The sequence below is a fragment of the Sphingobium sp. FG125 genome (genome assembly GCF_057809795.1).
Window position 1 is genome coordinate 1 of the sequence record NZ_JBMDKQ010000016.1, and the last position, 56,572, is coordinate 56,572.

Sequence of the window (56,572 nt, forward strand, 5' to 3'; positions counted from 1 at the left end):
CTGCGCGCGACGTTTCTCGACTTCGCTCGAAACGAACGGGTTAAGGTAAAGTCATCGCCCTAAACCGCATCCACCGCCGCCTTATGCGCCTTCGCATAATCGACATAACGCGCCGCCCCGCCGCGCAACTTCGTCACCATCGCATCGGACAGGTCGCGCATGAACTTGGCCGGTCGCCCGGCCCATAGCTGCCGTCCCGGCAGCCGCTTGCCCGGCGACAGCAAAGCCCCCGCCGCCAGCATCCCGTCGCTCTCGACCACGCAGCCATCCATGACGATCGCGCCCAGCCCCACAAAGGCCCGATCCTCCAGCACGCAGCCATGGACCATCGCCATATGGCCGATCAGCACATCATCCCCGATGATCGTCGGCCAGCCGGTCAATGGCCGTTCGATCCCGTCGCCAGGACTGTCGCAATGGATCACCGTGCCGTCCTGCACATTGCTGCGCGCGCCGATCCGCACCTGGTTCACGTCCGCGCGGATGACGCAATTATACCAGATGCTCGCATCCTCCCCGATCTCGACATCGCCGATGATCCGGCATCCCGGCGCAATGAAGGCGCTGGGGTGGATGACCGGCGCCTTGCCCTTGAACGGGATGATGCTGACGCCCGGATAATCGCTCATCTCACGCTCCCAGCAGCCGCGCCGCGTGCAGCGCATGATAAGTCAAAACCCCCGAACAGCCCGCCCGCTTGAACGCCAACAGCGTCTCCAGCACCAGCGCATCGCGGTCCCCCGCGCCAGCGGCAGCGGCATGTTCGATCATCGCATATTCGCCCGACACCTGATAGGCGAATACCGGCACCGCAAACTGTTCTTTCACCCGGCGGATGATGTCGAGATAGGGCAGGCCCGGCTTCACCATCACGCTATCCGCTCCCTCGGCCAGATCCAGCGCCACCTCGCGCAATGCTTCTTCCGCATTGGCCGGGTCCATCTGGTAATTTTTCTTGTCGCCCTTCAACAACCCGCGCGATCCCACCGCGTCGCGGAACGGTCCATAAAAGGCGCTCGCATATTTGGCGGCATAGGACATGATCTGGACATTGACATGGCCCTCGGCCTCCAGCGCCGCGCGGATCGCGCCGACCCGCCCGTCCATCATGTCGCTGGGCGCAATGATGTCCGCCCCCGCCGCCGCCTGATTAAGCGACTGGCCAATCAGCACATCGACCGTCGCATCGTTGAGAACATAGCCCGTATCGTCCAGCAGTCCGTCCTGCCCATGCGCCGTATAGGGGTCCAGCGCCACATCGGTCAGCACACCAATGTCCGGCACCGCATCCTTGATCGCCCGGATCGCCCGGCACATCAGATTATCGGGATTCAGCGCCTCCGCGCCATCATCGCTGCGCCGCTCGGCCTGCGTATTGGGAAACAGCGCCAGACAGGGAATCCCCGCATCCCGCGCCTCCCGCGCCCGCGCGACGATGCCATCCACCGACCATCGCGACACGCCGGGCAGCGCCGCAATCGGCTCCTCTACCCCGTCCCCCTCGGTCACGAACAAGGGCCAGATGAAATCGCTGGGCGACAGGCGATTTTCCGCAAACATCGCCCGGCTCCACGCCGAAGCCCGCACGCGCCGCATCCGCAGCGCCGGATAGGAAGATTGGCTCATGGCGCGGGTCTAGGCGCGGGAAGGCGGGGGATCAAGCAGGAGTGATCAAACAGGGGGACGTCGCGCTCCTCCGCCCGGAAAGAATAGGGAATGTCCAATCCCGTCCCCCATTCCCACGATCCTGCCGATATTCTAGAAGCCGCCCATGCGCGCCATCCATCACATAGCCATCATCTGTTCCGACTATGCCCGCTCTCGCGCCTTTTACCGCGACATATTGCAATTGCCGGTGATCCGCGAAGTCTGGCGCGCCGAACGCCAGTCGTGGAAGTGCGATCTGGACGCGGGCAATGCCCAGATCGAACTATTTTCCTTCCCCGATCCCCCTGCCCGGCCGAGCCGCCCCGAAGCCTGCGGCCTGCGTCACCTTGCCTTCACCGTTACGGACATCGATATCGAGGTCGCGCGGCTCGACGCGGCCGGCATTCCCTGTGAACCGATCCGCCTCGACGAATGGACTGGCCAGCGCTTCACCTTCTTCACCGATCCCGATGGGCTGCCGCTCGAACTCTATGAGCAGCCGACGCCCTGACCGCCCCTATTTCGCAAACCGCCGAAAGAAACTGTCCGCATTCCATGTCGGCCGCGCCTCGCCATTGGCCACCCTTAACGTCACCGCCGTCACATAGTCGTTCAGCTTCGCGCTCTCGGCGGGCATGACCGGCTGGTTCAGATCGTCGAAGGGCGAATGGTAGATATTCGCCCGCCACGCCTTTTCGGTCGCCGCTTCGGGTGTCCCGGCCTTGAACCCATATTTGAAGAACAGCGCGGGGATGCCTTCGCGGATGAAGGCATATTGGTCCGACCGGATGAACACATTGCGGTCGGGGAAGGGATCGGGGGTGATGGGCAGGTTCATCGCCGCGCTCACCGCTTGCGCATCCTTGCCCAGCGAGCTTTGGTCATAGCCGATCGGGGTCACGCTAGTCAGCGGGAAGATCGGCAGCGCCATGTCGAAATTCAGGTCCGCGACGATGCTCTTCTGCGGCACGGTCGGGCGGCGCGCGAAATAGCGCGACCCCAGCAACCCCTTCTCCTCCGCCGTGACGATCGCGAACAGGATCGACCGTTTGGGCTTCACCTTGCTGGCCTTCAAGGCGCGGCCAATCTCCAGCAGGCTGGCGACCCCCGACGCATTGTCGAACGCGCCATTATAGATCGCATCCCCCTTGATCGGCGTGCCGACGCCATAGCCATCCAGATGCGCCGACAGCACCACATAGTCATGCCGCAACTTGGGGTCGCTACCGGGCAGCACTGCGATCAGATTGGGGGAGGAAAGCTCGGCCCGCGTCGCGCTCACCTGCGCCTTCAGCCGCACCGCCAGCGGAAAGGATGCGACCGGCGCGGACGCATCCGCCGCCGCCGCGATCGCGGCAAAATCCCGCCCCGACCCGGCAAACAGCAGATCCGATTTGGCCGGATCAAGCTGCGCGCCCAGGAACGGCGTCTGCGTATCGCGCAGGCCGACATCGCTATAATAAAGCGCGGGCGCGCCCGACAGGGCGATCCGCCGCTCCCATGGAATCTCCACCTGCTTGGGCGTCACCAGCGTGATCAGCCCCAGCGCGCCCTGCTCCGCCAGCCAGTGCGACCGTTCCGACCGCGCATGGGATTTGAGCGCACCCGACAGGGTCGCCGGACCGCCCGACAGCACGACGACGATCTTGCCCTTCAAATCCAGCCCGGCAAAATCATCATGTCCCGCTTCGGGCAGGTGCAGGCCATAACCCGCAAAGACCAAAGGCGCGTCGATGCTTTCAGGCACCGGCCCGCCCCCGCCGCCAAAGATCAGGTCGCCCGGCACCGCCAGCGCCATCTCCCCCTGCGGCCCGATCAGCGTGGCGCTGGACTTGTCCGACACGATCCGTTGCTCGACAAAGGCGACCGGCTGGCGATAACCCTGCGTGCCAGCCGGTTTCAGCCCCATCGCCTGAAACTGGCCGATCACATAGGATGCCGCCTTGTCATAGCCCGGCGTCCCGGTGCCGCGCCCCTGCATCGCGTCGCTCGCCAGCGCCTCGACATGCGCCCACCACCGCGCGCCCCTGTCCGCCTCAGCCTCCCCCTCTGCCTCGGCCAGCGCGGCGCTGCCAACCATCAACGCGATCAGGGATATGCCGAAGGAAAGGCCGCGCATACTCATGCTACTCCGCTCAAATCTAGACGCTATCTTGCCCGATCCTGTCCGACGAACAAGGGGGCTTGGAACCACCACTATGAGCGTGTATTATCGTGGCAATACAGTATGGAGATGATGATGCCCCATTCCCCGACTTTGTCCGCCCTGCTCGTCGCCGGACTCGCCCTCTCGACCGCCGCCTGTTCGCGTCACGCCGATGATAGCGCGCCCGCATCCAATAACAGCGGGACGCAGGACTGGTCGACGCTCAAAAATTTCACCGCCATCGACGCCACCGGCCCGGATGATGTCGCCGTGACGATCGGCGACAGCTATTCCGTCAAGGCAGAGGGTGATCCCAAGGCGATCGAACAGCTCGACATCATGGTCAAGGGCGACCGGCTGGTCATCGGCCGCAAGTCGAACGGCAACTGGAGCTGGGGCCGCAAGGACGATAATGAGGGCGCAACCATCCGTATCACCATGCCCGCCATCCGCGCCGCTGCGCTCACCGGCGCGGGCGATTTCACCCTCGACCGGGCGGAGGGCGACACGCTCGACCTGTCGCTCACCGGCGCAGGCGATTTCGACATTGGCGCGGTCAAATTGCGCAGCCTCAAAACCGACATCACCGGCGCCGGATCGGTCAAGATTTCCGGCACCGCTGACGAGGGCAAACTCGCCATCACCGGCGCGGGCGATATCAACGCGGACGGCCTCAAACTGGGCAAGGCCGATGTGTCGATCCTGGGTGTGGGTGACATTGCCTTTGCGTCGGACGGCGCGGTCGCTATCAGCATCATGGGGCCGGGCGACGTGACGGTGAAAGGCAAGGCGCAATGTACGATCAATCGGACCGGACCGGGCGAGGCGCACTGCGCGCCCTGATCGGCGCGGCGATCCTGATCGCGACGCCCGCAGCGGCGGCGACGCGTGGCTATACCATCACCAGCTTCGACGCGATCCGGCTCGACGCGCCGGTCAGCGTGATCGTCACCACTGGTGCTGGCGCATCGGCGCGGGCGGAGGGGGATCAGGCGCTGCTCGACCGGCTGACCGTCAACGTCTCTGGCCGCCTGCTGACCATCAGCATGACCCGCCCGCGACCCGGCGAAAAGAGCGGCGGCGCGGCGACCTTGCGCCTGTCCACAAGCGATCTTTCCCGCATCGTCCTGACCGGCGGCGGATCGGTCGCGGTCAGCCGGATGAAGGGACTGCGCGGCGACATCGTGCTGGGCGGCAATGGCGACGTCACCGTGGCGGCGGTCGATCTCGACCGGATCGACCTGTCGCTGGCGGGGGGCGGTCGCGCGACCCTGACCGGACGAACCGGCGTCGCCAATATCCGCGTTTCCGGGCCGGGCGTGGTCGCGGGCGACGCCCTGCGCGCGCGGCAGGCGACCCTTGCCAATGACGGACCGGGCAGCATCGCCCTGACTGCCGATGTCACGGCCAGGATCACCGCGACCGGCTCAGGCGACGTCACCGTCGACGGCAAGGCCGCCTGCTCGGTCGACAATCGCGGCACCGGGCGCATCGCTTGCGGTGGCGACACCTATTGAACGATAATGACAAAGCGCCGCCGCTCTGGCATCGGCCAAAGCGGCAACAGGCGAACGGGGCGATCATGACGACTATCGGGATTTTCGGGGCAGCAGGCCGCATGGGCCGCGCCATCGCGCAGGTCGCCGCCGACGCAGGCCTTGGCATAGCAGGCGGCACCGATCGCGACGGCAGCGGCGAGATCGCGCCGGGCATCGCCATCACCACCGATCCGCTGGCACTGGCGCAACGCAGCGACGTGCTGATCGACTTCTCCGTCCCCGGCGCCCTCTCTGTCCATCTCGATGTCTGCATTGCCGCCAACAAGCCGATCCTGATCGGCACCACTGGCCTGGAATCCGTCCACCACGCCCTGATCGACGAAGCCGCTACGATGATCCCCATCCTCCAGACCGGCAATACCTCGCTGGGCGTCAATCTGCTCGCCGCGCTGGTGGAACAGGCCGCAGCCGGCCTTGGCGATGATTGGGACATCGAAATTGTCGAAATGCACCACCGGCACAAGGTCGATGCCCCATCCGGCACCGCCCTGCTGCTGGGCGAAGCCGCTGCGCGCGGACGCGGCATCGCGCTGGCCGACCATAGCGAGCGTGGCCGCGACGGCATCACCGGCGCGCGGGCGCAGGGCGCGATCGGCTTTGCGGCGCTTCGCGGCGGATCGGTCGCGGGCGACCATCAGGTCATTTTCGCGGCCGAAGGCGAACGCATCGAAATCGGCCACCGCGCCGAAAACCGCACCATCTTCGCGCGTGGCGCGGTCAAGGGCGCGCAATGGCTGATCGCCCAGCGCGTCGGGCGCTACGACATGAAGGGCGTGCTGGGTCTCTGACGCCAATGAAAAAGGCGCAGATCTTCGACTTTTTCAGCCGCCTGGCCGAAGCCAATCCCGCGCCGGTGACCGAGCTGGCCTATGGCAATCCCTATCAACTGCTGGTCGCGGTCACGCTGTCTGCACAGGCCACCGACATCGGCGTCAACAAGGCGACCCGCGCCCTGTTCATGGACGTGACGACGCCCCAGCAAATGGTGGACCTTGGCGAGGAAGGCCTCAAAACCCATATTCGCACCATCGGCCTGTTCAATACCAAGGCGAAGAATGTCATCGCCCTGTCGGAAATATTGGTCCGCGATTTCGGCGGGGAAGTGCCGCAGGATCGCGACACGCTGACCACCCTGCCCGGCGTCGGGCGCAAGACCGCCAATGTCGTCGTCAACACCGCCTTCGGGCAGGAAACGTTCGCGGTCGATACCCACATCTTCCGCGTCGGCAACCGCACCGGGCTGGCACCGGGCAAGACGGTGCTGGCAGTCGAAACGAAGCTCGACAAGCGCGTCCCCCAGCCCTTCCGCCGCGACGCCCATCACTGGCTGATCCTGCACGGTCGCTATATCTGCAAGGCCCGCAAACCCGAATGCTGGCGCTGCCCGGTCATCGACCTGTGCCGCTTCAAGCCCAAAACCCCGCCGCCCGCCTGACCCCGCGCTGTTCTTCCCCGGTTCAGACCCGGTCGGCTAGATACGGGTTTCACCGTCCGGCGACGTCGATTCGCTGCAACCAAGAATCGAAGGAAAGCGACCATGTCTGTCCGTCTCGCTATGGCCATCGCGCTGGCCTGCGCCGTCACCCCCGCCATCGCCAAAACCGCGCCTGACCCTTATGTCCCGACTGGCGGCAAGGCGCTCGACTGCGTGCCGCTGACATCGATCCGCTCGACCAATGTGCGCGACGACCGCACCATCGACTTCATCATGAACGGCAATAAAATCTACCGCAACACCCTGCCCAACAGCTGCCCCAGCCTGGGGTTTGAGAAGCGCTTCCTCTATAAGACCAGCCTGTCGCAACTCTGTTCGGTCGATATCATCACCGTGCTGTGGAACAATGGCCCCGGCCTGCAACCGGGTGCCAGCTGCGGCCTGGGCAAATTCCAGCCGATGCAGAAAGCGCCGAAATAAGATGGCCCAGCGGCGATTTTGCCGCTGGCGCGGACGAACGGCCTTTGCTAAGCGGCCTGTCTGACACGGCTTACCAGCCAGCGTCGCGCACCCATAGCTCAGCTGGATAGAGCGTTGCCCTCCGAAGGCAAAGGCCAGTGGTTCGAATCCACTTGGGTGCACCATAACATCATAATCAAACTGCTTTCCCTGATGCGGGTGCCTCATACCCGATAGCTTCTGACCCCCGCCCCCATGCGCCGGGCCAGCATTTCGGACAATAGCAGGGCGGTCAGCGACAACAGGATCGACGCGATGGCAAGCCGCGTGACAACGGCTTCCGCGCCGGGGGCTTGCAACGCCGCATAGATGGCGATCGGCAGCGTGCGGGTTTCGCCGGGAATGTCGGACACAAAGGTGATGGTCGCGCCAAATTCGCCGATTGACCGGGCAAAGCCCAATATCACGCCCGCCAGCACGCCGGGCAGGGACAGCGGAAGGGAAATGGTCAGGAACACCCGCAGCGGCCCCGCGCCCAGTGTCCGCGCCGCGCCTTCCAGTCGTCGGTCCACCGACTCGATCGAGAGGCGGATCGCCCGCACCATCAGCGGCAGGGCCATGATCCCGGCGGCCAGCGCCGCGCCGGTCCAGCGGAACAGCAGGGTTATGCCAAACCAGTCCCCAAGCCAGCGCCCGACCGGACCGTTCGCGCCGAACAGCAGCAACAGCAGCCAGCCGGTGACGACCGGCGGCACCACCAGCGGCAGATAGACCAGCGCGTCGAGCAACATCCTGCCGGGAAACTGCCATCGCGCCAATATCCAGGCCAGCGCGAAAGCAATCGGCAGCATCGCCCCGACCGCAACCGCGCTGACCTTGAGCGATAAAGCGATGATCGGCCAGTAATCGGGTGGCAGGTCCAGCATCACGGCATGATCCTGTCCATGGTCTGACTGGCCGTCATCATTCGAAATCCATCTGGACGATATGCGCGGACAGGCGTTCGGCCTCCACCAGATCATGGGTGACGTAGAGGATCGGCACGCCCACTTCATCCCGCAACCGTTCGACCAGCTGCAATATGTCAGCGCGCCGTGCGCGGTCGATCGACGCCAGCGGCTCGTCCATCAACAGGCAGGACGGGCGCGTCAGCAAGGCACGGCCAATCGCCACCCGCTGCGCCTCCCCCATCGACAGGGTCGATGGCCAGCGATCAAGCAGCGATGCAATGCCAAGGAAGCGGGCCATCTCCTCCAGCGATTCGGCTGCGTCGGGCAAGTGACGGATACCGTAGAGCAGGTTGCCGCGGACCCGCAGGTGCGGGAAAAGCCGGGCATCCTGAAAGATATAACCCAGACGCCGATGTTCGGGTGCGACATCGATGCCCAGCGCACCGTCGAACAGCGGCACGTCCCGCACATGAATATGCCCGCCATCGGGCCGCAACAGTCCAGCGACCATGTTGAGTATCGTCGTTTTGCCCACCCCCGACGGGCCGGACAGCGCGGTCACCCCCGGCCCGGCATCGACCCGGCACGCGATCCGCCGATCACCTAGGCTACGCCAGATGTCGATGCGAAATGTCGACGCGGTCGAAGGCGGCGTTGGATCGGGACGGGATGTCACAGTGGGTTGGGAAAGGGACATTGCCGCCCTTGTGCCCCGATCCTGTCCAGCGATGCAAGCGCGCAACGATGGCGCTGGACAATCCATCAAGACGTCAACATGGCACCCCGATCAGCCGGGTGCAGCCGCGGAACCCGCTAGCAGGCCGCCGTCAATATTGACCTCCGTTCCGGTCATATAGGTCGCCTCGTCGGACGCCAGCATGACCGCAATCGTCGCGACCTCATCGGGCGTGCCGAACCGCCTGAGCGGCGTGTCGGCCACCATCGCCGCCATCTTCGCGTCCCGGTCCGGGCCGTCGCCGATCATGGTTTCCCACATCGGCGTCAGGATCGCAGCGGGATGGATCGAATTGCAGCGGATGCGCCAGCCCTGCTGCGCACAATAGAGCGCCACCGACTTGCTATGATTGCGGATCGCAGCCTTGGAAGAAGCATAGGCCGCGGCCAGCGGTATGCCCACCAGTCCCGATCGCGACGAGATATTGATGATCGACCCGGTGCCGCGCGCCTTCATCGCGCCGATCGCATAGCGGCACCCCAGAAATGTGCCGTCCAGGTTGATCCGGTGGACCGCCTGCCAGTCGGCCAGCGTCGTATGTTCAGGATCATGAGCGACCCTGCCATGCTCGAACCCGGTCACGCCCGCATTATTGACCATGACGTCGATCGTTGGAACAGCGTCAGCAAGACGCGCCCAGTCCGCCTCCTCACGCACGTCCAAAGCGATAAACTGACAGCCGATGGCAACCGCCGCAGCAGCCCCCGCCGCCTCGTCAATATCGGTCAGGATGACGGTGGCGCCTTCATCATGGAAACGCGCCGCGATCGCATGGCCAATGCCGCGCGCAGCGCCAGTGACGACGCAAATCTTCTTGTTCAATTTGTGCATGATGATCTCGAAACAGAGCCAGAAGGGCGGATACCTCCGCGACTATATGCCGTGCCGCTTCAGCGGTTACGCTGGTTCATTTCGATGACTCCTTACATCCTTCAGCCTAGGTCGATCGCCGGATCGGCGCAACCGCCTATGGCCCGGCATCCCCCTTCACTCGCCGCTCATGATCGATCAGCCAAGTCTTGGTCACCAGCCCGCCCGCAAAGCCGGTCAGCGCGCCATTGCTGCCCACCACCCGGTGGCAGGGTGCGATGATCGAAATCGGATTGCGGCCATTGGCGGCCCCCACCGCGCGGGACGCGGTCGGCTGGTCGATGGCGCTGGCAATCGCGCCATAGCTGCGCGTCTCCCCGAACGGGATCGCCAGCAACGCGGCCCAGACCCGTTGCTGAAAAGCCGTCCCCCGAAAATCGAGCGGCAGGTCGAACTGCTGCCGCACCCCGGCGAAATAGTCCGCCAGTTGCGCCGCTGTCTGGCGTAGCACCGGATGATCTTCGTCATCCTGCGTTGCCGCCAACGTCACCCGCGCAGGATCATCATCCTCCCACAGGACAGCCACCAGCCCGGCGTCGCTGGCCACCAGCGTCAATATGCCGACGGGCGAGGGAAACAGGGTCGTGGCAAGGGGCATGGAACGGTCTCCAAAATCTCCTGCCCCGTATAGCAAGGGACGGGCCAGCACGCCTCCCGCCCCTTGCTATCAAAGCGCCTTATTTCAGCCCGCCACCCATCGCCCGATACAGCTCGACCATGTTGGTCGCACGGGTCAGCCGTGTCGCCAGCAGGCTCTGCTCCGCCGTGGATAGCGCCCGCTGCGAATCCAGCGTCGTCAGGAAGGGATCGACCCCGGCACGAAAACGCGCGTCCGACAGCGTATAGGCGACCCGCGCCGCATCGCGCTGCGACGTCTGCGCCTCCAACTGCTGACTCATCGTCCCGCGCCGCGCCAGCGCATCGGCGACTTCGCGAAAGCCCGTCTGCACGCTCTTTTCATAGGTGGCCAGCATCGCGTCATAGGTCGCCTTGGCATAGGCCAGATTGCCCTTATTCTTGCCGAAGTCGAAGATCGGCAGCGATGCCGACGGCGCGGCCGACCAGAAGCTGCTACCCGACCCAAACAGGTTGGAAAGGCCCAGGCTGAGCGATCCGAACGCGGCGGTCAGCGAGATATTGGGGAAGAACGCCGCCCGCGCCGCGCCGATATTGGCGTTGGCGCTGCGCAACTGATGCTCCGCCGCCGCGATGTCCGGTCGCCGCAACAGCACATCCGAAGATATGTCGGCAGGCAGATTGTCGATCGTCGCTCCGGCGGACGGCAGGGCATCGGGCAGATCGCTGGCCGGGACGGTCGTACCCGCCAGCAGGTTCAGCGCATTCTGATCCTGTGCCACCAAAGTCAGCGTCTCGGCAATCGTCGATCGCGCCGAATCATAGCTGGTCTGCGCCTGTCGCACCTCCAGCTCGGACGCGATCCCCTTGGCAAAGCGGGCGCGATTAAGTTCCAGCGTCTTGCCAAACGCCCCTTCCAGATCGCGGGCGATGCGCAACCGTTCCTGATCCGCCGCCATCGTCAGCCATGCGTTGGCAACCTCCGCAATCAGCGCGGTCTGCGCCGCATTGCGGGTTTCGACGCTGGCGAAATATTGCTCCTGCGCCGCCTTGCTCAGGTTTCGCACTCGCCCGAACAGATCGACTTCCCACGCCGAAATGCCCACCTGCGCCTGATAAACATCGGTCCGTCCCGACCCGGCGAGGGAGAAAGGCGAATCCTGATAGGTCGCACTTCCACCCGCCGCCACGCTCGGCAGCAGGTCGGCCCGCTGCACCTTATATTGCGCGCGCGCCTGCTCGACATTGGCCAGCGCGACCCGCAGGTCGCGATTATTGGCGAGCGCCGTTTCGATCACCCGTGCAAGGCGCACGTCGGTGAAGAAATCGCGCCATGCCGTGTCGGCCGGAACGATCGCCGCCCCATCCGCCGCGCCATAGGCCGGTCCCTGCGGACTGGTCGCTGGCACCGGAAGGACGGGCCGCACATATTTGGGCGCCATGTCGCAGGCGGCCAGCGCCAGCGACAGGGTGATGGCGCCCAGCGCCTTGATATTACGCATCTCTTATGCCTCCTGCGGCGCAGCGGGGGGCGCCCGCTCATCGGCCACATCATGGGTCTTATGTTCCCGGAACAACCGCTTCACCACGGTGAAGAATACCGGCACGAAGAATACCGCCAGCACAGTCGCCGACAACATCCCGCCGACCACGGCCCAGCCGATCGCATTCTGGCCACCGGCCCCTGCCCCGGACGATACCGCCAGCGGCAGCACGCCGAAGATGAAGGCGAAGCTGGTCATCAGGATCGGCCGCAGCCGCAGCTTGCCCGCTTCCAGCGCCGCCGCAGCGGGCGACATGCCCTCGCGCATCTTCTCCTCGGCAAATTCCACGATCAGGATCGCATTCTTCGCCGACACGCCGATCGTGGTGATCAGGCCGACCTGGAGGTAGATGTCATTATTCAACCCCGCCAGCGTCGCCGCGATCACCGCGCCCAGCACGCCCAGCGGCACCACCAGCAGCACCGCAATCGGCACCGACCAGCTTTCATACAGCGCAGCAAGGCACAGGAACACGATCAGCATCGACAGCGCATAGACATAGGGCGCCTGCCCGCCGGACGTGCGTTCCTCGTAGGAAATGCCGTTCCAGCTATAGCCGATCCCAGCGGGCAATTTGGCGGCATATTCCTCCATCGCCAGCATGGCGTCGCCGCTCGATACGCCCGGTGCAGGCGCGCCCTGGATGTTCATCGACGGCACGCCGTTGAACCGTTCCAGCCGCGCCGGACCCTGCGTCCACTCTGTCGTGGCAAAGGCCGACAATGGCGCCATGACCCCGCTGCTGCCCCGAACATGCAGCGCCCCGATGGAATCGGGCGTCGTGCGGAACGGCGCATCCGCCTGCACGAACACTTTTTTCACCCGGTCGCGATCAATGAAATCATTGACATAGCTGCTGCCCAAATTGGTGCTGATCGTGTCGTTGACGTCCGCCTGGGCAATGCCCAGTGCGCCCGCCGCCGCCTGATCCACAGTCAGCTTCAACTGCGCGCTGTCCTCCAGGCCATTGGGCCGCACCTGCGCCAGGCGCTTGTCGCCCATCGCCATGCCCAGCAACTGGTTACGCGCCGCCAGCAGCTTTTCATGGCCGACATTGCCCAGGTCCAGCAGCTGGAAGTCGAAACCCGACGCATTACCCAATTCCTGCACGGCTGGCGGCACGAAGGCGATCACCATGGCGGACGAAATCTTGTGCAGGGCAGCGTTGGCGCGTTGCGCGATGGCCATGACGCGATTGTCATGCCCTTTTCGTTCCTTCCAGTCCTTCATCCGCACAAAGGCGATGCCGACATTCTGCCCCTGCCCGACGAAGCCGAAGCCGGAAATGGTGAATACCGCCGAGACATTCTTCGCTTCATCCTTGAGATAATAGTCGCGCACCCGGTCCATCGTCCGCTCGGTTTCCTCCAGCGTCGCTCCCGATGGCAGCGAAATCTGGTTGATGATGCGTCCCTGATCCTCTTCGGGCAGGAAGCCGCTCGGCAGGCGCAGGAAGATGACGGCCATACCAACCGTGATCAGACCAAAGACCAGCATGGTCCGGCCCCAGCGCCGCTCGACCTTCTCCACCCCTTGGCCGTAACGCACCACGCCCTTGTCGAAGGTGCGGTTGAACCAGCCGAAAAAGCCCTTCTGCGTTGCGTGGTCATGCGACTTCGGCTTCAGAATGGTGGCGCACAAAGCGGGCGTCAGGATCAGCGCGACCAGCACCGACAGGATCATCGAAGACACGATGGTGATCGAGAATTGCCGGAAGATGACGCCGGTGGAGCCGCCAAAGAAGGCCATGGGCAGGAACACCGCCGACAGGACCAGGCCGATGCCGATCAGCGCGCCGCTAATCTCGTCCATCGACTTTTTGGCCGCTTCCTTGGGACTGAGGCCTTCGTCCTGGATCAGCCGCTCGACATTCTCCACCACGACGATGGCGTCATCCACCAGCAGGCCGATCGCCAGCACCATGCCGAACAATGTCAGCGTGTTGATGGTGAAGCCTGCGACCTGAAGGATCGCCAGTGATCCCAGCAGCACGACCGGCACGGCGATGGTGGGGATCAGGGTCGCGCGCCAGTTCTGGAGGAACAGGAACATCACGACAAAGACCAGCAACACTGCTTCAATGAGCGTGTGGATGACCTGCTCGACCGACAATTTCACAAAAGTCGAATTATCGACCGGGAAATCATATTTGACCCAGCTGGGGAAATTCTTAGACAGCGCGGAAATCTGCGCCTTCACGTCCGTGACGGTATCCAGCGCGTTGGCACCAGGTGCCAGCTTGATGCCGAAACCGGCAGCCGGATGGCCGTTGAATTTGGCACCGAAACTGTAATTTTCCGATCCCAGCTCGACCCGCGCCACGTCGGACAGCAGGACGACGGAGCCGTCACTATTGCTGCGCAGGCGGATGGCACGAAATTCCTCCGGCGTGCGCAGCCGCGACTGGGCGGTGACGGTGGCGTTGAGCGCCTGCCCCTTGGGCGATGGCGTGCCGCCGATCTGGCCAGCTGATACCTGCGCATTTTGCGCCTGAATTGCGGCCTTCACGTCGCCCGTAGTGACGCCCAGATTGGCCATCTTGTAAGGGTCCAGCCACACCCGCATCGCATATTGCGCACCCAGCAGCTGGGTGTCGCCAACACCGGTGACGCGGCTGATCGGGTCTTGCAGGGACGAAGCGATGAAGTCGCCCGCATCCTGCTGGTCATGGATGCCGTCATCGGCATAGACCGCCATCACCATCAGGAAGCTGGCTGTGGATTTGGTGACGCGCAGTCCCTGTTGCTGCACTTCCTGCGGCAACAGAGGAGTCGCCTGCGCCAGCTTGTTCTGCACCTGCACCTGCGCGATGTCCGCGTCAGTACCCTGCTCGAACGTCAGGGTGATAGTCAGATTGCCCGCGCTGTCGCTGGTGGACGAAAAATAGCGCAGATTGTCGATGCCCTTGAGCTGTTGCTCGATGATCTGGGTCGTCGTGCTTTCCAGCGTCTGGGCATTGGCACCGGGATAGCTGGTGCCGATGCTGACCGTGGGTGGCGCGATTTCAGGGAATTGTGCGACAGGGAGCGACCGCATGGCGAGAAGTCCCGCCAGCATGATGACGATGGCGATGACCCATGCGAAGATGGGCCGGTCGATAAAATAGCGAGCCATGATTTATTGCGCCCCGCCTGTGGATGCGGTGACCTGCTGCGGCGCACCGGGTTTGACCACCGTGCCAGGGCGCAGATTGACCAGCCCTTCGACGATAAGCCGGTCGCCAGCCTTCAGCCCGCCGGTGACGATCCATTTGTCGCCCACCGCGCGATCGACGGTCACCTGGCGCATTTCCACCTTATTGTCCTTTCCCACGACCATCGCGGTCGCGCGACCGCGTGCGTCGCGGGTAATGCCCTGCTGCGGTGCCAGGATCGTCTGGGTCCGCTCGCCTTCGATCATCTTGGCGCGGACATACATGCCCGGCAGCAACAGCCCGTCGGGATTGGCGAAGGACGCACGCAACGTCACCGCGCCGGATGTCGGATCGACCGACACTTCGGAAAATTGCAAGCGCCCCTCGATCGGATAGGCGCTGCCATTGGGCAGCATCAACTGGATGCGCGCGCCGTCCGCCTCGCTCACCCCACCACTCTTCATCGCCTGTTTGAGGTCAATGATCTGCGCGGCGGACTGGGTGATGTCGACATAGACGGTGTCGGTGCGCTGGATCGTCGCCAGCGGGTCCGCCTGCCCCGCTTGCACCAGCGCGCCCGGCGTGAACAGGGACCGCCCGATCCGGCCGGAAATGGGGGCGCGGATGCGGGTGAAATTCTGGTTCACCTGCGCCGATTGCACCGCGCCACGCTGCGCTGCAACATCGGCGCGCGCCTGCTGTGCAGCGGCATCGGCATTGTCATATTCCTGACGACTGACCGCATTGATACCGACCAGTTCCTTGTAGCGTTGCGCCTGCAGGCTGGTCGACCGGATCGCCGCATTGGCCCGCGCCAGCGATCCCTGCGCCTGCGCGACAGCAGCACGATAGGGGGCATCTTCAATCTCGTAGAGCAGTTGCCCGGCCCGCACGACGCTACCCTCGGCAAACAGACGGCGACGGATCACGCCGCTGATTTGTGGCCGTACTTCTGCAGTTTCTACCGCTACAATCCGCCCCGGCAGCTCGTTGAGGAGCGGCGCGGAGCCTGTCGCCAGCGTCACCACGCCCACGGCGGGCGGCGGCGGCGCAGGCGGCGGGCTGTCCCCGCAGGCACTAAGCGCCAATGCCGACACACACGCCAGCAATCCGATGAACTTCCCCTTTTGCATCGCGCATATTTCCGTTTTGATAGGATACCGATAGGAATGAACGTTCATTCCGCTTGCACCGCAGGTAGGATCATGCCAAAGCGAATTCAAGAGAGAAAAAAGATCGAGGGGTAAAAATGACCGCAGTGCAGCAAGATCAGCCCGCGTCCGAAAAGACGGGTAAGGAACGGATTATGGCGGCTGCGCGCGACCTGTTCGACAGTCACGGCTTCCACCAAACCTCCATGGCCGAACTCGCAGTAGCAGCACAGGTTTCGGTCGGGCAGATTTATCGCCTGTTCAAGGGCAAGGAGGATATTATCGCCGCCATTGTCCAGGCGGATTCCGACGAACGCTACCTGCACATGGATGCGCTGCGCAAACGGCTGGACGCGGGCGAACTGACGATCGAACTGACGTTCGAACAATTATTGCTGCATGTCGTCGATGAAAAGGACGAAGCCTTGTCCTTCGACATCATGGCTGAAAGCTTCCGCAATGTGGCGGTGGCAGACACCATCGCCGCGATGTGCGTGCGCTTTCGCCGCTACATCCGCGACTTTGCCTGCGCCGCCAATCCCGACCTGTCCGGCGAAGCGCTGGACGGCGCGGAGGAAATTGTCCTCGCCTGCATGTTTGGCCTCGGCCATCGCAGTCTGTCGCGTCCTAGCCTGAGCGCGGCGGACACCGCCCGCCTGTCCGCCCGGATGATCGTCGCGGCGCTGCGCGCGATCGGTTAGGCGATGCGCTGACCGATCGCGATCGACCCGGCCATTTCGCCGCACCCCCCATTATTTCGCCGCGACACCTTCGGGCAGGACGATGGCAGACCAGCTTTTTGCCGGGGCCAGATAGCGGGCCGCCAGCGCCTGCAACTGCTCCGGGGTGACGGTCAGCATATCCTGCGCCATCGTCTGCATCGCTGCGACATAGCGGGCATCATGGGTCGCGCCCTCCATCTGGTTCATCCAGAAGGCATTGCCCGTCCCGGCCCGCATCAGCATCTGCCGCATCGGCGCGACCGCGCGCTGCAATTCATCGTCGCTTACCGGCTTGCTGGCCAGATCGGCAGCAGTCGATTTCACCACATCGTAGAAATAGCCAATCCGGTCGGGCCGCACCTGGCTGGTCACCAATATATAGCCGCCGCTTTCATAAGAGAAAGGCCAGCTATTCTGGACGCTGGGCGAATAGGCCGCGCCCTCGGTCGATCGCAGCCGGTCGAACAGCCGATCGTTGAAGATCTGCGTCAATATCTCCAGCTGGCGCGCTTCCTTTTGCAGGGCAAAGCCGCCCGATGTCGGCCATGCCATGACAGCGGCGGCCTGTTCCTTGTCGCCCTTGTGCCGCAATACCACCGGGGTTTCGACATGGGCCGGGAAGCGCATCGCACGATTGACCGCAGGCACCGGCGTATCGGGCCGCGGCGGCAGCGCCCCCAGCGTCGCGGCCACCGCCGCGATCGCGTCATCCGCCTTCACCTGCCCGAAAATCTGCACCTCGATCGGACCCGACGCCAGGATCGGTTCCCATGTCGCGCGGAAAGCCTGCGGCGTCAGCGCGTTGATTTCGGCCAGCGAGGGCGTGCGGAACCGCACATCCTTGCCACGCAGCAACCAGCTAAGATCACGGCCTAACACCGCGTCGGGGGATCGGGTCATGGCGTCATAGGCAACGGTCGCGCCGGTCTTGACCCGCGCGATCGGCGCCGGGTCCCAGCCGGGCGCGCCCAGCTTGGTCGCGAACAGGCGCAACTGGTCCTTATAGTCCGCCGGGCGCGTCACCGCCTGCAACTCGAATGCATCCTCGTCCGTCGCAAAGTCCATGCCCATGCGCCGACCATTGGTCAGATCGTCCAGTTCCCGCTGGCCCAGCGTGCCGATACCGCTGGCAACCAATGCATAGTCGCCCGCCCAACTCGCCACCGGCTTGACCGGAGAGAAGGCCTGCTGGCCATGGCCAAACCGCACATTGATCCGCACCTTCTCGGTCTCGGCATCATTGGCGAACAGGGTCAGCTTGACCCCGTTGGAAAAGGTGACGCTCTCCATCCCCGGCAGGCCGATCGGCGTGCGGGACACGACGGTCGCCGGCGCGCCCAATTTGGGCAGGTCGGCCATCGTCACCAGCTTGTCGGCCAGCCGGGCATTGGTCGCGGCCTTGACCGGCGCGGCGACGGCGGCGGCCAGCTTCGCGTCCAGCCCCGGCTGCGCCTTGCCCGTCACCAGCAAGGTGCGGAACACGCCCGCCGAAAACAGCCGGTTCGTCGATTCGACGATCTTGGCAGGCGTCATGCTGGCCTTGCCCGACCGGAAGATGCTGAGCGCCGCGTCAGGGCTGACCGTGGTTTCGCGAATGTCGACCGCGCTGATCAGGTCGCTCGCCTGCTTGGCGCCTGCTTCCGTATCGGCATTTTCGACCTGGATCGCCAGTGCCGTATCCATCTGCGCATATTCGCGGTCGATCTCGGTCTGGCTTGGCGGCGTGGTCTTGGCATCCTCTACGATACCGCGCACATCGGCCAGCGCCTTTTCCCAATTATCGCCCGTCGGAATGATCGTCATGAAGGTGCCGTCGACCGACCGGCTGACATCCTGCTGCTCGACGCTCGATTGCAGGAAGCTGCCGCCACTGCGCGCCGCCTGCTCCAGCCGCCGGCTGATGATCTGCAAGGCCAGCATGTCAGTCAGCTTATCCTGATTGTACAGGATAGTGTCGGCGCGCGGTTTCCACGGGCGCAGCCACGCCAGCGTCATGCCCAGCGGCACCCCCGGCTCCACCGCCACGCGGGTCGCAGGAAATTTGGGATCGGGCGTGCCGAAATCCGGCAGCGGCGCGCCCTTGCCCGGCACCGTCCAGCCGCCAAACTGCTCCTTGATCAACTGTTCGGCCAGCGTCGGGTCGATATCCCCCGCAATCGCGATCACCGCATTTTCCGGGCGATACCAGCGCTGGTGAAACGCCGTCATCTTGGCCGCCGTCGCCGCGTTCAGCGTCGCCACCGTGCCGATCGGCGCATGATCGGCCAGCGGCTGCCCGGCGAAGAAGTGCAGGCGGCTGACGTCGGAAATCCGCATCTGCGGCCCGTCGCCCTCGCGCCGTTCGGCCAGCACCACCGCGCGTTCGGCATTGACCGCGCTGTCGATGATATTGGGATCGGCCATCATGCCGGACAGGATTTTCAGGCTCTCGCCCAGCGTCTGCTGCGTCGCCTGCGGCAGGTCGAGCGCGTAACTGGTCCCGGTCGGCGTCGTCTGCGCATTGCTGTCGCTGCCAAAGGTCACGCCCAGCCGCTGCCAGATACGCTTGGATTCGCCATCGGGAACATGGCGTGACCCGCGAAAGGTCAGATGCTCCATGAAATGGGCGTAACCCTGTTCGTCGGGCCGCTCCATCAGCGATCCGGCATCGATCCGCAGCCGCACCGACACCTGCCCCGGCGGCACGCCATTGCGACGGATCGCATAGCGCAACCCGTTGGACAGCGTGCCAAAGCGCCACGCCGCGTCGATAGGAACATCGCTATTTTCATAAAGCCACGGCCGCATCTGCGGCGCAAGCGCGCCGCCCGCAACGGCAGGAGCAGGATCGGTCCGGGCAACGAGTGGCGCGGGCGAACCCGACAGCAACAGGGCAAGGACAGTCAGCGAAGCGGCGGTGCGCCGTGGGAAAAATCTCATAGGCGGATGAGCCTAACGGGATTTTCCTGAATGGCTACTGACAAAGACGGTCATGGAAAGGACGAAAATCCTCCCCCGACGGGAGATCATCGCGACATTCATCATCCACAGATTTTTACGTCATCCCCGCGAAGGCGGGGATCCATCTCCAGACCTAAAATCAAGACGATAAGGTGGGAGGTGGATTCCCGCCTACGCGGGAATGACGGCGTCTTATTGGACTGTTCGAATCTCACAACGCCCCCCTTTGGCAAGGGGAGGATTTTTGATCAGCGCGGCGCGCCGGTGCGCTGGACGGCACCCTTATGCGCGCCGACGGCACCACCACTGCGGCGACGGCGGAAGGGGCGCTTTTCGCCACCCTCTGCGTCGGGGCGATGGGCGCGGTCCGGGGTGCCGCGCTGCTGCTTCTGGCCGTCCTGATATTTGCGCTGGCCATCGGCACGACGTGCCTGCTGCTGTGGCGTCTGGCTCGGTCCCTTCTTGGGGGCGGCCGGTTTGGGCAGGTTGCGCACCGCTTCCATGAAATTCTCCGGCAGCGGCTCCATTTCCAGCTTGACCCGCGTGGCCTTCTCGATGGCCTTCAGATAGGGGCGCTCATCGTCAGCCACGAAGCTGATGGCAATGCCTTCGGCCCCGGCACGCGCGGTGCGGCCAATGCGGTGGACATATTGTTCGGCCACATTGGGGATTTCAAAGTTGATGACGTGGGACACGCCCGACACGTCGATGCCGCGCGCGGCAATGTCGGTCGCGACCAGCAGCTTCACCTTGCCCTGGCGGAAAGCCTGAAGCGCGGTGGTGCGCTGGCCCTGGCTCTTGTTGCCATGGATCGCGAACGCTTCGATCCCCGCGCCTTCCAGGAAGCGCACGACGCGGTCGGCGCCATGCTTGGTGCGGGTGAAGATCAGCGCCCGGTCGATGTCTTCGCTCTTCAGGATCAGGTGGAGCAGCGCTTGCTTCTCACCCTGATTGACGAAGGTCGCGCGCTGATGGACGCGCTCTGCGGTGGTCGATTGCGGTGCGACGCTGACCTTGACCGGATTGTTCAGGAACTGGGCGGCAAGCGCCTCGATTTCCTTGGGCATGGTGGCCGAGAAAAACAGGTTCTGGCGATCGGCGGGCAGCATCTTGGCGACGCGCTTCAACGGCTGGATGAAGCCCATGTCCATCATCTGGTCCGCTTCGTCGAGGACGAAGATTTCGGTGTCCTTGATGGTCAGCGCGCGCTGGTCGATCAGGTCGAGCAGGCGGCCTGGAGTCGCAACGACGACATCGACGCCGCCAGCCAGCGCGCGGATCTGCTTGTTGATCGGCACGCCGCCGAACACGGTTTCCACCGATAATTTCAGGAAGCGGCCATAGTCGCGAAAGCTCTGCGCAATCTGCGCGGCGAGTTCGCGGGTCGGGGCCAGCACCAGCATCCGGCAGCCCTTGATCGGCGTCGCCCTAGGGTTGCGCGCGAAATAATCGAGGCTGGGCAGCGCAAAGGCCGCGGTCTTGCCAGTGCCGGTCTGGGCGATGCCGCACAGATCCTTGCCTTCCAGCAGGACGGGGATCGCCTTTTCCTGAATAGGCGTCGGGGTCACATAATTTTTGGAGGCAAGCGCCTTCATGATCGGCTCTGCCAGACCAAAATCATTGAATTGCATTTAGAAAACTCACAAGTCGGCCTTGGCGCCAACTTGCTCTGCGGACGCAGGAAGGGCGCGAGGCGGGTTACGAAACGACCCGCGTGAAAAGGGAAGCCTCAAGCTTGGCGCAGACTCTCATTGGCCGGTCCGTGGTCCTTGAACGGCTGTTCCAGCCACCCAGGTTGCGGACGATCACGCTGCCAATCGCTGTGGAACCGTCATGGTCCCTCTGCTGCGCTGCAACGCATATGGCGAAGATGCAGGCAAATAGCAAGCGGCCGTGCGGGATGGCACGGCCGCGAGAATGATGGGGTAATCTTACAGCGAAATTTCGGCGTGCTTGGATTCCATTTCCTTGGCGACGTCGCCGCCAAACAGCATCTTGAACACCCCGGTCAGCGACAGGTCAGCCAGCCAGATTTCCGCGGTCCCAAGATCAAAGCGCAGCATCAGCAGACTGGGATCGTTGCGGCCACGCTCATACCAGGCCTCGACCTGGCTTGACCAGTAACGGTCGATCACCGCCGGATCGCTTTCCTCGACCAATGTGCCGTTGATGCAGGCGAACAGGCCGTGATCCTTGGCCGCGAACTGGGCCATGGCCGGACCGCCGGGGGCCAGGCGATTGTCGCGCGACGTATAGAACCAGAAGCAATGATCCGCGTTTGGATCAAGCTGCGCCGTCATCGGCAGACTATGTTCGTGACTATTGTTCAGCCCCACCATCAAATAGGGGCTTTTCGTCATATCGCTCCAGAAATGTTCGCGAATATCTTTTTCCGTTGCCATTTTATCTCTCCTGCTGGGCCATCCCGAATAATCGATGGCCGCCAGGGAAGTTCCCGAAACGCTTGATCTTGCCCCCGCAAATCTCCACATAGCGGCCATGCTGATCGAGACCGAACTCACGCCCAATCCGGCGACCATCAAATTCCTCCCCGGCCAGGCGGTCATGGGCAATGGAACTCGCGACTTTGCAACGCCGGAGGAAGCCGAAGCGTCCCCGCTGGCCGATGCATTATTTGGGCTGGGCGATGTCACCGGCGTGTTTTTCGGCAGTGACTTTATTTCGGTCACGATCGCTCCCGGATCGGAATGGCGGGACGTCAAACCGGACGTCCTCTCGATCCTGCTGGAACATTTTTCCGCCAACATGCCCCTGTTCGCGCCGGGATCGGCAGCGGGCATAGCCGTCCCTCTGGATGACGATGCCTTTGGCGATGACCCGGAAGATGCCGAGATCGTCGCGCAAATCCGCGACCTCATCGACACTCGCGTCCGCCCTGCCGTCGCCAATGATGGCGGTGACATCATCTATCGCGGCTTCGACAAGGGCACCGTCTTCCTCCAGTTGCAGGGTGCCTGTTCAGGCTGCCCTTCCTCCAGCGCGACGCTGAAAAACGGGATCGAGCAACTGCTCAAACATTATGTCCCAGAAGTCACGGAAGTCCGCGCGGTCTGATCAGGGCGGCCTTCCCTTTCCACCATTTGGCAAATCGCGACGGATCGACTAACCGCAAGAGGCAACTTGAGGGGAGTATCGTTTGCGCCTGCTGGTGATTGACACCGCGACACAGGCTTTGTCCGTGGCGCTGCTGGAAGAAGGCGTGCCGGTCGCGCGCTTCCATGAAATTGTCGGGCGCGGCCATGCCGAAGCTTTGCTGCCCGCCATTGCCGCCCTGCCCGATGGCGGCCGTGCCGACGCCATTGCCGTCAATGTCGGCCCCGGCAGCTTCACCGGCGTCCGCATCGGCATCGCCGCCGCCCGCGCGCTGGCGCTGGCCTGGGGGTTGCCACTCCACGGATATAGCGCACCGTCGCTGATCGCGGCACAAGCCGCGCAAATCCACGCCAGCGAAGGGCCGATCGCCGTCACCATCACCGGTGGGCATGGCGAACTCTTTTGGCAATGCTTCACTGCCGACGGTCTTAGCGCGACCACGCCGATCGCCTCGACCGCTATCGCCACTCTGGCAACGCAGCTTGACATCGCCACTCTCTATGGCACTGGCGCGGAAGCATTGGTGACCGCGCGCGGCCATGGCGCGGCGGTCAACCTCTATCCCGATGCGGCGGACTATGGCCTGATCGCTGCCCTGCCCGCCCTGCCCCCGACGCCGATCTATGGTCGGGGCGCCGATGCGCAGACCATGGTGGAGCGCGCCGCATCATGATGCCGGGCCTTGTCCTCGACACTTATGACCAGAGCGAACGCAACGCGATGGCGGACGCCATGACAGTGATGGAGTCCGCCTTCGACCCGGTCTTTGGCGAGGCGTGGACCTTGCCGCAACTGGCCGGCGTCATGATGATGCCGGGCACCTGGCTGACGATCGCGCGAGTGGACGCGGCGTCGCTGGGCTTTGCGCTGGTGCGATCCGTACTGGACGAGTGCGAATTGCTGCTGCTGGCGGTCGATCCGACGTGGCGCGGGCGCGGCATTGGCGAAGCCTTGCTGCGCGACAGTTTGCGCACAGCACGCCGCAGGGGCATCACATCTATGAATCTGGAAGTGCGCGCGAGCAACAATGCCGTGCATCTCTATGAGAAAACAGGCTTTGAATATGTACATCGTCGTCCCGGTTACTATCGCGGTAATGATGGACAACTATATGATGCTCTGAGTTTTCGCATCGACATGCTGGCTTGACGCCATATGCTCTTGCGAAAAGGTCCGGCAAGGTCTAGCGGATATGTACCGCTCCTGAAATGAATCTCGTAGGGCGGGTCGCACAACAATAGCCGTACAGGATACAGGACAATGGAAATAGAATCCGCCCAGAGCGAACTGCTCATTACTTTGACGTCCGACATTGTCGCCGCTCATGTCTCCAACAACAGCGTGTCCGTCTCTGATGTCGCCGCTCTGATCCAGAATGTCCATGCCGCCTTGTCGGGCCTCAGTGAACCAATCACCGTGCCAGACGTAAAGCCCGAACCTGCCGTATCGGTCCGTTCGTCGATCAAGCCGGATTTCATCATCTGTCTGGAAGATGGCAAGAAGCTCAAGATGCTCAAGCGCCATCTGATGACCCATTATCAGATGACGCCCGACGACTATCGCGCCAAGTGGGGCCTGCCCGCCGACTATCCGATGGTCGCCCCCAACTATGCCGAACAGCGTCGTTCGCTGGCCAAGAAGATTGGCCTTGGCACCAAGCGCCGCCGTGCGGGCAGCGCCACGAAGTAATCCGCCCGGCTGACGGAACAGTCTTGCGTCGGGGGGCGCATGTCGCCATGTGCCCCTTTACGCGACGGGAAAAGCCGCTAGGCTCCCGACACTGTCCGCACCTCTAAAGCCAGCGAGACTCCATGAACCGCAAGATCGACGTCGAAGCCCTGTGCCACGAAAAGGGGCTGCGTATCACCGAACAGCGCCGGGTGATCGCCCAGGTGCTGAGCGATGCGACCGACCATCCCGATGTCGAGGAATTGCACAAACGGTCCGCCGCGATCGACCCCGGCATTTCGATTGCCACCGTCTATCGCACGGTGCGCCTGTTCGAAGAGGCGGGCATCCTGGAGCGCCACGACTTTGGCGACGGCCGCGCCCGTTATGAGGCCGCGCCCGAATCGCATCATGATCATCTGATCGATGTCGAAACCGGTAACGTCATCGAATTTGTCGACCCGGAACTGGAACAGTTGCAGAAGCAGATCGCGGAAAAGCTGGGCTTCCGGCTGGTCGATCATCGCATGGAATTGTACGGCGTCGCCCTAGACCGGAAGAATTGACCCACTGCTGCTGCTCCGCCGCTGGACGCGCATAGCCGCGCTGATCGCCAGCCTGCTGCTGTGCCTGTTTCCCCATTTGCTCTGGCGCGTCCTGCATCGCCCGTCGCCCTGGCCGCGTCGCTTCCTGGGCATGGCCGCGCGCGCAGTCGGCGTGCGGGTACGGATCGTGGGGCTGCCGCACGACGGCGACCTGTTCCTGCTCGCCAATCATGTCAGCTGGATCGACATTTTGGCCATGGGCGGCGCGACCGGCACGGCCTTTGTCGCGCATGACGGCATAGCCCGCTGGCCGGTGGTCGGCTGGCTGGCGGCGCAGAACAATACATTGTTCGTCGCCCGCGAACGGCGCGGTGCGCTGTCGAGCCAGATTGACGCCCTCCGAAACGCGATGCTGGGCCATCAACCCGTCGCGCTGTTCCCCGAAGGCACGACCAGCGACGGCAGCGGGCTGCTGCCGTTCAAGCCTTCGCTGCTTGCCGTACTGCTGCCGCCGCCGCGCGCAGTGCTGATTCAGCCGGTGCATATCGACTATGGCGCGGCGACATCCGCCATCGCCTGGCATGGCGACGAACCCGCCGGGACCAACGCCTGGCGCATTTTGGGGCGCAAGGGTCGGCTGGACGTGACGCTGCGCTTTCTGGAGCCGTTCGATCCTGCCGATTGCGCCGATCGCAAGGTCATCGCCGCCACCGCACGGGACGCAATAGCCGCCAGCATCGCGCAAAATGCGCCTGATAGCGCCGCATCGCAGCATCGGCCTTCCGCTACCCCCCTGCCGCCTGTATAGCTGGGCCATGAATCGTCCCCTACCGCCCAAGACTCCGGCCACTTTCCACGTCAAATCCTTCGGCTGCCAGATGAACGTCTATGATGGCGAGCGCATGGCCGAGATGCTGGGTGAGCGTGGCATGACTGCCGCTACGGACGGAAACGATGCCGATCTGGTGATCCTGAACACCTGCCACATCCGCGAAAAGGCAGTGGACAAAGTCTATTCCGACATTGGCCGCATGACCCGCGAGGATGGCAGCCGCCCGATGATCGCGGTCGCTGGCTGCGTCGCGCAGGCGGAGGGTAGCGAGATCAGCCGCCGCACCAAGACTGTCGACATCGTCGTCGGCCCGCAAGCCTATCACCGCCTGCCCGACCTCATCGCAAAGGCCGGTCGCGGCGAAGCGGCGGTCGATACCGACATGCCAGCCGTCTCGAAATTCGACGCGCTGCCCGTCCGCACCAAACAGGCGCGGCCCACCGCTTTCCTGACGATCATGGAAGGGTGCGACAAATTCTGCACCTATTGCGTCGTCCCCTATACGCGCGGCGCGGAAATCAGCCGCTCGTGGAACGCGATCATCGACGAAGCCAAAGCGCTGGTCGATGGCGGGGTCAAGGAAATCACCCTGCTCGGCCAGAACGTCAACGCCTGGACTGGCGAGGATGACATGGGCCGCGCACAGGGCATGGATGGCCTGGTCCGCGAACTGGCGAAGATCGATGCGCTCCAGCGTATCCGCTACACCACCAGCCATCCCAACGACATGAGCGACGGTCTGATCGCGGCGCATGGCGAAATCGACAAGCTGATGCCCTTCCTCCACCTGCCGGTGCAGTCGGGCAATGACCGCATCCTCAAAGCCATGAACCGCAGCCACAGCGTCGATTCCTATCTGCGCCTGATAGAGCGGGTGCGCGCGGCGCGGCCGGACATTGCGGTGTCGGGCGACTTCATCGTCGGCTTCCCCGGCGAGAGCGAGGAAGATTTCACCGACACGTTGCGCATCGTCGATGCCGTGGGCTATGCCCAATGCTATTCGTTCAAATATAGCCCCCGCCCCGGCACCCCCGCCGCCGACATGGACGGCCAGATTGCAGCCGACGTCATGGACGATCGCCTCGCCCGGCTCCAGGGCGCGATCAACCGGCATCAGGTCGAATTCAACGCCGCCACGGTCGGTCGCCGCACCACCATTTTGCTGGAACGCAAGGGCCGTTTCCCCGGCCAGCTGATCGGCAAGACCCCATGGCTGCAATCGGTTCACGTCACCGCGCCCGACAATGCAATCGGTGACATGATAGACGTCGACATCATCAGCGCCGGTCCCAATAGTCTGGCCGGCGAATGTAGCAGGAGGAAAGCCGCTTGAACCAAAGCCTCGTCATTCCCGCATCTGTGGGACGCCATCTCCCCGATTTACGGCTCCGGCCGATCCTCACGAGATGCATGACGAGCAAGGGAGGCTTTTGAATGGGCAAGAAACCGCACCAACCCCGCACCGACATCGCCGAACGCGCGCGGCTCGAAGTCACGTTTGAAAAGCCGCATCTGCTGGGCACTTTGTTCGGCCAATATGACCAGAATCTGGTCGCGATCGAAAATCGCCTTGGCGTCTATATCGCCGCGCGCGGCAACAAGTTGCAGATTGAGGGCGAGGCGGAAGCCGCCGCCCGCGCCCGCGACGTCATGACCGGCCTCTATAACCGCATCGTCGCCGGGCAGCAGATTGACGCCGGCGCGGTAGAGGCGGTGATCGCCATGTCGTCCGAACCCACGCTCGACGGCATCATCCGCCATGACGTGGCCGAACCGCCCACGGTGATGATCCGTACCCGCAAGAAAACTATCGTCCCCCGCTCCGCCACCCAGGTCACCTATATGGAGGCGATGAACCGGAACGACATCATCTTCGCACTGGGGCCGGCAGGCACGGGCAAGACCTATCTGGCCGTCGCGCAGGCGGTCAGCCAGCTGATCACCGGAACGGTCGACAAGCTGATCCTCTCGCGCCCCGCGGTCGAGGCTGGCGAGCGGCTGGGCTTTCTGCCCGGCGACATGAAGGAAAAGGTCGATCCCTATCTCCGCCCGATCTACGACGCGCTCTACGACACGCTGCCCGCCGAGCAGGTCGAACGGCGCATCGCTAGCGGAGAGATCGAGATCGCCCCGCTCGCCTTCATGCGCGGGCGAACGCTCGCCAACGCCTTCATCGTGCTGGACGAAGCGCAGAACACCACCATCGCCCAGATGAAGATGTTTCTCACCCGCTTTGGCGAAGGCAGCCGCATGGTGATCTGTGGCGATCCCAAGCAGGTCGATCTGCCGCAACCGGGCGCGTCGGGCCTGGCCGATGCGGTCGCGCGGCTGGACGGTGTAGAGGGCATCGCGATGGTGCCGTTCGGCATCGGCGACGTCGTGCGTCATCCCGTCGTCGGTCGGATCGTGCAGGCCTATGAGGGACCGGATGCGTAAGCAAAAATATTATCCGTTCGCACTGAGCGAAGTCGAAGTGCCCAACCGAGCGGAGCGAGGTGCCTTCGCTTCGCTCTGGCAAAGGCTTCGACTTCGCTCAGCCCGAACGGAGGAAAGTTGGTTCCATGATTGACGTCGCCGTCCTCCACGACACCGGCTGGAATGATAGCAGTTCCCTTGGCACCGACTGGGAGCTGCTCGCCCAACGCGCCGTGTTCGCTGCCATCACCCACAGCCCCTACGCCGCCTTCGCCACCGATGAGGCGCTGTATGAAGTCGCGGTCAAGCTGACCACGGACGAGGAAGTGCATGAATTGAACCGCGCCTATCGGGACAAGGACAAGCCCACCAACGTCCTCTCCTTCCCGATGGTGCAGGCCGACCTGTTGCAAGGCACGTCGAACACCGACGATGGCGAGGTGTTGCTGGGCGACATCGTGCTGGCAGAGGGGGTCTGCGCCGCCGAAGCGGTCGACAAGGGCATCTCGATCGCCGATCATGCCGCGCATTTGATTATCCACGGGACTTTTCATTTGCTTGGATATGATCATATGGACGACAATGAGGCCGAGGCGATGGAAGCGCTGGAAATCGCGGCGCTGGCCAGCCTTGGCCTTTCCGATCCCTACGGGGATAGAATTATATCAGGGGTATAGGACTAACTATGGCTGAGGTCAGCCCGAAGGACGGCAACGGTTCCAAGGAATCGGACAGTAGTAATGAAGGCGGCTTATGGAGCGGCATAAAGGCGCTCCTGTTCGGCGATGGCGAATCCACGACCCTGCGGCAGGAACTGGAGGAAGCGCTCGACGAATATGACGAGGATGAGCAGGACGATAGCGCATCCCCGCCAGCCAAGGGCGACCTGTCGGCGATCGAGCGCCAGATGGTCCGCAACCTGCTCCATTTTTCCGAACATACGGTCGATGACGTCGCTGTTCCCCGCGCCGACATCATAGCGATTGAGGAGAAAGCAAGCTTCGCCGATCTTGCCGCCTTGTTCGCCGAAGCGGGCCACAGCCGCATCCCGGTCTATCGCGATACGCTCGATACCATCGTCGGCATGGTCCATATCCGCGACGCTTTCGCGATCCTGGCGGGCAAGGCCCCCGTGCCCGATACGCTGGAACCGCTGATCCGCCAGCCGCTCTATGTGCCTGAAAGCATGGGCGCACTCGACCTGCTCGCCGAAATGCGCGCCAAGCGCACCCACTTGGCCATCGTGCTGGACGAATATTCCGGCACCGAAGGGCTGCTGACCTTCGAGGATCTGGTCGAGGAAATCGTCGGCGACGTCGAGGATGAGCATGACGACGCGCCCGAAGCGATGCTGGTGCCGCTGGCCGGTGGCCTGTGGGAAGCCGACGCCCGCGCCGAACTGGACGATGTCGCCGAGGAAATCGACGAGAAGCTGGGCGATATCGAGGAAGATGTCGACACGCTGGGCGGCCTGGCTTTCATCATCGCGGGCCGCGTGCCGGAACCGGGCGAAATACTCGACCATGAACAAAGCGGCTGGAAACTGGAAATCCTGGCCAGCGATGGCCGCCGCGTGACCCGGTTGCGGCTTCATCCGCCGGTCGAGAAGGTTCTGGACGAGGAGGATTGAGGCCGGGCGCGCTCCCATCCTCCAGTGCCGAAAGGCTGCGCAATACCCAATTCATCGTCATTCCCGCGCAGGCGGGAACCCAGCTTTCACCCTATCACCTTGATTTTAGATCGGGAGGTGGGTCCCCGCCTGCGCGGGGATGACGATGATATAAGATATGGGAATCATCGCCTTACATGGAAGGAAGAAATTTTCACCCCGGAATGGACGCCCCGAACAGCAACACCGGATCACCCGCAGGCGACAATGCAATCTCGCCGCCCGCGCCGGTCACCAACTGCCGCACCATCCATGCCGCCGCCGTGCGCGATGCCAGGCCTTCGGGCGGCAGCGTCCCTGCCAGCGCCGCGCGCAGATCGGGGTCCAGCACAACCTTCGGCCCCTCGCCGCGTACGACGATCTCCGTCACGCCAGGCCGCTTTTCCGCACCAATGTCCAGCTGCCCGCCGCGCACCAGCGCATCGCCGACGATCAGCGCCAGATTGAGCAGCACCTTGACCGGCAGCTTGCCCAGCATCTGTTCCTCGACCATCCAGCCGACCTTGACCCGGCCCGTCCCGGCAAACATCCCCTCGATCGCGACCCGTGCCTCATGCGGCGGCACCGCGTCGCCAAAGCCCCCGGCAGAGCCGAAAGCGAGGCGGAAACATTTAAGCTTGTTGGCGGATGTCCGCGCGCTGTCGGCCAACAGGTCCAGGCAGCGCTGGCGCATGTCCGGGTCGGTTTCGTCCGCCATCAGTTCCAGCCCATTGTTGAGCGCGCCGACCGGACTCAAAAGGTCGTGGCACAGGCGCGAACAGAGAAGGCTGGCAAATTCGATGCTGTCGATGGGGTGGGTCATGTCAGGGTCTGTGCCGCCGATTTTTGTGAAGACTAAGGATGGCCTGACTGGCTAATGCGCTGCTGCGCCGGGCGATGCAACCCCGCCGCGCTGCCTTTCGCTCATACGACCCGCAGCGTCGCCGGAGCGAAGCGCACGCCGCCCGCGCCATCCCCCTGCGCCACCCAAAGCCGTACATCGCCCCCCGCAACGATCAGCCACAAGCTGCCGTCAGGCGCCGCGCAGGCCGCATCGGTGGCCGACGGCACCGCCACGCCGGATGGGTGCGAATGATAATGGCCGATAATCTGCGCGCTCCCCGACCGCGCCGCCCGGTGCGCCGCGATCAGCGCCACCGGGTCCAGCTCGAAATGGCGCGCCGGGTCGGGCGCGACATTGGCGGCGGGCGCAATGGCCTCGATTCGCCCGGCTACGCCCAGCAACAGCCCACACACCTCCGCCTTGTCCGCCGCCGCGATCGCCTGGATCTGGTCCAGCAGCATCCTTGATATTGTGACTGACATGCCTACATCCCTAGCCAATGGGTCCGGGGGTTTCCATCATCGAAGCGACAATCGCGCAGGCGCAGGACGGGATGCGGCTCGACCGGGCGCTGGCCGACCTGCTGCCCGACTTCTCACGCGAACGGTTAAAGGCGCTGATCAACGACGGCCATGTCCGATCGACCGGCCAGCCGATCAAGATCGGCACCACCACCAAGGTCGCAACCGGCCAGAGCTTCGCCATCACCATGCCCGCGCCAGTCGCGCTGGAAACGCAAGCGCAGGATATTCCGCTGACCATCGTGCATGAGGACGCAGACCTGATCGTGGTGGACAAGCCCGCCGGGCTGGTGGTCCATCCCGCGGCGGGCAATCTGGACGGCACGTTGGTCAACGCCCTGCTGCATCATTGCCACGGGCAGTTGTCCGGCATTGGCGGCGTCGCCCGCCCCGGCATCGTTCACCGGATCGACAAGGATACGTCCGGCCTGCTGGTGGTCGCCAAATCGGACAAGGCGCATGACGGGCTGGCCCGCCAGTTCAAGGATCATAGTATCGAGCGACTCTATGCCGCGATCGTCTATGGCCACCCGCTGCCCGGCACCGGCACGGTCGATGCCTGGCTTGGCCGGTCCGACGCTGATCGAAAGAAGATGGCGGTTCATCGGGAAGGACGCGGCAAACATGCCGTCACCCATTATCGCACGATCGAACGGCTGCGCGACGCGGCCATGGTGGAATGTCGGCTGGAAACCGGCCGCACCCATCAGGTTCGCGTCCACATGAACCATATCGGCCACCCCTTGATCGGTGATCCGGTTTACGGTAGAGAAAGAAAAGGTTTCAAATCAATACTGGAAACACTGGGTTTCAAAAGGCAGGCATTGCACGCAAAAAGCCTGGGGTTCATACATCCGGTAACGGACGAACGGCTTATGTTCCAAAGTGCACTCCCTGCCGATATGCAGGAACTGTTAAGCCTGCTCCACGTATAGACATGAACAAGTTTGCGCCGGTGTTTGAGACGCCTCTTCTGGGTCCCGCCGCGCATGAAAGGGAAAGGTGAAGCGACATGGCCAAGACGAGCAATGTCCCCGCGGTTCCGGCGCTGGGCGGTGAAGCCAGCCTCAACCGCTATCTCTCGGAAATCCGCAAATTTCCGCTTCTGACGCCTGAGCAGGAATATATGCTCGCCAAGCGTTATGAGGAGCATCAGGACCCTGAGGCTGCGGCCCAGTTGGTCACCTCGCATCTGCGCCTCGTGGCGAAGATCGCGATGGGCTATCGTGGCTACGGCCTGCCGGTCAGCGAACTGATCTCCGAAGGCAATATCGGCCTGATGCAGGGCGTGAAGAAATTTGAGGCCGAACGCGGCTTCCGCCTGGCAACCTACGCCATGTGGTGGATTCGCGCCTCGATCCAGGAATTCATCCTGCGCAGCTGGTCGCTCGTGAAAATGGGCACCACCGCGTCGCAGAAGAAGCTGTTTTTCAACCTGCGCCGGATGAAGAATAATATCGAAGCGTTTGAGGATGGTGACCTGAAGCCGGAGGATGTGACCAAGATCGCGACCGATCTGGGCGTGTCCGAACAGGATGTCGTGTCGATGAACCGCCGCATGGCGATGGGCGGCGACACGTCGCTCAACGTCCCCATGCGCGAGGATGGCGACGGCCAGTGGCAGGATTGGTTGCAGGATACCGATCCGTTGCAGGATGAGCGCGTTGCCGAGGAACAGGAACGCACCCAGCGCCACGAAATGCTGGTCGAGGCGATGACCGACCTCAATGACCGGGAAAAGCATATCCTGGCCGAACGGCGTCTGGCCGAAGAACCCAAGACGCTGGAGGAACTGAGCCAGGTCTATGGCGTATCGCGCGAACGCGTCCGCCAGATCGAGGTCCGCGCCTTTGAAAAGCTGCAAAAGGCGATGATGCGGATCGCCGGTGACAAGCTCAGCCACATGGCCCGCTTCGCCGCCGCCTGATCGGTTAGAAAGAAGTCGAAAAGACGTCGGGAGCAATCCCGGCGTCTTTTTTATGCGTGTCCCGCTTGAGCGGAAGCCATCGGGCGCGTTACGCTGGCGGCATGACCGCCAGACCCGTATCCTCCCGCCGCCGTTCACGCTGGATCAGCATCCCTTTCAAGCTGCTGATCGGCTTCATCATCCTGTCGCTGCTGATGGTGACGCTCTACCGCTTCGTGCCCCCGCCGGTGACGATGACCATGCTGCTCGACACCAATGGCATCACCAAAGACTGGATGAGCCTGGACGAGATCGACCCGGATATGGCCCGCGCAGCAATTGCGGCGGAGGACGGCAAATTCTGCACCCATCATGGCTTTGATGTCGATGCCATCGCCAAGGCAGCGATCCACAATGCCAGCGGCGGGCGGGTGCGCGGCGGATCGACGATCAGCCAGCAGACCGCCAAAAACGTGTTCCTGTGGCAGGGCGGCGGCTTCGTCCGCAAGGGGTTCGAGGCCTGGTTCACTATGTTGATCGAGGCGATCTGGGGCAAAAAGCGGATCATGGAAGTCTATCTGAACGTCGCGGAAACCGGCATCGGCACCTATGGCGTGCAGGCGGGTGCGATCCGCTATTTCAAACATGGCGCCGGCCGCCTGACCCGCGCCGAAGCCGCCCGTATCGCCGCCATCCTCCCTCTTCCCAAACGCCGCGCCGCTATAGCCCCCAGCGGCTTCACCCGCCGCTACGGCAATACGATCGCCGCCCGTATCGGCGCGGTGCAGCGCGACGGGCTGGACGCCTGCCTCAAATGAAAAAAGGCGGGGATCGCGCCCCGCCCTTTCGCGTTGTCGATGATCGATCGGATCAGAAGCTGACGTGCAGCGAACCCGATACCGCGCGCGGCGAACCGATCTGGACGAAGCCGGGGCTACCATAGGCACCCGTCGCCAGTGTGATCGACTGGTTCAGACCACCGCCGAAACCGCCGACATAGAATTTGTCGAACAGATTGCTGACGTTGAGCTGGAAGTAGGTGTCTGGCACGCCGAAGCGGGCCAGCGAGATACGGGCGTCCAGATCGACCAGCGTGTAGGACGGAGCCGCCGCGCTGTAGATTTGAACCGGAGCCGCCGTCGTGCCGCGATAGGTCGGCAGATTGGTGTCATAGACATAACGACGACCGGTACGCTTGGCCTGGATACCCAGCGTGACGCCTTCATAATTCACTTCGCCGCGCGCGCCGAGCGTGTAAACCGGCGCACCGCTTTCACGCTTGCCAGCGGTCGGCGCGAACACCGGCGTGGTGACGCCAGCAACGGTGACAGTCCCGATCTGAATATCGTCCTGGATCTTCGACTTGAGATATGAGCCGAACACATAGAGGCTGATATTCTCGATCGGCTGGTAGGACACGCTGCCGTCAAAGCCATATTTCTCGACCTTGCCGAGGTTGCGATAGACGCTGACGTTGAGTTCAGGGTCGAAGGCAGAGGCCAGACGGTTCTTGTAGCTGGTGTACCAGAAGCTGCCCTGCGCCTGGAACTTGCCGGCGCTGTAGCGCGCGCCAAGATCAAAGCTGTCGGTCGTTTCCGGTGCAGGCTGCGCCGATTCATTGTCCTGCGCAAAGAAGAAGGCGTTGTAGAGCGAATCGGTGCCCGGAACGCTCAGACCCTTTGAATAGTTGGCGAACACGCTGGCTTGCGGCGTGATCTTGAAGTTCAGGCCGACGTTGGGCAGCACCTTGTCATATTTGAACTTGCGCGTCTGGGGCGCAGCCCAGGTCGGGCGCAGGGTGCCGGTCGTCGCGGGAATGACGCCGTCGGTGCCGAAACATTCCACGAACCCGGCCGCGCTGCTGGTATAGCAGTTGTTGGTGAGTTTGCGGGTAAAGAAGGGGGCGCGCACGCCCAAATTGACGGTCAGCATTTCATCCATGAACTTGCCGACATATTCACCCGACACCTGATGCAGGATGGCGTAGGACAGGCGATCACGCTTTTGCAGGATAGCACCATTCACGTCAGCCTGCGGATTGTCGACCGCAAACACGTCGATCGTCTCGCCATTCGATCCAAGCAGGCCGACTTCACCGGTCTGACGGTGACGGCCATGGTCGAACGTATAGGCGACACGAACGCGGTGGTTGTCGTTAATGTCGTAGCGCAGCGAACTGATGACCGCGTAACGATCGGTGGTCGTCTGGCTGGGCGACAGGACGTTGACCTGATCCAGAATATCGCCGTCGCCGTTCAGGTCGCGACCAAAATAGGGCGCGCCACCGAAGAAGCCCGCAACATTCTGCGTACCGCTGCCAGCATCAAGGTCAAAGAAACCTTCGCGCGCCGTGCTGGTGCCGCCGCCATTCGCCTTCACATATTGATAGCTGGGATCGACCGTCAGCGTCAGGCTATCGGTTAAGGCAAAGCGCGAATTGATGCGAATATTACCGGTGTTCGACGGGTTGAAGCGATAATCGAACAGCGTGCCGCAGGTTCCAGCGGCCTGCGCACCGGGGCCACCGGCGGGAAGCGTACAGGCCGGGATCGTGTAGAAACGCTCATCCTTGGTGATCGGATAGCGATTGCTCGAACTCGGCCCGGCAACGCGGCCCTGATCGGTATCAACGCGCAGTGGCAGAGAACCGAAGAAGTTGTTGCGGTTTGCGTTCCAATGACCCGCGATCGAAATGAAGTCGCCATTGCTGCCGATCGGCTGATAGATTTTGGCGTTATACTGCTGCTTGTCGATCTGGCCGAAATTGTTGAACACATTGTCGTTGCGGGTGGTGGAGGCGGAGAACCACGCCTTCGTGCCGAACGGGGTGAACACGCCGGTTTCAACCAGGCCGAGCAGGCGGAAAAAGTCATAATCGCCAGCGGCGCCGACCATCGTCACCTTGAAATCGTCCGAACCCTGGATCGAGCGATAGTTGACCGTGCCGCCAGAAGCCGCCGCCGTGGGGCTATCCACGTCGGTCGAACCCAGGTTGACGTTGATTTCCTCGATCAGTTCGGGGTCAAGCTGCTGGTTGGAATAGATGGCATAATTGCCGGTGTCGTTCAGCGGCATACCGTCGAAGGTCAGCGAAACGCGATCCGGGCCAAAGCCGCGAATATTGAGCTGGCCACCGGCCGAACCATAGGGATCGTTATTCTGGAAGCTGACGCCGGGGATCAGGTTGATCGCGTTCAGGATGGTGTTGCCCGAACCCTGCTTGGCGATCAGTTCCTGCGTGATAACGCCCTTGGCCTTGGTCGTGTCGGGCAGGACAACGCCGCCCACGCCCTTGCCGACCTTGGCACCGGTGACGATGATAGTATCTTCAAAATCGATCGAGCCGGTCGACTGGGCGAAGGCGGCGGTGGGGGCGGCTACGGCGATCATCGCGGCGCTGCACATCAGAAATTGTTTCATGTGACCCTTTGTCCCTTGTTCAGGAGCGGCGCTGGAGCGCCCTGCTGTTATGCTCTTGCAAGCCGGAGCCGCCTGTGACGGCCTCTGGCGACGGCCCTGTGATGCTATGGCTGCACTTTTGTTACAATGTACAACAACGCTCGTCACGGTTGCGAACAAAGCAGCTCCATCAAGCGCCGGGTGAGGATCGATCGCGTGTTACACCGTTGTTTTATATATATTTTATGCCATCTCTAGCGCACTATTTGACGGTGGTGCAATTTTGCAACGCAGCAAGAATATTTGCGCGGACGCCGAACAGCACAACGAAAAAGGGGCCAACGGTTGCCCGTCAGCCCCTTTTTCGTCTCTAGCCTGATGATGAAATCAGGCGGCGTCCTCGGCGCGCTTGGCGCTTTCGCTGAACACGCGAATCGGCTCTTTCTTGCCCGCGACCACATCCTTGTCGACCACCACTTCGCCCACGCCCTGCATGGAGGGCAGGTCGAACATCGTGTCGAGCAGGATCGCTTCGAGGATCGAGCGCAGCCCGCGTGCGCCGGTCTTGCGTTCGATCGCCTTTTTGGCGATCGCGACCAGCGCTTCGTCGGTGAAGCTGAGGTCGACATTCTCCATCTCGAACAGCTTGCCATATTGTTTGACCAGCGCGTTCTTCGGCTCGCCCAAAATCTTGACCAGCGCCGACACGTCCAGATCTTCCAGCGTCGCGATGACGGGCAGACGGCCGACAAATTCGGGGATCAGTCCGAATTTCAGCAGATCTTCCGGCTCGCTCGACCGCAGCAATTCCCCGGTCTTGCGCTCTTCGGGCGCGGCGACATAGGCGCCGAAACCGATCGACTTGGCTTCCAGACGGTCACCGATGATCTTTTCCAGACCCGCGAACGCTCCGCCGCAGATGAACAGGATGTTGGTCGTGTCGACCTGCAGAAACTCCTGCTGCGGATGCTTGCGTCCGCCCTGGGGCGGGACGGAGGCGGTCGTGCCTTCCATCAGCTTGAGCAAAGCCTGCTGCACGCCCTCGCCCGACACGTCGCGGGTGATGGACGGGTTCTCCGCCTTGCGGCTGATCTTGTCGATTTCGTCGATATAGACGATGCCGCGCTGCGCCTTTTCGACATTATAGTCGGATGCCTGGAGCAGCTTGAGGATGATATTTTCCACATCCTCACCGACATAGCCAGCCTCGGTCAGCGTCGTCGCGTCGGCCATGGTGAAGGGAACGTCGAACGTCTTGGCCAGCGTCTGCGCCAGCAACGTCTTGCCGCAGCCGGTGGGACCGACGAGCAGGATGTTGGATTTGGCGAGTTCCACCTCGCCCGGCTTGCTGCCATGGTTCAGCCGCTTGTAATGATTATGGACCGCAACCGACAGGACACGCTTCGCCCGGTTCTGGCCGATCACATAATCGTCCAGCACATCGCAGATTTCCTGCGGGGTCGGCACGCCGCCATCCTTCTTGCCGACAAGACCGCCCTTGGTCTCCTCGCGGATGATGTCGTTGCACAGCTCGACGCACTCATCGCAGATGAACACGGTCGGCCCAGCGATCAGCTTGCGCACTTCATGCTGCGACTTGCCGCAGAAGGAGCAATAGAGCGTGCTCTTGGAATCGGAGCCGGTAAGCTTAGTCATTCGCCAATCTTTCTTCCCTGCCGGTTCAACAATCACCAAAACCGCATTCCGGCGCGGGTATTCTGGTCCATATTCATCCTAGACCGTGGCGCGCCGGTTTCACAAGGGGTGAAAGTAGCGCGCCCCGGTAAAGATGGGCTTTAAGAGTCGCTGGCTTCGGGCAGCGCAGGCCGTTTGCTGAACACTTCATCGACCAGACCGAAGGCCTTGGCCTCATCCGCTTCCAGGAAGGTGTCGCGGTCCATCGCCCGCTCGATTTCTTCCAGCGGCTTGCCGGTATATTCGACATACAGATCGTTCAGGCGACGGCGGATACGCAGGATTTCCTTGGCCTGAATCTCGATGTCGCTGGCCATGCCCTGCGCGCCGCCCGATGGCTGGTGGATCATGATGCGCGCATTGCCGAGTGCGATCCGCTTGCCCGGCTCACCGGCGGCGAGCAGGAAGCTGCCCATCGACGCGGCCTGACCGATGCACACGGTGCCGACCTGGGGACGGATATATTTCATCGTGTCGTGGATCGCCATGCCCGCCGTCACCACGCCGCCGGGCGAATTGATGTACATCCAGATGTCCTTCTTCGGATTTTCCGATTCGAGGAACAGCAGCTGGGCGACGATCAGCGAGGCCATATGATCTTCCACCTGGCCGGTCACGAAGATGATCCGTTCACGCAACAGGCGCGAGAAAATGTCGAAGCTGCGCTCGCCACGGTTCGACTGCTCGATAACGATAGGAACCAGCGCGGCCATGGGATCATGCATGATGTTGGTCATTTTGCTCTTTCAGTCAGGTGCTTTTGCCCAACCCCTACATCGGCACAAACGGCAAATGGTTCAAGGGGGCGTGTGGGAAGGAAGCCGGTTCAGTCGCGCCGGGCGAAGTCGGATGGCGCGCGGAAGCCCAGATAAGAGAGCCGCCGCACCTCCCGCCGCCCGCGCACCACGGTATCGAGGATGAGGCCGCACATGCCCGACAGGGTCGCCAGGATCATGAGGCCGGTGACCAGGATGGCGGTCGGGAAACGCGGCACCAGCCCCGTATCCATATAGGTGACGATCAGCGGTGCGGCCAGCCCCAGCCCCAGCGCCGCCAGAAACGCCGCAATGACCCCGAAGAACAGGATCGGCCGCTCGATGCGGTAGAGGGTGAAGATGGTGCGCAGGATGCGGAAACCGTCGCGATAGGTGGAAAGCTTGCTGACCGATCCTTCGGGCCGTGCGCCATAGGCTGTCACGACTTCGGCAACCGGCATGGCGAGTTCGAGCGCATGGACGCTGATCTCGGTCTCGATCTCAAAGCCTGCGGACAGCACCGGGAAACTTTTGACGAAGCGGCGGGAAAAGACGCGATAGCCCGACAATATGTCGGTGAAACTGCGCCCGAACAATTGCTTGAGCAGGCTGGTCAGCGCCCAGTTGCCCAGGCGATGGCCGGGGCGATAGGCTTCCTCCGCCTCCGACTTGCGGCAGCCGACGACCATGTCGAGATTATCCTCCAGCATGGCCGCGACCATCGCGGGGGCCGCTGCGGCCTCATAGGTCGCATCGCCATCGGCCATGATATAGATGTCGGCGTCCACATCGGCGAACATCCGGCGCACGACATGGCCCTTGCCCTGCTGGGACACGCGGCGAACGATCGCGCCTGCTCCCCGCGCCAGATCCGCGCTGCCGTCGCTGCTGTTATTGTCGAACACATAAATGTCGGCATGGGGCAGCGCGCGGCGGAAATCCTCCACCGTCTGCACGATCGCGCCTGCTTCATTATAGCAGGGCAGGATGACCGCGATACGCGGTACTGCCAGCCCGCTGTCGCTCGTCATGGCGGGAAATTCCTTCATCGGCCTTACGATCCTGCTGCTTTCCGTGCCGAACGGCATGGACCGACAGGGTTAATATTTCCTCTGCCATGCCACCTGCGAAATGAAAAGCGCCCGTGCCTCCTGTCGGAAGCCGGGCGCTTGTTCATAGCATTGCAGCCTGGCTTATTCAGCCTTGGCGGCGGCCTTTTTGGGAGCAGCCTTCTTCTTGGGCTTTTCCTCGGCAGCAGCGTCCGCGGCGGGCGCTTCGGCTTCCGCCTCGGCAGGGGCAGCCTTCTTGGCGGCAGCCTTTTTGGGCTTGGCCGGCGCTTCCTCGGCTACCGCTTCGGCGTCTGCGGCAGGTTCGGCAGCGGCCTTCTTGGGCGCAGCTTTCTTGGCCTTGGGCTTTTCGTCATGGTCATGGCCGCAATCGGGGCCGTGAACGTGGGGCTTGATGTCGCCATCTTCGGCTTCGATCGCCGCTTCCAGCTCTTCCTTGGTCACGGCGCGGTCGGTGACTTCGGCCTTGTCGAACAGGAAGTCGACAACCTTGTCCTCATAGAGCGGCGCGCGCAGCTGGGCGGCGGCCATCGGGTCCTGACGGACATATTGCACGAAACGCTCACGGTCCTGCGGACCGTACTGCTGCGCGGCCTGCATGATCAGGCGGTTCATTTCCTGGTCGCTGACGGTCACGCCATTGGCCTGGCCGATTTCAGAGAGCAACAGGCCCAGGCGAACGCGACGCACGGCGATGGCGCGATAATCTTCCTTCTCGGCTTCCATTTCGGCGATCGCGGCGGCCGGATCTTCCTCATGGGTCGCTTCATGCTGAAGCTGCTGCCAGATCTGCTCGAACTCGGCTTCGACCATGCTCGGCGGCACGTCGAAGTCATGGGCAGCGGCCAGCTGATCGAGCAGCTTGCGCTTCATATGGGTGCGGGTCAGGCCATTATGTTCCTGCTCGATCTGGCCCTTGAGCAGATCCTTGAGCTGGTCGAGCCCTTCCAGACCCAGCGACTTGGCGAAATCATCGTCCAGCTTGGGCTTGTCGCCGTCCAGGATCGACTTCACCTTGATGTCGAAGGTGGCGAGCTTGCCGGCCAGATGCTCCGCGCCATAATCTTCGGGGAAGGTCACTTCGATGACCTTCTCTTCGCCCTTCTTCACGCCGCCCAGCTGCTCCTCGAAACCGGGGATGAACTGGCCTGCGCCGAGCTTCAGCTTAACGTCCTCGGCCGCGCCGCCCTCAAAGGCTTCGCCGTCGACCTTGCCCAGGAAGTCGATGACCAGCGTGTCACCGTCCTGCGCGACATGATCGTCGCCCTTTTCTTCCAGCGCGCCCTGCTGCGTGGCGATGCGGCCAGCGGCCTCGTCAACCTGTGCGTCGGCGACTTCGACAGTCAGCCGTTCCAGCTTGATGCCTTCGACGCTGGGTGCGGCGATTTCGGGAAGCACTTCGAGCGCAACCTTGATTTCCGCGTCCTTGCCGAACTCGAACCCTTCGTCCAGCTCGACCGAAGGCTGCATCGCAGGACGCAGCTTCTGGTCGGCGATCAGTTTCTGGATGCTTTCCTGAATGCTGTTGTTGAGCGCGTCGCGCTGGAGCGCTTCGCCATGCATTTTCTTGACGAGATTGGCGGGCACCTTGCCAGGGCGGAAGCCGGGCATCCGCACCTGCGGGGCCATGGCCTTCACTTCCTTTTCCACTCGCGCGTCGATATCCTTCGACGTGATGGTGACAGTGTAGGCGCGCTTAAGGCCCTCGTTCAACGTCTCGACAGTCTGCATCTCTTCTCTCAAACGCTTTCTTCAGCTGAATTTCGATGGCGCTGCCGCGGGCGGCATACTGGTGCGGGCGAAGGGACTCGAACCCCCACATCTTGCGATACCAGAACCTAAATCTGGCGCGTCTACCAGTTTCGCCACGCCCGCATCGGTCGCCGGTCGGCGCGGCATAGAGAAAAGCGTGAGCAAGGGCAAGGGATAGTGAGTCGGGTCGCGGAACCGGCGTGATGGCCCATGCGTAACCTGTTCACCCCCTTAACAGAGAGAGGCAGACATGGCCACCCAGCCCGACCCCACGCCCAACCCGGATGGCGTGCCCCCGCCCGACATCATCGACCCGCAGTCGCCGCCCGAAACTCCCGCGCCCGCGACTCCAGAAGAATTGCCTATAACCGAGCCGGACGAAATCACCCCGGTCGGCCCCGATTATGACCAGCCTGACAGCGCCCCTGCCGAAGTGCCACCCGACTGAGCGCAATTTTCCGTCTCCAGCGCAACATATCCACAACTTATATGCCCGGTGGTGGAACCTTTTTGGTTGATCGTTAAAATATGATGGTTCCGCCGCTGGACAGACCCCTGCAAGCATGATTGAATTGTTACAAATAAAAATCACGGAGAGGCGCGGCTGACAAAATAGGGGGTCGACGTGCATAGGGTTCGCGCAAAGCTGGAATGGTTCAAAACCGTCATCCTGCCACAGGAAGCCGCGCTGCGCGGTCGCTTGCGACGCATCTTGCCCTCCACCCATGAACTGGACGACATGGTCGCCGAAGTCATGACTCGCGCCTATGCCACGGAAAATTGGGAAAATGTGACGACGGGCCGGGCCTATCTCTTCACCATCGCCCGCAACCTCGTCATCGACACCGCCCGCCGTAACAAGGTGGTCAGTTTTGAAACCATGGCCGACCTCGAACTATTGGGCGGCGAAAACACGATAGAAGCGCAACTGCACGCCCGCGAAGCGCTCCGCCAGGTACAGGTCATCGTCGAGTCGCTGCCCGTTCAATGTCGCCGCGTTTTTATTCTTCGCCGCATCCACGAAAAATCGATGCTGGAAATAGCGGAGGAGATGTCCCTATCCGTTTCTACTGTTGAAAAACATCTGGCCAAAGCCATCGCGATAGTTATGCGGGCCTGGGCAGAACGTGAGGAAACGGATTTCGAGCGTGCAGGGGTCGGGGCCAGAATCAAGCTGCGGGACCAGGGCCGCGATCGAAGCGGAAGCAGCGCGCCTGCTGGCCAGGCTTAACAGCGACCCCAGTCCGCAAGACGAAGCCGATATTTGCGACTGGGTCGAATCGGACCCCCGCCACGCCGTCGCCTTCGCCCGTGCCGAAGCCGCATGGGAAGCAGCCGAGCGACTGAAAAGCGCCGCCGCCGACGTCACCCTGCCCCCGATGGCGCAGATCGTCAGCGAAGAACAGCAGCGCCGCCTGTCGCGCAACATCATGGTCGCCGCTGCCGTCGCGGTCATGCTCTTCATCGTTGCCGCGATCGTCACCGTCCGCACCTTCAGCGGGGTCGAACGCTATCAGACCGGCATCGGCCAGATTCGCGACATCGCGCTGGAGGACGGATCGACCCTGCACCTCAACAGCGACAGCGAGGCGGAAGTCCGCTTCACCGACAATGGCCGCAAGGTGCGCATCCTGAAGGGCGAAGCCTCCTTCGACGTTGCGCGCGACCCCGATCGCCCGTTCGATGTCGAAGCGCGATCGGCGGTCATCCGCGCGGTCGGCACCGCCTTCAACGTGCGGATGCGTCCGTCGATCGTCGAACTGACCGTCACCCACGGCACCGTGACCGTCCATTCGGGCGACAATGTCCAAAAGCGCGTGAACGCGGGCAGCGGCGCGGTGATCCAGCCGCGCACCATCGCGCTCACCCGGCTGGACCCGAAGCTGGTCGGCCAGCGCACCGCCTGGCGCGAACAGATGGTCGAACTGGACGGCGAAACGATCGAGCAGGCGACCGGCGAGTTCAACCGCTACCGCACCGCGCCGATCCTGATCGGCGACACGCGCGTATCGGCGCTGCGCATCGGCGGCCGCTTCCGCATCAGCGACAGCCGCGAATTCCTCTCCGCCCTGCAACTGAGCCTCCCCATCCGCGCGGTGACGGGCGAGGATGGCTCCGTCATGCTCCTCTATCGCGACGACGAGCCGGACATGGTGGAGAATGAGGTGGGGTTGTGATGGCGTCAGAAGACTGACACAAAATCCGTTCGCCCTGAGCGAAGTCGAAGGGCTCTGCTGAGCCGCAGGCGAAGCCCCTTCGCGACGCTCAGGAGAAGGCTTCGACTTCGCTCAGCCCGAACGGGTGTCAGTGTGATGACGCCCTACCCCAGCAACTCCCGCACCATCTCCGGCACCAGCACACTCGCCGGGCCAAGCCGCGTTTCCTCGAAATAGGTGCTGCCCGCCGAAGGATCGAGATTCAGCTCCAGCGTCCGCGCGCCGACATGGCGGGCGGTCTGGACGAAACCGGCGGCGGGATAGACCGCGCCCGATGTGCCGATCGACACGAACAGGTCCGCGCGGCGCAGCGCATCGTCGATCGAGTCCATCTCATAGGGCATTTCGCCAAAAAACACGATGTCGGGCCGCAGCTTCGGCCGCCCGCAACCGTCGCAGGCCGATCCGGGCGGCAGCGAACCGGTCCACGCCACCGCCTTCCCGCATCCCGCGCACAGCGCCGATCGCAGCGCGCCATGCATATGGATCAGCCGCTTCGCCCCCGCCCGCTCATGCAGGTCATCGACATTTTGCGTGACGATCAACAATTCCCCCGGCCACGCCCGGTCGAGCGCGGCCAGCGCCTCATGCGCGGCATTGGGCGCGACCTCGTCCAGCTTCGCCCGCCGCTCGTCATAGAAGCGATGCACCAGCGCGGGATTGCGCGCGATGGCTTGCGGCGTGCAGACATCCTCGACCCGATGCCCCTCCCACAATCCATCCGGCCCGCGAAAGGTGGCAAGCCCGCTTTCGGCGGAAATGCCAGCGCCAGTCAGGATGACGATGTTGCCTATGTCCAGCTTCATGTCGCCAGCCTAGCCAAAGCCCGCCGCCAACGCCATGGTCCTGCTTATCGAAGTCTTTACCCCGTCCGGGCTAGACCCCGACGCATTATAAAAGCCGGAACATGCCCCATGCGTTTTGCCCTGACCCTGCCCCTGATCGCCGCCCTCGCGCTGCCGCAGCCTGCCTTTGCGCAGGTCGCCGCCGCCGATAGTGGCGATACCGGCTGGATGATCCTGTGCGCGCTGCTGGTGTTGCTGGCCGCGCTGCCGGGGCTGATGCTGCGCCACGCCGGGCAGGTCAATGTCCGCAATGCCCTGTCGGTGATGACGCAGGGCGCAGCGGTGGCGGCGGTCGTTTCGCTGGTCTGGGCCATTGCTGGCTACTCTATCGCCTATGCACCGGGCAGTGCCTGGCTGGGCGGTGGCGCTAACCTGCTGCTCGCCAATCTGGGGCAGTTGCGGGAGGGGATGACGGTGCCTGAATCCGCCTTCGTCCTGTTCCAGATGGCGCTGGCGCTGCTCGCCGCCTGCCTGCTGATCGGCGCGGTGGCGGAGCGGGTGCGGCTGGGCTGGCTGGTGGGCTTTGCGCCGCTCTGGCTGCTGCTGGTCTATGCGCCGGTCGCTCATGCGGTGTGGGGCGGCGGCTGGCTGGCGGACCTTGGCGTGCTGGATTTTGCCGGCGGGCTGGTGGTGCATGGCGTGGCGGGTTTTTCCGCGCTGACGCTGGCACTGATCGCCGGGCGGCGGCGTGAAGCGTCCGACCCCGGCCATGCCCCGGTATTGAGCCTGGCGGGCGGTGCCTTGCTGTGGGTCGGGCTGTCAGGCGTGGTCGGCGGTTGGGCATTGGGCGCGACCGATGATGCCGCGACCGCCATCCTGAACTATCATTTTGCCGCCTGTGCCGCTGCCCTGGTCTGGGCCTTGCTCGACCGGTTGCTGGGCGCGCGCACCAGCGCCACCGGCATCCTGTCCGGCGCGCTGGCAGGCATCGCCGCGATTTCCGCCAGCGCCGCTTTGGTCGGCACCGGCGGCGCGATGATGATCGGTGTGATCGCGGCACTGATATGCCGCCTTGGCAATGGTTTGGCCGGTCGCTGGATCGACGATCCGGCGAGTGTGTTCGTGGTCCACGGACTGGGCGGGCTGACCGGCATCCTGCTGCTCCCCATCTTTGTCCTGCCGCTGCTCGGCGGGGTAGGCTATGAAATGCCGGTCAGCCTGACCGCCGCGCTGCTCAGCCAGGGCATCGGCCTTGTCGTGGTCGCGCTGTGGGCAATGATCGGCACCGCCATCGCCGCGCTGATCGTGTCGATGGTCGTGCCGATGCGGGTCAGCGCGCAGGAGGAAGCCGATGGTCTCGACGCCAGCCAGCATGGCCAGCAGGGCTGGGATTTCCGCTAAACGCCATGAGCGTCGCCGTCGCCATCTTCGCCCATCAGGAAGAAAAGCGGATCGCCGCCTGCCTTGGCTCGCTGCCGCTCGACCGGGCGGACACGCTATTCCATGTGCTGGTCAACGGCACGACCGACGCCACCGTGGCGCGGGCGCAGGAAGCGGCTGGCGGGCGGGCCAATGTCATCGTCCATGACATCGCTACGGGCGGCAAGTCGCGCACCTGGAACCATCTGGTCCATGACCTGCTGACCGGCGATGAGGACGCCGTCATCTTCATGGATGGCGATGCCGAAATACAGGCCGGGTCGATAGACGCACTGGTGGCAGACCTTGCCGCCAACCCTCATGCCAATGCCGCCGCCGGGATGCCGGTCAATGGCAGGATGGCGGAAACCTATCGCCGCGATTTGCGCACGCAGGGTGGATTGTTCGGTGATCTCTATGCGCTGTCGGGCCGTTTCGTCGGCGCGATCCGCGCGCGCGGGCTGCGCCTGCCCGACGATCTGATCGGCGACGATGGGCTGGTCGCGGCCTGGGCGCATAATGATTTGCAGAGGGACAGCGGCTGGGATGTCACCCGCATCGTCGCCTGCGAAGGTGCGGGCTTTGTCTGCGAACAGGTCAGCCTCACCCACCCCTCCACCTGGCGGATGCAATATAAGAGGCTGATCAACTATTCGGTGCGCTTTTACCAGAACCGGATCGTGTCCGACATCATGACGCGCGAGGGACCGGACGGCCTGCCCTCGCGCCTCGCCAGCCTCTATCCCGACTGGCTCCCCCGCTTCCGCCCGCGCCGCGGCATCAGCGCCTGGTTCGACCGCAAGGCATTGGCGCGGATGCGGAACGCGGTTTAGACCAAGCTGCAATGATCTCCTCCCCCTTGAGGGGGAGGTTGGGTGGGGGTGTACCGCCGCCAGTGTGGACGCTCGGCTTCGCCTCGCTCCCCCCCCCCCCGGCCCCTCCCCGCCGGGGAGGGGAGATAAAGGCATAATCGTTAGCGGTCCTTGCCCGCGAGTTCCTTGTTCACGAACAGCGCAAAGCCGGTCACCACTGCACCCGACAGCAGATAGGCGCCCGACGCGGCCAGCCCGAACTCCGCCGAAATCGCCAGCGCGACCAGCGGCGCAAAGCCTGCGCCCACCAGCCAAGCCAGATCCGACGTCAGCGCCGACCCGGTATAGCGGGTCGCGGTGCGGAAGTTGGAGGCGACCACGCCCGACGACTGGCCGAAACTCAAGCCCAGCAGAATGAAGCCCAGCACCATGAAGGCGACCTCGCCCAGATCGCCGCCATTGAGCAACAGCGGCGCGGCGACGGCGAAGAAGCCAATACCGACCGCCGAATAACCCAGCAACCGGCGACGGCCGATCATGTCGGCGACGAAGCCCGACACGATGATCGCCAGCACGCCGACGCAGGCACCGATCGCCTCGATCACCAGAAACCGCTCCAGCGGCTGGTCGGTGTAAAGCGCGATCCACGACAGCGGGAACACAGTGACCATGTGGAACAGCGCGAAGCTGGCCAGCGGGGCGAAGGCACCGATGACGATGTTGCGCCCTTCGCTGCGGATGGTCGGGATCACCGGCGAAGGCTGGAGTTCGCGCGTCTCATACAGCCGCGAAAATTCCTCCGTCACGACGATCCGCAGCCGGGCGAACAGCGCGACCACATTGATCGCGAACGCCACGAAGAAGGGATAGCGCCAGCCCCAGCTCAGAAAATCGGCGGGCGACAGGGTGGACAGGAAGAAGGCGAACAGCCCCGCCGCCACGATCAGCGCCAGCGGCGCGCCGAGCTGCGGCATCATCGCATACCAGCCGCGCTTGCGCTGTGGCGCGTTGAGCGAGAGCAGGGACGCCAGCCCATCCCATGTGCCGCCCAGCGCCACCCCCTGCCCCGCGCGGAAAAGCGCCAGCAACAGGGCAGACCAATGACCGATGGTCGCATAGCCCGGCAGGAACGCAATCGCCGCGGTCGATCCGCCGAGCAGGAACAAGGCGATGGTGAGCTTCACCCCCCGCCCATAGGCGCGATCCACCGCCATGAAGATGAACGACCCGATCGGCCGGGTGACGAAGGCCAGCGCGAAGATGGCGAAGGACCAGAGCGTGCCCATGAGCGGCGAGAGATAGGGAAAGACATGGGCGGGAAAGACGATGCAGGAGGCGATCGCATAGACGAAAAAGTCGAAAAACTCCGACGTCCGCCCGATGATGACGCCGATGGCGATCTCGCCGGGTGCGATCTTCTTGGCCCCATGCGCATGAAGATTGCGCACGTCATGTTCCGCCTGCGTTTCGTTGGGCGTTGTCGTCGCGGATGTCATGGCGTGGAACGGGCCTTCATGCTGCGGGAACGATCATCCGCCGCACTTCGTTGCACGGCGAATCACCCCTTGGTCAAATAGTGCCATGCCCTATTTCGCAGCCGCGCAGGGATAGGACAAAAGGTCCAATGTCGCCCCGGTAACTTCCTGACTAGACGGAGGCCATGATCGCTCGACCGCCTGCCAAAAGCCGCGCAATTCTGCGCCGATTCGCGCCCCTGCTGCTGTTGCCATTGGGGGCGTGCAACTGGGTGGTGATGGCCCCGTCCGGCGACGTTGCGATGCAGCAACGCGATCTCATCCTGATCGCGACCGTGCTGATGCTGCTGATCGTGCTGCCGGTGATGGCCACCATCGGCTGGTTTGCTTGGAAGTATCGCGCCAAAGCGCAGGCCGCCGATTATGATCCCGATTGGGACCATTCGACCAGCCTGGAACTGCTGATCTGGTCCGCGCCGCTGCTCATCATCATCGCGCTGGGGGCTGTTACCTGGACCAGCACCCATCTGCTCGACCCCTATCGCCCGATCGAGCGACTGGACGCGCAGCGCAAGGTGGATCCGGCGGCCAAGCGCTTGCAGGTCGAGGTTGTCGCGCTCGACTGGAAATGGCTGTTCATCTACCCGGAGCTTGGCATCGCGACCGTCAATGAACTGGCCGCCCCGGTCGATCAGCCGATCGAGTTCAAAATCACCTCCGCCTCGATCATGAACAGCTTTTTCGTGCCGGCGCTGGCGGGGCAAATCTATGCCATGCCGGGGATGCAGACCAGCCTGCACGCGGTCGCCAGCAAGCCCGGCAGCTTCGATGGTTTTTCCGCCAACTATTCGGGCGCGGGCTTTTCCAACATGCGCTTCAAATTCCACGCCATGGACCAAAGCGGCTTTGCCCAGTGGGTCGCCCGCGTGAAGGCCAGCGGCAAGCCGCTCGACCGCGCCACCTATTTGAAGCTGGAACAGCCCAGCGAAAAGGTGAAGCCGACCTATTTCGCCAGCGTCGAACCCCGCCTGTTCCACGCCGCGCTCAACTTGTGCGTGCAGCCGGGCAAGCGCTGCATGGACGCGATCATGATGACCGACAGCCAAGGCGGCGCGGGCAAGGAATCGGCCCGCGACACCGCTGGCCTGCGCCATGACGGCACGATCGACGTCGGCGGCTATCACCCGGTCGAACCCGGCAAGAAGGGCGAGATCGCCCAGCCAGCGGGCATGACGCCAGCGGCAGAGCGCACGCCTGCCGAGCGCGGCAAACAGGCACCGGGGCAGCAGGATCATGAGGGGCATCATGGCATGTAGCGCTTATTCACCCCTCCCCTTCAGGGGAGGGGACGGGGGTGGGGGCTTGCCGGATGACACCGCATCTGCCTCATGCCCCCACCCCAACCCCTCCCCTGAAGGGGAGGGGCTTTACAGCGATCCAAGCACCCCCTCCCCCCTTACAAGGCCGTAACGTCCATGTCCCCGCATCCCGCCTCCGAAAATAGCGGCATCTGGAAACTGATCTTCGGTCGGCTCGACTGGAGTTCGCTCCCGCTGCATGAGCCGATCGTCGTCGGCACCTTCCTGATGGTCGCGCTGGGCGGCGCGGTGGTGTTGGGCCTCGTCACCAAATATCGGCTATGGGGCACGCTGTGGCATGACTGGTTCACCACCGTGGACCATAAGCGCATCGGCATCATGTATATGATCCTGGGCCTCATCATGTTCCTGCGCGGCTTTGCCGACGCGATCATGATGCGGTTGCAACAGGCGATGGCCTTCAACGGCTCCGAAGGCTATCTGAACGCCCATCATTACGACCAGATTTTCACCGCCCATGGCGTCATCATGATCTTCTTCGTCGCGATGCCGATGATCACGGGGATCATGAACTATATCGTCCCGCTGCAAATCGGCGCGCGGGATGTCAGCTTCCCCTTTCTCAACAATTTCAGCTTCTGGATGACGACGGCGGGCGCGATCATCGTGATGATGTCGCTGTTCGTGGGCGAATTTGCCCGCACCGGCTGGCTCGCCTATCCGCCATTGTCCGGCATCGCTTACTCGCCGGGCGTCGGCGTCGATTATTATATCTGGGGCTTGCAGATAGCGGGCATCGGCACATTGCTATCGGGCGTCAACCTGATCGCCACCATCGTCAAGATGCGTGCGCCCGGCATGACGATGATGAAGCTGCCCATCTTCACCTGGACCTCGCTCTGCGCCAATGTGCTGATCGTCGCGGCCTTCCCGGTGCTGACCGCCGTGCTGGCGCTGCTCAGCCTGGACCGTTATGTCGGCACCGCCTTCTTCACCAACGACATGGGCGGCAACCCCATGATGTATGTGAACCTGATCTGGATCTGGGGCCACCCGGAAGTCTATATCCTGATCCTGCCCTTGTTCGGCGTGTTCAGCGAAGTCACCTCCACCTTCTCGTCCAAGCGCCTGTTCGGCTATAGCTCGATGGTCTACGCCACCATCGTCATCGCGCTGCTCAGCTATCTGGTCTGGCTGCACCATTTCTTCACCATGGGATCGGGCGCCAGCGTCAACAGCTTCTTTGGCATCACGACGATGGTGATCTCCATCCCGACAGGGGCCAAGCTCTTCAACTGGCTTTTCACCATGTATCGCGGGCGCATCCGCTATGAATTGCCGATGATGTGGACGGTCGCCTTCATGCTGACCTTCACCGTGGGCGGCATGACCGGGGTGCTGCTTGCCGTCCCGCCCGCCGACTTCGTGCTGCACAATTCGCTGTTCCTGATCGCCCATTTCCACAATGTCATCATCGGCGGCGTGCTGTTCGGCCTGTTCGCGGCGATCAATTACTGGTGGCCCAAGGCCTTTGGTTTCCGGCTGGAAACCACCTGGGGCAAGCGCAGCTTCTGGCTGTGGGTCGTGGGTTTCTGGGTCGCCTTCATGCCGCTATATGTGCTGGGCCTGATGGGCGTCACCCGCCGGATGCGCGTGTTCGATGATCCATCCCTGCAAATCTGGTTCCAGATCGCGGCACTGGGCGCGGTGATGATCGCGGCGGGCATCGCCTGCATGTTCATCCAGTTCGCGGTGTCGATCAAGAATCGCGACCAGTTGCGCGACATCACCGGCGATCCCTGGGACGGTCGCACGCTCGAATGGGCGACCAGTTCGCCCCCGCCCGACTATAATTTCGCCTTCACCCCCGTCATCCATGATGGCGACGCCTGGGCGGACATGAAGAAGCGCGGTTATCAGCGCCCGCTGACCGGTTACGCCGCCATCCACATGCCGTCCAACACCGGCACCGGCATTATCATCGCCGGCCTGTCGGTCGCCTTCTCGGTCGGGATGATCTGGTACATATGGTGGCTGGCGGGCCTGTCCTTCGTCGCCATACTGGCCGTCGCGATCGGCCACACGTTCAATTACAAGCGCGACCATTATATCCCCAAGGATGTGGTCGAGCGCATAGAGGGCGAGCGCAGCGCGCTGCTCGCAGCAAAGGGCTAACATCATGGCCACACGCTCCCAAATCGACCCCGCCTTCCTCGACAATGACGGCAAGCCCCTCTTCCATCTGGCGCACGAACCGCATCATCCCGAAGGGTCCAGCACCGCGCTGGGCTTCTGGATTTATCTGATGAGCGACTGCCTCATCTTCGCCTGCCTGTTTGCGACCTATGCAGTGCTGGGCGGCAATTATGCGGCGGGACCGGGGCCGCGCGACCTGTTCGACCTCAATCTCGTCGCGCTCAACACCGCGATGCTGCTCTTCTCGTCGATCACCTATGGCTTTGCCATGCTGGCGATGGAGAAGGACCGGGTCGGCGCGACGCAGGGCTGGCTGGCCATCACCGGCCTGTTCGGTCTGGCGTTCCTCAGCATCGAACTCTATGAATTCGCGCACCTGATCCATGAAGGCGCGACGCCGCAGCGGTCGGGCTTCCTGTCCGCCTTCTTCGCGCTGGTCGGCACCCACGGGCTGCACGTCACCTTCGGCATCATCTGGCTGGTGACGCTGATGGTGCAGGTCGGGCGCAAGGGTCTGATCGCGGCCAACCAGCGCCGCCTGATGTGCCTCAGCATGTTCTGGCACTTCCTGGACGTCATCTGGATCGGCGTCTTTACCTTCGTCTATCTCATGGGGATGCTGCGATGAGCGCGCACGATCACGAACATTCGCAAGGCGCCCATGGCACGATGGGCAGCTATATGATCGGCTTTGGCCTGTCGCTACTGCTGACCGCCATCCCCTTCTGGCTGGTCATGACCGGCTATTTCGCCAATCCGCAGGTCACCGCCTTCATCATCATGGGTTTTGCCGTGGTGCAGATCGTCGTTCACATGATCTACTTCCTGCACATGAACACCCGCTCGGAAGGCGGCTGGTCGATGATGGCGCTGATTTTCACGCTGGTATTGGTGGTCATCACCCTGTCCGGCTCGATGTGGGTCATGTATCATCTCAACGCCAATATGATGCCCCATATGGAGCATGATATGAGCCAGATGCCGTGACATCTATATGCGTCTAGCAGACATCCAGAACCACGACGGTTTGGCATTGGCGATTGTGTAATTCACAAACCTGGCACCAAAATCCTCCCCTACAAGGCAGGGCTATCGCATATGAACGGCATCTCATTTTACTTCGTCATGCTGAATTTATTTCAGCATCCATCGTGCCCCAAAAGCCGCCGCTGGTGACGCGAAATGGATCCTGAAACGAGTTCAGGATGACGATGAAGGAGGGGGCGGTTTCATATGCGATAGGCCTCCCCTGCAAGGGGAGGATGACCGATGACATCGGCAAATAGGTCGAAATTCCCGGTCGGCCTGACGCTGATCGCCGCCTTGCTGTTTGCGGGGCTGTGCGCATTGGGCGTGTGGCAGGTCGAGCGGCTGGCGTGGAAGCGTGACCTGATCGCCCGCGTCGATGCCCGCATCCACGCCGCCCCCGTCGCCGCGCCCGGTAGCGCCACCAAGGCCGACGAATATCGCCGCGTCACCGCCACCGGCAGCTTCCTGCATGATCGCGCGACTTTGGTGCAGGCCGCCACCATGCGCGGCCCCGGCTTTTGGGTGCTGACACCCCTGCGCCAAACCAACGGCACCATACTCCTCATCAATCGCGGCTTCGTGCCGCCCGACGCCCGCACCCGCTACGCCCGCCCGACCGGCATCGTCCGCGTCACTGGCCTTCTCCGCCTGAGCGAGCCGGGCGGCGGCTTCCTGCGGTCGAACGATCCCGCCGCCGACCGCTGGTATTCGCGCGATGTCGCCGCCATCGCCACAGCCCGCGCCCTGCCCGCCACGCCCACCTATTTCATCGACGCCGATGCCGACCCGCAACCCCAAGCCCTCCCCATTGGCGGCCTCACCGTCATCCGCTTCCCCAACAATCATCTTGTCTATGCGCTGACATGGTTCAGTCTGGCCGCCATGACCGCGGGCGCCTATATCCTCCTCATGCGCCAAAGCCGCCGCCCATGACCGCGCTCCTGCCGATAGCAACCCGCTGGCTCCCCAGCCAATGGCCCGCCGACGCCGCCGGGCGCAAGAATATGGCGCTGCTGGTCCAGTTGCGCTGGATCGCGCTGGCGGGGCAGGTGGCCACCATCCTGATCGTCCATTATGGCATGGGCATCCGCCTGCCGATGCTGCCGATGCTCGTCGTCCCCTGCATCGCGGCGGGGGTGAACCTCGCCAGCCTCGCCATATTGCGGCGGCGTACCGACATCACCCATGCCGAGCTGTTCCTGGCGCTGCTGTTCGACGTCCTCTCGCTTACCGCCCAGCTTTACATGAGCGGCGGCGCGACCAATCCGTTCATCTCGCTCTATTTGCTCCAGGTCGCGCTGGGCGCGGTGCTGCTGCATCGTTGGAGCGTATGGGGGATCGTCGCCGTATCCGCATTCTGCGCGGCAGGCCTGGCCTTCTTCTACCGCCCGCTTGACCTGAGTGAAACGCTGGAGGGCCGCCTGTTCGATCTCCACATCATCGGCACCTGGGTCTGTTTCACCATGATCGCGGTGCTGCTGGTGCTGTTCATGACCCGCGTGACCCGCAACCTGGCGGCGCGCGAAGCCTATCTGGCGCAATTGCGGCAACAGGCGGCGGAGGAGGAGCATATCGTCCGCATGGGCCTGCTGGCATCAGGTGCGGCGCATGAGCTTGGCACCCCCCTCTCCTCGCTCGCCGTGGTGCTGGGCGACTGGCGGCACATGCCCGAAATCACCACCCATCCCGCGCTGGTCGAGGAAGTGGAGGAGATGCAGGCCGCCGTCACCCGGTGCAAGGCGATCCTGTCGGGTATATTGATGTCCGCAGGCGAGGCGCGTGGCGAAGCGCCGCAGGTCACCAATGTCCGCGCTTTCATCGACAGCATGGCGCAGGGCTGGCGCGCCGCCAATCCGGGGATGCCGCTGCGCTGCGATTTCGGCCCGCACGACTATCCCCGCATCGTCGCCGATCCCGTCATTCGGCAGGCCATCACCAACCTGCTCGACAATGCGCGGGAGGCTGGCGCGACATATATCGACCTGCTGGTCGGGCGCGACAGCCAGTGGCTCAACATCGCCGTGCGCGACAATGGGCCGGGGTTCAGCGCCGACATGCTGGCCGATTTCGGCAAGCCCTATCGCTCCAGCAAGGGGCGGCAGGGTGGCGGCCTCGGCCTGTTCCTGGTCGTCAATGTCGTGCGTAAACTGGGCGGCAGCGTCAGCGCCAGCAACGGCGCGGACGGCGGCGCGCTGATCCTGCTGCGCCTGCCGCTCGGCACGCTGGCCATTGGGGAAGATTTGGCGATCGAGAAGGAAAAGCCATGACCGATAACCGTCTGCTTATGATTGTCGAGGATGACGACGCCTTCGCCAAGACGCTTAAACGCTCGTTCGAGCGGCGCGGCTATACCGTGCTGATCGCCGACAGCGTGGAAATGGTCACGATGCTGCTGGCCGATCATGATCCGGGCTATGCCGTCGTCGACCTGAAGCTGGGCGGGCAATCCGGGCTGGTCTGCGTCCAGGCGCTTCACGCCCATGATCCTGACATGCTGATCGTCGTGCTGACCGGCTTTGCCAGCATCGCCACCGCTGTCGAGGCGATCAAGCTGGGCGCGACCAATTACCTCGCCAAGCCATCGAACAGCGACGATATCGAAGCCGCCTTCGCCCGGTCCGGCGGCGACACCGCCACCCCGCTTGCCCCCCGCCCAACATCGATCAAGACGCTGGAGTGGGAGCATATCCATGAGGCGCTGAAAGATAGCGAGTTCAACATCTCCGAAGCCGCCCGCCGCCTGGGGATGCACCGCCGCACCCTCGCCCGCAAACTCGCCAAGCGCCAGGTTGGTTGACGGGACTTTTCCACCGTGGCAATGGGCGCTGCAACGCGGGTGTAGCTCAATGGTAGAGCTTTTGCTTCCCAAGCAAGTGACGAGGGTTCGATTCCCTTCACCCGCTCCATTCCCCCGATCATCTGGATAATCCCAAACGCGCCTTGGCGTCCGATGCCGGGCGCGCTAAGCCTGACATGAAGCGCGCTGATTGTGACTTATCTCCCCTCCCCGGCGGGGAGGGTTGATTGGAGGCACGTGACTCCAATCAAGGGAGGGGGAGCAAGGCGAAGCCACGCGTCCACGCTGGCGGCGGTACACCCCCACCCAACCTCCCCCTCAAAGGGGGAGGAGGTAAATGGTTATGGTCAACGCATCTTGCTATTGGCCCAGTTCAGGGGGATTCATGCGTTTAGGCTGGGATGAGATAAAGCGTCGGGCCAAGGCGTTCAGCGATGAATGGAAGAGCGCCCATTATGAGCGCGGCCAGACCCAGACATTCTACAATGAATTTTT

55 protein-coding genes and 3 tRNA genes (1 of these 58 cut by a window edge) are annotated in these 56,572 nt (G+C 63.1%); 35 read left to right on the forward strand and 23 right to left on the reverse strand.

The genetic code is table 11. The features are described from left to right. Positions 1-59 precede the first annotated feature (59 nt). Together ACODSR_RS14855 and hemB are read right to left on the reverse strand one after the other, a co-directional pair. Positions 60-629 (reverse strand): gamma carbonic anhydrase family protein, encoded by a 570-nt coding sequence (locus ACODSR_RS14855; protein ID WP_489077444.1) that lies wholly within the window; start codon positions 627-629, stop codon positions 60-62. 1 nt (position 630) lies between these two features. Then, positions 631-1,626 carry a porphobilinogen synthase gene (hemB, locus tag ACODSR_RS14860; RefSeq protein ID WP_489077445.1) on the reverse strand — a complete coding sequence of 332 codons (996 nt, stop codon included), beginning with the start codon at positions 1,624-1,626 and terminating at the stop codon, positions 631-633. A gap of 145 nt (positions 1,627-1,771) precedes the next feature. Between hemB and gloA2 the strand changes: the two genes are divergently transcribed. After that, entirely contained in the window at positions 1,772-2,158 is a 387-nt protein-coding gene (gene gloA2, locus ACODSR_RS14865) for an SMU1112c/YaeR family gloxylase I-like metalloprotein (protein ID WP_489077446.1), read from the forward strand. A gap of 6 nt (positions 2,159-2,164) precedes the next feature. Here the strand turns inward: gloA2 and ACODSR_RS14870 are convergent, their stop codons facing one another. Beyond that, positions 2,165-3,766: a M28 family metallopeptidase gene (locus ACODSR_RS14870; RefSeq protein WP_489077511.1), complete on the reverse strand. Its 1,602-nt coding sequence runs from the start codon at positions 3,764-3,766 to the stop codon at positions 2,165-2,167. A gap of 108 nt (positions 3,767-3,874) precedes the next feature. Here ACODSR_RS14870 and ACODSR_RS14875 point away from each other — a divergent pair, with 108 nt between their 5' ends. From ACODSR_RS14875 to ACODSR_RS14900, 6 genes are all read left to right on the forward strand, one after another. Beyond that, entirely contained in the window at positions 3,875-4,636 is a 762-nt protein-coding gene (locus ACODSR_RS14875; protein WP_489077447.1) for a head GIN domain-containing protein, read from the forward strand. Continuing rightward, positions 4,588-5,310, forward strand: coding sequence for a GIN domain-containing protein (locus ACODSR_RS14880; protein ID WP_489077448.1), 723 nt, complete (start codon positions 4,588-4,590; stop codon positions 5,308-5,310). Before ACODSR_RS14875 ends, ACODSR_RS14880 begins: the two co-directional genes overlap by 49 nt. Positions 5,311-5,375: 65 nt before the next feature. Then, positions 5,376-6,140, forward strand: a complete 765-nt coding sequence (dapB, locus tag ACODSR_RS14885) for a 4-hydroxy-tetrahydrodipicolinate reductase (RefSeq protein ID WP_489077512.1) — start codon at positions 5,376-5,378, stop codon at positions 6,138-6,140. A 5-nt stretch (positions 6,141-6,145) separates the two neighbouring features. Next, on the forward strand, positions 6,146-6,787 hold the full coding sequence (gene nth, locus ACODSR_RS14890) for an endonuclease III (RefSeq protein WP_489077449.1): 642 nt from the start codon (positions 6,146-6,148) through the stop codon (positions 6,785-6,787). A gap of 102 nt (positions 6,788-6,889) precedes the next feature. Next, entirely contained in the window at positions 6,890-7,267 is a 378-nt protein-coding gene (locus tag ACODSR_RS14895) for a hypothetical protein (protein ID WP_489077450.1), read from the forward strand. Positions 7,268-7,354: 87 nt separating this feature from the next. Beyond that, positions 7,355-7,431 (forward strand) — tRNA-Arg (locus ACODSR_RS14900). Positions 7,432-7,470: 39 nt separating this feature from the next. Here ACODSR_RS14900 and modB read toward each other — a convergent pair. From modB to ACODSR_RS14935, 7 genes are all read right to left on the reverse strand, one after another. Next, on the reverse strand, positions 7,471-8,172 hold the full coding sequence (gene modB / locus ACODSR_RS14905) for a molybdate ABC transporter permease subunit (protein ID WP_489077513.1): 702 nt from the start codon (positions 8,170-8,172) through the stop codon (positions 7,471-7,473). Positions 8,173-8,209: 37 nt separating this feature from the next. After that, positions 8,210-8,893 (reverse strand): ATP-binding cassette domain-containing protein, encoded by a 684-nt coding sequence (locus ACODSR_RS14910; protein WP_489077451.1) that lies wholly within the window; start codon positions 8,891-8,893, stop codon positions 8,210-8,212. A 90-nt stretch (positions 8,894-8,983) separates the two neighbouring features. Next, positions 8,984-9,763, reverse strand: coding sequence for an SDR family oxidoreductase (locus ACODSR_RS14915; protein WP_489077452.1), 780 nt, complete (start codon positions 9,761-9,763; stop codon positions 8,984-8,986). 136 nt (positions 9,764-9,899) lie between these two features. Beyond that, the gene (locus ACODSR_RS14920) at positions 9,900-10,400 is read right to left on the reverse strand and encodes a methylated-DNA--[protein]-cysteine S-methyltransferase (RefSeq protein WP_489077453.1); all 501 of its coding nucleotides are present in this window, start codon (positions 10,398-10,400) and stop codon (positions 9,900-9,902) included. A gap of 79 nt (positions 10,401-10,479) precedes the next feature. Further along, a complete protein-coding gene (locus ACODSR_RS14925; protein WP_489077454.1) occupies positions 10,480-11,880 on the reverse strand; it encodes an efflux transporter outer membrane subunit in 1,401 nt (466 codons plus the stop codon). Positions 11,881-11,883: 3 nt separating this feature from the next. Continuing rightward, positions 11,884-15,036, reverse strand: coding sequence for an efflux RND transporter permease subunit (locus tag ACODSR_RS14930; RefSeq protein WP_489077455.1), 3,153 nt, complete (start codon positions 15,034-15,036; stop codon positions 11,884-11,886). A 3-nt stretch (positions 15,037-15,039) separates the two neighbouring features. Beyond that, positions 15,040-16,188 (reverse strand): efflux RND transporter periplasmic adaptor subunit, encoded by a 1,149-nt coding sequence (locus ACODSR_RS14935; RefSeq protein ID WP_489077456.1) that lies wholly within the window; start codon positions 16,186-16,188, stop codon positions 15,040-15,042. 116 nt (positions 16,189-16,304) lie between these two features. On the opposite strand from ACODSR_RS14935, the gene ACODSR_RS14940 reads away from it, so the two are divergent. Then, positions 16,305-16,907 (forward strand): TetR/AcrR family transcriptional regulator, encoded by a 603-nt coding sequence (locus tag ACODSR_RS14940; protein ID WP_489077457.1) that lies wholly within the window; start codon positions 16,305-16,307, stop codon positions 16,905-16,907. A 51-nt stretch (positions 16,908-16,958) separates the two neighbouring features. On the opposite strand, the gene ACODSR_RS14945 is transcribed toward ACODSR_RS14940, so the two are convergent. The 3 genes from ACODSR_RS14945 to ACODSR_RS14955 all read right to left on the reverse strand — a co-directional run bounded on the left by ACODSR_RS14945 (position 16,959) and on the right by ACODSR_RS14955 (position 22,270). Continuing rightward, positions 16,959-19,847 carry a M16 family metallopeptidase gene (locus ACODSR_RS14945; RefSeq protein ID WP_489077458.1) on the reverse strand — a complete coding sequence of 963 codons (2,889 nt, stop codon included), beginning with the start codon at positions 19,845-19,847 and terminating at the stop codon, positions 16,959-16,961. Positions 19,848-20,116: 269 nt separating this feature from the next. Continuing rightward, complete coding sequence (locus tag ACODSR_RS14950; RefSeq protein WP_294132000.1) at positions 20,117-21,499, reverse strand: DEAD/DEAH box helicase; 1,383 nt, start codon at positions 21,497-21,499, stop codon at positions 20,117-20,119. Positions 21,500-21,799: 300 nt separating this feature from the next. Further along, positions 21,800-22,270, reverse strand: a complete 471-nt coding sequence (locus ACODSR_RS14955) for a pyridoxamine 5'-phosphate oxidase family protein (protein WP_489077459.1) — start codon at positions 22,268-22,270, stop codon at positions 21,800-21,802. Between the two features lie 97 nt (positions 22,271-22,367). On the opposite strand from ACODSR_RS14955, the gene ACODSR_RS14960 reads away from it, so the two are divergent. The 10 genes from ACODSR_RS14960 (at position 22,368) to ACODSR_RS15005 (ending at position 30,072) form a co-directional block, all read left to right on the forward strand. Then, positions 22,368-22,943: a NifU family protein gene (locus tag ACODSR_RS14960; RefSeq protein WP_489077514.1), complete on the forward strand. Its 576-nt coding sequence runs from the start codon at positions 22,368-22,370 to the stop codon at positions 22,941-22,943. 82 nt (positions 22,944-23,025) lie between these two features. After that, entirely contained in the window at positions 23,026-23,655 is a 630-nt protein-coding gene (gene tsaB / locus ACODSR_RS14965; protein WP_489077460.1) for a tRNA (adenosine(37)-N6)-threonylcarbamoyltransferase complex dimerization subunit type 1 TsaB, read from the forward strand. Beyond that, positions 23,652-24,131, forward strand: coding sequence for a ribosomal protein S18-alanine N-acetyltransferase (gene rimI, locus ACODSR_RS14970; protein ID WP_489077461.1), 480 nt, complete (start codon positions 23,652-23,654; stop codon positions 24,129-24,131). The genes tsaB and rimI overlap by 4 nt, the downstream gene beginning before the upstream one ends. Before the next feature lie 111 nt (positions 24,132-24,242). Next, a complete protein-coding gene (locus tag ACODSR_RS14975) occupies positions 24,243-24,671 on the forward strand; it encodes a Ros/MucR family transcriptional regulator (protein WP_489077462.1) in 429 nt (142 codons plus the stop codon). Positions 24,672-24,793: 122 nt separating this feature from the next. Continuing rightward, positions 24,794-25,216, forward strand: a complete 423-nt coding sequence (locus ACODSR_RS14980) for a Fur family transcriptional regulator (protein ID WP_017184208.1) — start codon at positions 24,794-24,796, stop codon at positions 25,214-25,216. 130 nt (positions 25,217-25,346) lie between these two features. Next, positions 25,347-26,003 (forward strand): lysophospholipid acyltransferase family protein, encoded by a 657-nt coding sequence (locus tag ACODSR_RS14985; protein ID WP_489077463.1) that lies wholly within the window; start codon positions 25,347-25,349, stop codon positions 26,001-26,003. Positions 26,004-26,010: 7 nt separating this feature from the next. Next, positions 26,011-27,360, forward strand: coding sequence for a tRNA (N6-isopentenyl adenosine(37)-C2)-methylthiotransferase MiaB (miaB, locus tag ACODSR_RS14990; RefSeq protein ID WP_489077464.1), 1,350 nt, complete (start codon positions 26,011-26,013; stop codon positions 27,358-27,360). Between the two features lie 101 nt (positions 27,361-27,461). Beyond that, complete coding sequence (locus ACODSR_RS14995) at positions 27,462-28,463, forward strand: PhoH family protein (RefSeq protein ID WP_119746023.1); 1,002 nt, start codon at positions 27,462-27,464, stop codon at positions 28,461-28,463. 125 nt (positions 28,464-28,588) lie between these two features. After that, the gene (ybeY, locus tag ACODSR_RS15000) at positions 28,589-29,119 is read left to right on the forward strand and encodes an rRNA maturation RNase YbeY (RefSeq protein ID WP_489077465.1); all 531 of its coding nucleotides are present in this window, start codon (positions 28,589-28,591) and stop codon (positions 29,117-29,119) included. An 8-nt stretch (positions 29,120-29,127) separates the two neighbouring features. Further along, entirely contained in the window at positions 29,128-30,072 is a 945-nt protein-coding gene (locus tag ACODSR_RS15005) for a hemolysin family protein (RefSeq protein ID WP_489077466.1), read from the forward strand. Positions 30,073-30,265: 193 nt separating this feature from the next. Here ACODSR_RS15005 and ACODSR_RS15010 read toward each other — a convergent pair whose 3' ends face one another. After that, complete coding sequence (locus ACODSR_RS15010; RefSeq protein ID WP_489077467.1) at positions 30,266-30,913, reverse strand: histidine phosphotransferase family protein; 648 nt, start codon at positions 30,911-30,913, stop codon at positions 30,266-30,268. Between the two features lie 101 nt (positions 30,914-31,014). Beyond that, positions 31,015-31,416: a M67 family metallopeptidase gene (locus ACODSR_RS15015; RefSeq protein ID WP_489077468.1), complete on the reverse strand. Its 402-nt coding sequence runs from the start codon at positions 31,414-31,416 to the stop codon at positions 31,015-31,017. Positions 31,417-31,433: 17 nt separating this feature from the next. On the opposite strand from ACODSR_RS15015, the gene ACODSR_RS15020 reads away from it, so the two are divergent. From ACODSR_RS15020 to mtgA, 3 genes are all read left to right on the forward strand, one after another. Next, positions 31,434-32,390 (forward strand): RluA family pseudouridine synthase, encoded by a 957-nt coding sequence (locus ACODSR_RS15020; protein ID WP_489077469.1) that lies wholly within the window; start codon positions 31,434-31,436, stop codon positions 32,388-32,390. A 77-nt stretch (positions 32,391-32,467) separates the two neighbouring features. Then, complete coding sequence (rpoH, locus tag ACODSR_RS15025) at positions 32,468-33,382, forward strand: RNA polymerase sigma factor RpoH (RefSeq protein ID WP_119746033.1); 915 nt, start codon at positions 32,468-32,470, stop codon at positions 33,380-33,382. Positions 33,383-33,483: 101 nt separating this feature from the next. Then, entirely contained in the window at positions 33,484-34,179 is a 696-nt protein-coding gene (gene mtgA / locus ACODSR_RS15030; RefSeq protein ID WP_489077470.1) for a monofunctional biosynthetic peptidoglycan transglycosylase, read from the forward strand. Between the two features lie 52 nt (positions 34,180-34,231). On the opposite strand, the gene ACODSR_RS15035 is transcribed toward mtgA, so the two are convergent. The 6 genes from ACODSR_RS15035 to ACODSR_RS15060 form a co-directional block, all read right to left on the reverse strand. Beyond that, on the reverse strand, positions 34,232-36,781 hold the full coding sequence (locus ACODSR_RS15035) for a TonB-dependent receptor (protein WP_489077471.1): 2,550 nt from the start codon (positions 36,779-36,781) through the stop codon (positions 34,232-34,234). Between the two features lie 366 nt (positions 36,782-37,147). Further along, positions 37,148-38,416: an ATP-dependent Clp protease ATP-binding subunit ClpX gene (gene clpX / locus ACODSR_RS15040; protein ID WP_037491445.1), complete on the reverse strand. Its 1,269-nt coding sequence runs from the start codon at positions 38,414-38,416 to the stop codon at positions 37,148-37,150. 140 nt (positions 38,417-38,556) lie between these two features. Next, on the reverse strand, positions 38,557-39,192 hold the full coding sequence (gene clpP, locus ACODSR_RS15045; RefSeq protein WP_294132082.1) for an ATP-dependent Clp endopeptidase proteolytic subunit ClpP: 636 nt from the start codon (positions 39,190-39,192) through the stop codon (positions 38,557-38,559). 89 nt (positions 39,193-39,281) lie between these two features. Further along, a complete protein-coding gene (locus tag ACODSR_RS15050; RefSeq protein ID WP_489077472.1) occupies positions 39,282-40,259 on the reverse strand; it encodes a glycosyltransferase family 2 protein in 978 nt (325 codons plus the stop codon). Between the two features lie 144 nt (positions 40,260-40,403). Continuing rightward, positions 40,404-42,008: a trigger factor gene (tig, locus tag ACODSR_RS15055; protein ID WP_489077473.1), complete on the reverse strand. Its 1,605-nt coding sequence runs from the start codon at positions 42,006-42,008 to the stop codon at positions 40,404-40,406. Between the two features lie 59 nt (positions 42,009-42,067). Beyond that, positions 42,068-42,152, reverse strand: a tRNA-Leu gene (locus tag ACODSR_RS15060). A gap of 127 nt (positions 42,153-42,279) precedes the next feature. Between ACODSR_RS15060 and ACODSR_RS15065 the strand changes: the two genes are divergently transcribed. The 3 genes from ACODSR_RS15065 (at position 42,280) to ACODSR_RS15075 (ending at position 44,206) form a co-directional block, all read left to right on the forward strand. Then, positions 42,280-42,477: a hypothetical protein gene (locus ACODSR_RS15065; protein ID WP_489077474.1), complete on the forward strand. Its 198-nt coding sequence runs from the start codon at positions 42,280-42,282 to the stop codon at positions 42,475-42,477. Positions 42,478-42,654: 177 nt separating this feature from the next. After that, positions 42,655-43,260, forward strand: a complete 606-nt coding sequence (locus ACODSR_RS15070) for an RNA polymerase sigma factor (protein WP_217671941.1) — start codon at positions 42,655-42,657, stop codon at positions 43,258-43,260. Then, positions 43,178-44,206 (forward strand): FecR family protein, encoded by a 1,029-nt coding sequence (locus tag ACODSR_RS15075; RefSeq protein WP_489077515.1) that lies wholly within the window; start codon positions 43,178-43,180, stop codon positions 44,204-44,206. Before ACODSR_RS15070 ends, ACODSR_RS15075 begins: the two co-directional genes overlap by 83 nt. A 143-nt stretch (positions 44,207-44,349) precedes the next feature. Here the strand turns inward: ACODSR_RS15075 and ACODSR_RS15080 are convergent, their stop codons facing one another. Further along, entirely contained in the window at positions 44,350-45,051 is a 702-nt protein-coding gene (locus ACODSR_RS15080; protein ID WP_489077475.1) for an NAD-dependent deacylase, read from the reverse strand. A 108-nt stretch (positions 45,052-45,159) separates the two neighbouring features. Here ACODSR_RS15080 and ACODSR_RS15085 point away from each other — a divergent pair, with 108 nt between their 5' ends. Next, positions 45,160-46,431, forward strand: coding sequence for an ammonium transporter (locus ACODSR_RS15085; protein WP_489077476.1), 1,272 nt, complete (start codon positions 45,160-45,162; stop codon positions 46,429-46,431). Between the two features lie 5 nt (positions 46,432-46,436). After that, entirely contained in the window at positions 46,437-47,282 is an 846-nt protein-coding gene (locus tag ACODSR_RS15090) for a glycosyltransferase family 2 protein (protein ID WP_489077477.1), read from the forward strand. A 140-nt stretch (positions 47,283-47,422) separates the two neighbouring features. Here ACODSR_RS15090 and ACODSR_RS15095 read toward each other — a convergent pair whose 3' ends face one another. Beyond that, on the reverse strand, positions 47,423-48,757 hold the full coding sequence (locus ACODSR_RS15095; protein ID WP_489077478.1) for an MFS transporter: 1,335 nt from the start codon (positions 48,755-48,757) through the stop codon (positions 47,423-47,425). 164 nt (positions 48,758-48,921) lie between these two features. Here ACODSR_RS15095 and cyoA point away from each other — a divergent pair, with 164 nt between their 5' ends. The 9 genes from cyoA to ACODSR_RS15140 form a co-directional block, all read left to right on the forward strand. Continuing rightward, the gene (gene cyoA, locus ACODSR_RS15100) at positions 48,922-50,052 is read left to right on the forward strand and encodes a ubiquinol oxidase subunit II (RefSeq protein ID WP_489077479.1); all 1,131 of its coding nucleotides are present in this window, start codon (positions 48,922-48,924) and stop codon (positions 50,050-50,052) included. 159 nt (positions 50,053-50,211) lie between these two features. Further along, a complete protein-coding gene (gene cyoB, locus ACODSR_RS15105) occupies positions 50,212-52,230 on the forward strand; it encodes a cytochrome o ubiquinol oxidase subunit I (protein ID WP_489077480.1) in 2,019 nt (672 codons plus the stop codon). Between the two features lie 4 nt (positions 52,231-52,234). Then, positions 52,235-52,879 (forward strand): cytochrome o ubiquinol oxidase subunit III, encoded by a 645-nt coding sequence (gene cyoC, locus ACODSR_RS15110; protein ID WP_489077481.1) that lies wholly within the window; start codon positions 52,235-52,237, stop codon positions 52,877-52,879. Next, positions 52,876-53,238, forward strand: coding sequence for a cytochrome o ubiquinol oxidase subunit IV (gene cyoD, locus ACODSR_RS15115; RefSeq protein WP_489077482.1), 363 nt, complete (start codon positions 52,876-52,878; stop codon positions 53,236-53,238). The genes cyoC and cyoD overlap by 4 nt, the downstream gene beginning before the upstream one ends. Positions 53,239-53,520: 282 nt before the next feature. Beyond that, on the forward strand, positions 53,521-54,213 hold the full coding sequence (locus ACODSR_RS15120) for an SURF1 family protein (RefSeq protein ID WP_489077483.1): 693 nt from the start codon (positions 53,521-53,523) through the stop codon (positions 54,211-54,213). Beyond that, the gene (locus tag ACODSR_RS15125; protein ID WP_489077484.1) at positions 54,210-55,547 is read left to right on the forward strand and encodes an ATP-binding protein; all 1,338 of its coding nucleotides are present in this window, start codon (positions 54,210-54,212) and stop codon (positions 55,545-55,547) included. Before ACODSR_RS15120 ends, ACODSR_RS15125 begins: the two co-directional genes overlap by 4 nt. Next, positions 55,544-56,077 (forward strand): response regulator transcription factor, encoded by a 534-nt coding sequence (locus tag ACODSR_RS15130; RefSeq protein ID WP_119748125.1) that lies wholly within the window; start codon positions 55,544-55,546, stop codon positions 56,075-56,077. The genes ACODSR_RS15125 and ACODSR_RS15130 overlap by 4 nt, the downstream gene beginning before the upstream one ends. Before the next feature lie 35 nt (positions 56,078-56,112). Then, a tRNA-Gly gene (locus tag ACODSR_RS15135) sits at positions 56,113-56,186 on the forward strand. A 276-nt stretch (positions 56,187-56,462) separates the two neighbouring features. Next, positions 56,463-56,572, forward strand: partial view of a DNA methyltransferase gene (locus ACODSR_RS15140; RefSeq protein WP_489077485.1) — the 5' end (the start) only. The gene runs 2,803 nt beyond the window's last position; 110 of the gene's 2,913 nt are visible here — the first part of the coding sequence; it begins with the start codon at positions 56,463-56,465; its stop codon lies off the right edge, out of view.

Bases quoted from the DNA above. Each gene is read 5' to 3' on its own strand.
- ACODSR_RS14855 (WP_489077444.1), bottom strand. From the start codon at position 629: ATGAGCGATTATCCGGGCGTCAGCATCATCCCGTTCAAGGGCAAGGCG.
- ACODSR_RS15125 (WP_489077484.1), top strand. From the start codon at position 54,210: ATGACCGCGCTCCTGCCGATAGCAACCCGCTGGCTCCCCAGCCAATGG.
- ybeY (WP_489077465.1), top strand. From the start codon at position 28,589: ATGATTGACGTCGCCGTCCTCCACGACACCGGCTGGAATGATAGCAGT.
- ACODSR_RS15120 (WP_489077483.1), top strand. From the start codon at position 53,521: ATGACATCGGCAAATAGGTCGAAATTCCCGGTCGGCCTGACGCTGATC.
- ACODSR_RS14945 (WP_489077458.1), bottom strand. From the start codon at position 19,847: ATGAGATTTTTCCCACGGCGCACCGCCGCTTCGCTGACTGTCCTTGCC.
- ACODSR_RS14915 (WP_489077452.1), bottom strand. From the start codon at position 9,763: ATGCACAAATTGAACAAGAAGATTTGCGTCGTCACTGGCGCTGCGCGC.
- ACODSR_RS15080 (WP_489077475.1), bottom strand. From the start codon at position 45,051: ATGAAGCTGGACATAGGCAACATCGTCATCCTGACTGGCGCTGGCATT.
- tig (WP_489077473.1), bottom strand. From the start codon at position 42,008: ATGCAGACTGTCGAGACGTTGAACGAGGGCCTTAAGCGCGCCTACACT.
- ACODSR_RS14920 (WP_489077453.1), bottom strand. From the start codon at position 10,400: ATGCCCCTTGCCACGACCCTGTTTCCCTCGCCCGTCGGCATATTGACG.
- cyoD (WP_489077482.1), top strand. From the start codon at position 52,876: ATGAGCGCGCACGATCACGAACATTCGCAAGGCGCCCATGGCACGATG.
- clpP (WP_294132082.1), bottom strand. From the start codon at position 39,192: ATGACCAACATCATGCATGATCCCATGGCCGCGCTGGTTCCTATCGTT.
- rpoH (WP_119746033.1), top strand. From the start codon at position 32,468: ATGGCCAAGACGAGCAATGTCCCCGCGGTTCCGGCGCTGGGCGGTGAA.
- ACODSR_RS14930 (WP_489077455.1), bottom strand. From the start codon at position 15,036: ATGGCTCGCTATTTTATCGACCGGCCCATCTTCGCATGGGTCATCGCC.
- ACODSR_RS14995 (WP_119746023.1), top strand. From the start codon at position 27,462: ATGGGCAAGAAACCGCACCAACCCCGCACCGACATCGCCGAACGCGCG.
- ACODSR_RS15020 (WP_489077469.1), top strand. From the start codon at position 31,434: ATGGGTCCGGGGGTTTCCATCATCGAAGCGACAATCGCGCAGGCGCAG.
- ACODSR_RS15015 (WP_489077468.1), bottom strand. From the start codon at position 31,416: ATGTCAGTCACAATATCAAGGATGCTGCTGGACCAGATCCAGGCGATC.
- ACODSR_RS15090 (WP_489077477.1), top strand. From the start codon at position 46,437: ATGAGCGTCGCCGTCGCCATCTTCGCCCATCAGGAAGAAAAGCGGATC.
- ACODSR_RS14880 (WP_489077448.1), top strand. From the start codon at position 4,588: ATGTACGATCAATCGGACCGGACCGGGCGAGGCGCACTGCGCGCCCTG.
- cyoA (WP_489077479.1), top strand. From the start codon at position 48,922: ATGATCGCTCGACCGCCTGCCAAAAGCCGCGCAATTCTGCGCCGATTC.
- ACODSR_RS15065 (WP_489077474.1), top strand. From the start codon at position 42,280: ATGGCCACCCAGCCCGACCCCACGCCCAACCCGGATGGCGTGCCCCCG.
- rimI (WP_489077461.1), top strand. From the start codon at position 23,652: ATGATGCCGGGCCTTGTCCTCGACACTTATGACCAGAGCGAACGCAAC.
- hemB (WP_489077445.1), bottom strand. From the start codon at position 1,626: ATGAGCCAATCTTCCTATCCGGCGCTGCGGATGCGGCGCGTGCGGGCT.
- ACODSR_RS14985 (WP_489077463.1), top strand. From the start codon at position 25,347: ATGGCCGCGCGCGCAGTCGGCGTGCGGGTACGGATCGTGGGGCTGCCG.
- miaB (WP_489077464.1), top strand. From the start codon at position 26,011: ATGAATCGTCCCCTACCGCCCAAGACTCCGGCCACTTTCCACGTCAAA.
- ACODSR_RS15010 (WP_489077467.1), bottom strand. From the start codon at position 30,913: ATGACCCACCCCATCGACAGCATCGAATTTGCCAGCCTTCTCTGTTCG.
- ACODSR_RS14955 (WP_489077459.1), bottom strand. From the start codon at position 22,270: ATGGCAACGGAAAAAGATATTCGCGAACATTTCTGGAGCGATATGACG.
- mtgA (WP_489077470.1), top strand. From the start codon at position 33,484: ATGACCGCCAGACCCGTATCCTCCCGCCGCCGTTCACGCTGGATCAGC.
- cyoC (WP_489077481.1), top strand. From the start codon at position 52,235: ATGGCCACACGCTCCCAAATCGACCCCGCCTTCCTCGACAATGACGGC.
- cyoB (WP_489077480.1), top strand. From the start codon at position 50,212: ATGTCCCCGCATCCCGCCTCCGAAAATAGCGGCATCTGGAAACTGATC.
- gloA2 (WP_489077446.1), top strand. From the start codon at position 1,772: ATGCGCGCCATCCATCACATAGCCATCATCTGTTCCGACTATGCCCGC.
- ACODSR_RS15130 (WP_119748125.1), top strand. From the start codon at position 55,544: ATGACCGATAACCGTCTGCTTATGATTGTCGAGGATGACGACGCCTTC.
- ACODSR_RS14935 (WP_489077456.1), bottom strand. From the start codon at position 16,188: ATGCAAAAGGGGAAGTTCATCGGATTGCTGGCGTGTGTGTCGGCATTG.
- ACODSR_RS14895 (WP_489077450.1), top strand. From the start codon at position 6,890: ATGTCTGTCCGTCTCGCTATGGCCATCGCGCTGGCCTGCGCCGTCACC.
- ACODSR_RS15035 (WP_489077471.1), bottom strand. From the start codon at position 36,781: ATGAAACAATTTCTGATGTGCAGCGCCGCGATGATCGCCGTAGCCGCC.
- ACODSR_RS15085 (WP_489077476.1), top strand. From the start codon at position 45,160: ATGCGTTTTGCCCTGACCCTGCCCCTGATCGCCGCCCTCGCGCTGCCG.
- ACODSR_RS14875 (WP_489077447.1), top strand. From the start codon at position 3,875: ATGGAGATGATGATGCCCCATTCCCCGACTTTGTCCGCCCTGCTCGTC.
- ACODSR_RS15095 (WP_489077478.1), bottom strand. From the start codon at position 48,757: ATGACATCCGCGACGACAACGCCCAACGAAACGCAGGCGGAACATGAC.
- modB (WP_489077513.1), bottom strand. From the start codon at position 8,172: ATGCTGGACCTGCCACCCGATTACTGGCCGATCATCGCTTTATCGCTC.
- ACODSR_RS14925 (WP_489077454.1), bottom strand. From the start codon at position 11,880: ATGCGTAATATCAAGGCGCTGGGCGCCATCACCCTGTCGCTGGCGCTG.
- ACODSR_RS15050 (WP_489077472.1), bottom strand. From the start codon at position 40,259: ATGAAGGAATTTCCCGCCATGACGAGCGACAGCGGGCTGGCAGTACCG.
- ACODSR_RS14960 (WP_489077514.1), top strand. From the start codon at position 22,368: ATGCTGATCGAGACCGAACTCACGCCCAATCCGGCGACCATCAAATTC.
- ACODSR_RS14980 (WP_017184208.1), top strand. From the start codon at position 24,794: ATGAACCGCAAGATCGACGTCGAAGCCCTGTGCCACGAAAAGGGGCTG.
- dapB (WP_489077512.1), top strand. From the start codon at position 5,376: ATGACGACTATCGGGATTTTCGGGGCAGCAGGCCGCATGGGCCGCGCC.
- nth (WP_489077449.1), top strand. From the start codon at position 6,146: ATGAAAAAGGCGCAGATCTTCGACTTTTTCAGCCGCCTGGCCGAAGCC.
- ACODSR_RS14910 (WP_489077451.1), bottom strand. From the start codon at position 8,893: ATGTCCCTTTCCCAACCCACTGTGACATCCCGTCCCGATCCAACGCCG.
- ACODSR_RS14950 (WP_294132000.1), bottom strand. From the start codon at position 21,499: ATGCAATTCAATGATTTTGGTCTGGCAGAGCCGATCATGAAGGCGCTT.
- ACODSR_RS14975 (WP_489077462.1), top strand. From the start codon at position 24,243: ATGGAAATAGAATCCGCCCAGAGCGAACTGCTCATTACTTTGACGTCC.
- ACODSR_RS14870 (WP_489077511.1), bottom strand. From the start codon at position 3,766: ATGCGCGGCCTTTCCTTCGGCATATCCCTGATCGCGTTGATGGTTGGC.
- ACODSR_RS14940 (WP_489077457.1), top strand. From the start codon at position 16,305: ATGACCGCAGTGCAGCAAGATCAGCCCGCGTCCGAAAAGACGGGTAAG.
- clpX (WP_037491445.1), bottom strand. From the start codon at position 38,416: ATGACTAAGCTTACCGGCTCCGATTCCAAGAGCACGCTCTATTGCTCC.
- ACODSR_RS15005 (WP_489077466.1), top strand. From the start codon at position 29,128: ATGGCTGAGGTCAGCCCGAAGGACGGCAACGGTTCCAAGGAATCGGAC.